Annotated in this window: 57 protein-coding genes, 1 tRNA gene and 3 pseudogenes (1 of these 61 running past the window's edge); 47 read left to right on the top strand and 14 right to left on the bottom strand. The window is 39.9% G+C overall.

The genetic code is table 11. The features are described 5' to 3' along the window. The 3 genes from ACFSCZ_RS06180 to ACFSCZ_RS06170 all read left to right on the top strand — a co-directional run. Nucleotides 1–128, top strand: the 3' portion of a protein-coding gene (locus ACFSCZ_RS06180; protein ID WP_380772931.1) for a DMT family transporter. 826 nt of this gene lie to the left of the window's left edge; the window shows 128 of its 954 coding nt (coding positions 827–954); its start codon lies off the left edge, out of view; the stop codon is at nt 126–128. Between the two features lie 13 nt (nt 129–141). Next, nucleotides 142–1,494 (top strand): MmgE/PrpD family protein, encoded by a 1,353-nt coding sequence (locus ACFSCZ_RS06175; RefSeq protein ID WP_380772930.1) that lies wholly within the window; start codon nt 142–144, stop codon nt 1,492–1,494. Between the two features lie 735 nt (nt 1,495–2,229). Then, nucleotides 2,230–3,009, top strand: a complete 780-nt coding sequence (locus tag ACFSCZ_RS06170; RefSeq protein WP_380772929.1) for an acetoin reductase — start codon at nt 2,230–2,232, stop codon at nt 3,007–3,009. A 489-nt stretch (nt 3,010–3,498) separates the two neighbouring features. Here ACFSCZ_RS06170 and ACFSCZ_RS06165 read toward each other — a convergent pair. Beyond that, nucleotides 3,499–3,838, bottom strand: a pseudogene (locus tag ACFSCZ_RS06165) (2Fe-2S iron-sulfur cluster-binding protein). A 279-nt stretch (nt 3,839–4,117) separates the two neighbouring features. On the opposite strand from ACFSCZ_RS06165, the gene ACFSCZ_RS06160 reads away from it, so the two are divergent. The 7 genes and pseudogenes from ACFSCZ_RS06160 (at nt 4,118) to ACFSCZ_RS06130 (ending at nt 10,036) form a co-directional block, all read left to right on the top strand. Continuing rightward, a complete protein-coding gene (locus ACFSCZ_RS06160; protein ID WP_380772928.1) occupies nt 4,118–4,744 on the top strand; it encodes an ECF transporter S component in 627 nt (208 codons plus the stop codon). 269 nt (nt 4,745–5,013) lie between these two features. Further along, nucleotides 5,014–5,457, top strand: coding sequence for a MarR family winged helix-turn-helix transcriptional regulator (locus ACFSCZ_RS06155; protein ID WP_380772927.1), 444 nt, complete (start codon nt 5,014–5,016; stop codon nt 5,455–5,457). A 45-nt stretch (nt 5,458–5,502) separates the two neighbouring features. After that, nucleotides 5,503–6,441, top strand: coding sequence for a ring-cleaving dioxygenase (locus ACFSCZ_RS06150; RefSeq protein WP_380772926.1), 939 nt, complete (start codon nt 5,503–5,505; stop codon nt 6,439–6,441). Between the two features lie 34 nt (nt 6,442–6,475). Further along, nucleotides 6,476–7,453: a ring-cleaving dioxygenase gene (locus ACFSCZ_RS06145; protein ID WP_380772925.1), complete on the top strand. Its 978-nt coding sequence runs from the start codon at nt 6,476–6,478 to the stop codon at nt 7,451–7,453. Nucleotides 7,454–7,861: 408 nt separating this feature from the next. Next, nucleotides 7,862–7,963, top strand: a pseudogene (locus ACFSCZ_RS06140) (SDR family oxidoreductase); the annotation flags it as partial. Between the two features lie 67 nt (nt 7,964–8,030). Then, entirely contained in the window at nt 8,031–9,083 is a 1,053-nt protein-coding gene (locus ACFSCZ_RS06135; RefSeq protein ID WP_380772924.1) for a 2,3-butanediol dehydrogenase, read from the top strand. A 266-nt stretch (nt 9,084–9,349) separates the two neighbouring features. Next, nucleotides 9,350–10,036 carry a YjjG family noncanonical pyrimidine nucleotidase gene (locus tag ACFSCZ_RS06130; RefSeq protein ID WP_380772923.1) on the top strand — a complete coding sequence of 229 codons (687 nt, stop codon included), beginning with the start codon at nt 9,350–9,352 and terminating at the stop codon, nt 10,034–10,036. 121 nt (nt 10,037–10,157) lie between these two features. Here ACFSCZ_RS06130 and ACFSCZ_RS06125 read toward each other — a convergent pair whose 3' ends face one another. The 3 genes from ACFSCZ_RS06125 to ACFSCZ_RS06115 form a co-directional block, all read right to left on the bottom strand. Continuing rightward, a complete protein-coding gene (locus ACFSCZ_RS06125; RefSeq protein ID WP_380772922.1) occupies nt 10,158–10,574 on the bottom strand; it encodes a DUF1284 domain-containing protein in 417 nt (138 codons plus the stop codon). A gap of 158 nt (nt 10,575–10,732) precedes the next feature. Next, entirely contained in the window at nt 10,733–11,722 is a 990-nt protein-coding gene (locus tag ACFSCZ_RS06120) for a S8 family peptidase (RefSeq protein WP_380772921.1), read from the bottom strand. Between the two features lie 113 nt (nt 11,723–11,835). Continuing rightward, a complete protein-coding gene (locus ACFSCZ_RS06115) occupies nt 11,836–12,096 on the bottom strand; it encodes a hypothetical protein (RefSeq protein ID WP_380772920.1) in 261 nt (86 codons plus the stop codon). Nucleotides 12,097–12,803: 707 nt separating this feature from the next. Between ACFSCZ_RS06115 and ACFSCZ_RS06110 the strand changes: the two genes are divergently transcribed. Together ACFSCZ_RS06110 and wrbA are read left to right on the top strand one after the other, a co-directional pair. Beyond that, nucleotides 12,804–13,259, top strand: coding sequence for a MarR family winged helix-turn-helix transcriptional regulator (locus ACFSCZ_RS06110; protein ID WP_380772919.1), 456 nt, complete (start codon nt 12,804–12,806; stop codon nt 13,257–13,259). 601 nt (nt 13,260–13,860) lie between these two features. Next, nucleotides 13,861–14,472 carry an NAD(P)H:quinone oxidoreductase gene (gene wrbA, locus ACFSCZ_RS06105; RefSeq protein WP_380772918.1) on the top strand — a complete coding sequence of 204 codons (612 nt, stop codon included), beginning with the start codon at nt 13,861–13,863 and terminating at the stop codon, nt 14,470–14,472. Between the two features lie 89 nt (nt 14,473–14,561). Here the strand turns inward: wrbA and ACFSCZ_RS06100 are convergent, their stop codons facing one another. Continuing rightward, nucleotides 14,562–15,668 carry an MGDG synthase family glycosyltransferase gene (locus ACFSCZ_RS06100; RefSeq protein ID WP_380772917.1) on the bottom strand — a complete coding sequence of 369 codons (1,107 nt, stop codon included), beginning with the start codon at nt 15,666–15,668 and terminating at the stop codon, nt 14,562–14,564. Between the two features lie 140 nt (nt 15,669–15,808). Between ACFSCZ_RS06100 and ACFSCZ_RS06095 the strand changes: the two genes are divergently transcribed. After that, on the top strand, nt 15,809–16,369 hold the full coding sequence (locus ACFSCZ_RS06095; RefSeq protein WP_380772916.1) for a YkoP family protein: 561 nt from the start codon (nt 15,809–15,811) through the stop codon (nt 16,367–16,369). 468 nt (nt 16,370–16,837) lie between these two features. Here ACFSCZ_RS06095 and ACFSCZ_RS06090 read toward each other — a convergent pair whose 3' ends face one another. Continuing rightward, the gene (locus tag ACFSCZ_RS06090; RefSeq protein ID WP_380772915.1) at nt 16,838–17,695 is read right to left on the bottom strand and encodes an MBL fold metallo-hydrolase; all 858 of its coding nucleotides are present in this window, start codon (nt 17,693–17,695) and stop codon (nt 16,838–16,840) included. A 270-nt stretch (nt 17,696–17,965) separates the two neighbouring features. On the opposite strand from ACFSCZ_RS06090, the gene ACFSCZ_RS06085 reads away from it, so the two are divergent. After that, on the top strand, nt 17,966–18,097 hold the full coding sequence (locus ACFSCZ_RS06085; protein WP_380772914.1) for a hypothetical protein: 132 nt from the start codon (nt 17,966–17,968) through the stop codon (nt 18,095–18,097). Between the two features lie 477 nt (nt 18,098–18,574). Here the strand turns inward: ACFSCZ_RS06085 and ACFSCZ_RS06080 are convergent, their stop codons facing one another. After that, on the bottom strand, nt 18,575–18,871 hold the full coding sequence (locus ACFSCZ_RS06080; protein ID WP_380772913.1) for a spore coat protein: 297 nt from the start codon (nt 18,869–18,871) through the stop codon (nt 18,575–18,577). Further along, on the bottom strand, nt 18,868–19,074 hold the full coding sequence (locus tag ACFSCZ_RS06075) for a hypothetical protein (RefSeq protein WP_380772912.1): 207 nt from the start codon (nt 19,072–19,074) through the stop codon (nt 18,868–18,870). The genes ACFSCZ_RS06080 and ACFSCZ_RS06075 overlap by 4 nt, the downstream gene beginning before the upstream one ends. Before the next feature lie 162 nt (nt 19,075–19,236). Between ACFSCZ_RS06075 and ACFSCZ_RS06070 the strand changes: the two genes are divergently transcribed. The 15 genes from ACFSCZ_RS06070 to ACFSCZ_RS06000 all read left to right on the top strand — a co-directional run bounded on the left by ACFSCZ_RS06070 (nt 19,237) and on the right by ACFSCZ_RS06000 (nt 34,255). Then, nucleotides 19,237–19,443: a spore coat protein gene (locus tag ACFSCZ_RS06070; RefSeq protein ID WP_380772911.1), complete on the top strand. Its 207-nt coding sequence runs from the start codon at nt 19,237–19,239 to the stop codon at nt 19,441–19,443. A 14-nt stretch (nt 19,444–19,457) separates the two neighbouring features. Next, nucleotides 19,458–19,817, top strand: coding sequence for a spore coat protein (locus tag ACFSCZ_RS06065; RefSeq protein WP_380772910.1), 360 nt, complete (start codon nt 19,458–19,460; stop codon nt 19,815–19,817). A 15-nt stretch (nt 19,818–19,832) separates the two neighbouring features. Next, complete coding sequence (locus tag ACFSCZ_RS06060) at nt 19,833–20,969, top strand: zinc-dependent alcohol dehydrogenase (protein WP_380772909.1); 1,137 nt, start codon at nt 19,833–19,835, stop codon at nt 20,967–20,969. 568 nt (nt 20,970–21,537) lie between these two features. Next, entirely contained in the window at nt 21,538–22,044 is a 507-nt protein-coding gene (locus ACFSCZ_RS06055; RefSeq protein WP_380772908.1) for a type 1 glutamine amidotransferase domain-containing protein, read from the top strand. A gap of 389 nt (nt 22,045–22,433) precedes the next feature. After that, complete coding sequence (locus tag ACFSCZ_RS06050) at nt 22,434–22,775, top strand: SRPBCC family protein (protein WP_380772907.1); 342 nt, start codon at nt 22,434–22,436, stop codon at nt 22,773–22,775. A gap of 273 nt (nt 22,776–23,048) precedes the next feature. Next, nucleotides 23,049–23,693, top strand: coding sequence for a YdeI/OmpD-associated family protein (locus ACFSCZ_RS06045; protein WP_380772906.1), 645 nt, complete (start codon nt 23,049–23,051; stop codon nt 23,691–23,693). Nucleotides 23,694–24,010: 317 nt separating this feature from the next. Then, nucleotides 24,011–24,859: a metallophosphoesterase gene (locus ACFSCZ_RS06040; RefSeq protein WP_380772905.1), complete on the top strand. Its 849-nt coding sequence runs from the start codon at nt 24,011–24,013 to the stop codon at nt 24,857–24,859. Nucleotides 24,860–25,034: 175 nt separating this feature from the next. Next, nucleotides 25,035–25,604 carry a YusW family protein gene (locus ACFSCZ_RS06035; RefSeq protein WP_380772904.1) on the top strand — a complete coding sequence of 190 codons (570 nt, stop codon included), beginning with the start codon at nt 25,035–25,037 and terminating at the stop codon, nt 25,602–25,604. A gap of 575 nt (nt 25,605–26,179) precedes the next feature. Next, entirely contained in the window at nt 26,180–28,312 is a 2,133-nt protein-coding gene (locus ACFSCZ_RS06030) for a type IA DNA topoisomerase (RefSeq protein ID WP_380772903.1), read from the top strand. A 358-nt stretch (nt 28,313–28,670) separates the two neighbouring features. Continuing rightward, nucleotides 28,671–30,110 (top strand): alkaline phosphatase PhoX, encoded by a 1,440-nt coding sequence (locus ACFSCZ_RS06025; protein WP_380772902.1) that lies wholly within the window; start codon nt 28,671–28,673, stop codon nt 30,108–30,110. A 36-nt stretch (nt 30,111–30,146) separates the two neighbouring features. Next, entirely contained in the window at nt 30,147–30,371 is a 225-nt protein-coding gene (locus ACFSCZ_RS06020) for a twin-arginine translocase TatA/TatE family subunit (protein ID WP_380772901.1), read from the top strand. Nucleotides 30,372–30,436: 65 nt separating this feature from the next. Continuing rightward, nucleotides 30,437–31,171: a twin-arginine translocase subunit TatC gene (gene tatC / locus ACFSCZ_RS06015; RefSeq protein ID WP_380772900.1), complete on the top strand. Its 735-nt coding sequence runs from the start codon at nt 30,437–30,439 to the stop codon at nt 31,169–31,171. A gap of 189 nt (nt 31,172–31,360) precedes the next feature. Further along, nucleotides 31,361–32,626, top strand: coding sequence for a cytochrome P450 (locus ACFSCZ_RS06010; RefSeq protein ID WP_380772899.1), 1,266 nt, complete (start codon nt 31,361–31,363; stop codon nt 32,624–32,626). Between the two features lie 98 nt (nt 32,627–32,724). Then, complete coding sequence (locus tag ACFSCZ_RS06005; RefSeq protein WP_380772898.1) at nt 32,725–33,243, top strand: STM3941 family protein; 519 nt, start codon at nt 32,725–32,727, stop codon at nt 33,241–33,243. A 127-nt stretch (nt 33,244–33,370) separates the two neighbouring features. Continuing rightward, on the top strand, nt 33,371–34,255 hold the full coding sequence (locus tag ACFSCZ_RS06000; protein WP_380772897.1) for a DUF6612 family protein: 885 nt from the start codon (nt 33,371–33,373) through the stop codon (nt 34,253–34,255). A gap of 93 nt (nt 34,256–34,348) precedes the next feature. Here the strand turns inward: ACFSCZ_RS06000 and ACFSCZ_RS05995 are convergent, their stop codons facing one another. Further along, nucleotides 34,349–35,515 (bottom strand): MFS transporter, encoded by a 1,167-nt coding sequence (locus tag ACFSCZ_RS05995; protein WP_380772991.1) that lies wholly within the window; start codon nt 35,513–35,515, stop codon nt 34,349–34,351. A gap of 457 nt (nt 35,516–35,972) precedes the next feature. Here ACFSCZ_RS05995 and ACFSCZ_RS05990 point away from each other — a divergent pair, with 457 nt between their 5' ends. The 8 genes from ACFSCZ_RS05990 (at nt 35,973) to ACFSCZ_RS05955 (ending at nt 42,630) form a co-directional block, all read left to right on the top strand. Next, nucleotides 35,973–36,485 (top strand): type 1 glutamine amidotransferase domain-containing protein, encoded by a 513-nt coding sequence (locus tag ACFSCZ_RS05990; RefSeq protein ID WP_380772990.1) that lies wholly within the window; start codon nt 35,973–35,975, stop codon nt 36,483–36,485. A 99-nt stretch (nt 36,486–36,584) separates the two neighbouring features. Next, nucleotides 36,585–37,043 carry a MarR family winged helix-turn-helix transcriptional regulator gene (locus ACFSCZ_RS05985; RefSeq protein WP_380772896.1) on the top strand — a complete coding sequence of 153 codons (459 nt, stop codon included), beginning with the start codon at nt 36,585–36,587 and terminating at the stop codon, nt 37,041–37,043. Nucleotides 37,044–37,053: 10 nt separating this feature from the next. Then, nucleotides 37,054–37,878 (top strand): glutamate racemase, encoded by an 825-nt coding sequence (gene racE / locus ACFSCZ_RS05980; RefSeq protein ID WP_380772895.1) that lies wholly within the window; start codon nt 37,054–37,056, stop codon nt 37,876–37,878. Nucleotides 37,879–38,041: 163 nt separating this feature from the next. Continuing rightward, nucleotides 38,042–39,169 carry a GerMN domain-containing protein gene (locus tag ACFSCZ_RS05975; protein ID WP_380772894.1) on the top strand — a complete coding sequence of 376 codons (1,128 nt, stop codon included), beginning with the start codon at nt 38,042–38,044 and terminating at the stop codon, nt 39,167–39,169. Nucleotides 39,170–39,261: 92 nt separating this feature from the next. Beyond that, nucleotides 39,262–40,011, top strand: a complete 750-nt coding sequence (rph, locus tag ACFSCZ_RS05970) for a ribonuclease PH (RefSeq protein ID WP_380772893.1) — start codon at nt 39,262–39,264, stop codon at nt 40,009–40,011. Between the two features lie 26 nt (nt 40,012–40,037). Further along, nucleotides 40,038–40,628 (top strand): XTP/dITP diphosphatase, encoded by a 591-nt coding sequence (locus tag ACFSCZ_RS05965; protein ID WP_380772892.1) that lies wholly within the window; start codon nt 40,038–40,040, stop codon nt 40,626–40,628. Nucleotides 40,629–41,040: 412 nt separating this feature from the next. Then, nucleotides 41,041–42,486 carry a DHA2 family efflux MFS transporter permease subunit gene (locus ACFSCZ_RS05960; RefSeq protein WP_380772891.1) on the top strand — a complete coding sequence of 482 codons (1,446 nt, stop codon included), beginning with the start codon at nt 41,041–41,043 and terminating at the stop codon, nt 42,484–42,486. Nucleotides 42,487–42,556: 70 nt separating this feature from the next. After that, a tRNA-Arg gene (locus ACFSCZ_RS05955) sits at nt 42,557–42,630 on the top strand. 362 nt (nt 42,631–42,992) lie between these two features. On the opposite strand, the gene istB is transcribed toward ACFSCZ_RS05955, so the two are convergent. The 4 genes from istB to ACFSCZ_RS05935 form a co-directional block, all read right to left on the bottom strand. Then, complete coding sequence (gene istB, locus ACFSCZ_RS05950; protein ID WP_380772889.1) at nt 42,993–43,715, bottom strand: IS21-like element helper ATPase IstB; 723 nt, start codon at nt 43,713–43,715, stop codon at nt 42,993–42,995. Continuing rightward, nucleotides 43,703–43,993 (bottom strand): hypothetical protein, encoded by a 291-nt coding sequence (locus tag ACFSCZ_RS05945; RefSeq protein WP_380772888.1) that lies wholly within the window; start codon nt 43,991–43,993, stop codon nt 43,703–43,705. The genes istB and ACFSCZ_RS05945 overlap by 13 nt, the downstream gene beginning before the upstream one ends. A gap of 86 nt (nt 43,994–44,079) precedes the next feature. After that, nucleotides 44,080–44,829 (bottom strand): IS21 family transposase, encoded by a 750-nt coding sequence (gene istA / locus ACFSCZ_RS05940; RefSeq protein WP_380772989.1) that lies wholly within the window; start codon nt 44,827–44,829, stop codon nt 44,080–44,082. Beyond that, complete coding sequence (locus ACFSCZ_RS05935) at nt 44,766–44,924, bottom strand: helix-turn-helix domain-containing protein (protein WP_380772988.1); 159 nt, start codon at nt 44,922–44,924, stop codon at nt 44,766–44,768. Before ACFSCZ_RS05935 ends, istA begins: the two co-directional genes overlap by 64 nt. 1,148 nt (nt 44,925–46,072) lie before the next feature. Between ACFSCZ_RS05935 and ACFSCZ_RS05930 the strand changes: the two genes are divergently transcribed. The 10 genes from ACFSCZ_RS05930 (at nt 46,073) to ACFSCZ_RS05885 (ending at nt 57,044) form a co-directional block, all read left to right on the top strand. Then, nucleotides 46,073–47,200: a class II histone deacetylase gene (locus tag ACFSCZ_RS05930; protein ID WP_380772887.1), complete on the top strand. Its 1,128-nt coding sequence runs from the start codon at nt 46,073–46,075 to the stop codon at nt 47,198–47,200. A gap of 478 nt (nt 47,201–47,678) precedes the next feature. Next, a complete protein-coding gene (locus tag ACFSCZ_RS05925) occupies nt 47,679–49,178 on the top strand; it encodes a sodium:solute symporter family protein (protein WP_380772886.1) in 1,500 nt (499 codons plus the stop codon). A 141-nt stretch (nt 49,179–49,319) separates the two neighbouring features. After that, nucleotides 49,320–50,054: a hydantoinase/carbamoylase family amidase gene (locus ACFSCZ_RS05920; protein ID WP_380772884.1), complete on the top strand. Its 735-nt coding sequence runs from the start codon at nt 49,320–49,322 to the stop codon at nt 50,052–50,054. 2 nt (nt 50,055–50,056) lie between these two features. Then, nucleotides 50,057–50,560, top strand: a complete 504-nt coding sequence (locus ACFSCZ_RS05915) for a M20/M25/M40 family metallo-hydrolase (protein WP_380772883.1) — start codon at nt 50,057–50,059, stop codon at nt 50,558–50,560. 1,017 nt (nt 50,561–51,577) lie between these two features. Beyond that, a complete protein-coding gene (locus ACFSCZ_RS05910; protein ID WP_380772882.1) occupies nt 51,578–52,132 on the top strand; it encodes an OsmC family protein in 555 nt (184 codons plus the stop codon). A gap of 382 nt (nt 52,133–52,514) precedes the next feature. Beyond that, entirely contained in the window at nt 52,515–53,996 is a 1,482-nt protein-coding gene (locus ACFSCZ_RS05905) for an aldehyde dehydrogenase family protein (RefSeq protein ID WP_380772881.1), read from the top strand. 231 nt (nt 53,997–54,227) lie between these two features. Then, entirely contained in the window at nt 54,228–54,356 is a 129-nt protein-coding gene (locus ACFSCZ_RS05900; RefSeq protein WP_380772880.1) for a hypothetical protein, read from the top strand. A gap of 67 nt (nt 54,357–54,423) precedes the next feature. Beyond that, nucleotides 54,424–55,314, top strand: coding sequence for a carbon-nitrogen hydrolase family protein (locus ACFSCZ_RS05895; protein WP_380772987.1), 891 nt, complete (start codon nt 54,424–54,426; stop codon nt 55,312–55,314). Between the two features lie 108 nt (nt 55,315–55,422). Continuing rightward, on the top strand, nt 55,423–55,668 hold the full coding sequence (locus ACFSCZ_RS05890) for a hypothetical protein (protein ID WP_380772879.1): 246 nt from the start codon (nt 55,423–55,425) through the stop codon (nt 55,666–55,668). A gap of 17 nt (nt 55,669–55,685) precedes the next feature. Next, nucleotides 55,686–57,044, top strand: coding sequence for an APC family permease (locus tag ACFSCZ_RS05885; protein WP_380772878.1), 1,359 nt, complete (start codon nt 55,686–55,688; stop codon nt 57,042–57,044). Between the two features lie 160 nt (nt 57,045–57,204). Here the strand turns inward: ACFSCZ_RS05885 and ACFSCZ_RS05880 are convergent. Then, nucleotides 57,205–57,553, bottom strand: a pseudogene (locus ACFSCZ_RS05880) (IS21 family transposase); the annotation flags it as partial. Between the last annotated feature and the right edge of the window lie 118 nt (nt 57,554–57,671).

The raw sequence follows: 57,671 nt of genomic DNA, 5'->3' as shown, positions 1-57,671 counted from the left end.
GTCTATTGGTTTTAATGGCAATTGTGTTGATTTTATATAAGGATGAGCGTCCGGTCGAAAGCAATAGGGATGCCTTAGGAAAGTTGCAAAAGCAGGCCTATGGCTGGAAAATCAAAAAAGGATCTTGAGGGGGACAGTGTGTTGATTAATAAAGTCATGTCTTTTATTGAAAGGACCAATTATCATGATATACCGGTTGACGCCATTGATATGGCGAAAAGATGCCTGTTGGATTTTATTGGGGCTGCTTATGCCGGTTATCAAAGTCAGGCAGCCTCCATTGCAGAACAATCTAAAGAGTGGCTGGGAGGTGAGCAGAATTGTACGGTCATTGGGGCTGATACTAAAGCCTCCCCGCTGGCAGCCACCTTCATCAATGGGACTTTGGGCAGCTGTCTGGATATAGATGATGGTCATCGGGAAGCTGTCGGGCATCCTGCAGTAATGGTTATACCTCCAATATTAGCATGCGGAGAAATGGTTGAAAGTTCTACTGGAAAAGATTTATTAACAGCTTTAGTAGTTGGATATGAAGTAGGTATCAGGTGTGGAATTGTCATGAACTCCAATCATGGAAAGTTATTTTATGGTTCGGGAGGATGGGGAACTTTTGGTTCGGCTGCCGGAGCAGCAAAGATGCTGAGGCTAACCGGAGAGAAGTTGAAAAATGCCTTAACAATAGGTGAAGTATATGGGCCTACAGCTCAGTGCGGTAAATCCATTGAAGCAGGCGCAATGACGAAAGAGTCGGTTGGATGGGGGGCTGTAACCGGTCTTTTTGGAACAATGATGGCCAGGTCAGGGTTCACCGGTCCAAATAATATATTAATGGATCAACATCTGTATGGACAGAATGTAAAAGATGCTTTTCAAAGTCTGGGTAAAATATTTGAAATTGAACATATTTACTTTAAGAGATTTCCATCTTGTAAATGGTCACACTCGCCAATCACGGCAGCCATTGAAATAAAAAGAACTTACAAACCCAGAGTAGAAGATATAGATGAAGTGATTATTGAAACCTTCAGTAAAGCATTGACCCTTAATCACCAATCACCGGAAACATCAGAAGCGGCCCAATACAGTATTCCTTATACTGTGGCAGCTGCGCTGTGTTACGGGAAATTGGAACCGAGCCAAATCTCTGCACAATATATCCATAATCACGATATTCTTGAACTGGCACAAAAAGTCCAAATGGTTTCATCGGAAAAATTTGAAAGGCTCTTTCCGGAGAAAAGACCTTGCAGCGTAACAGTCAAAATGAAAAATGGTGAAAGTTACAAGAGGGAAGTACATGTAATAAAGGGTGATCCTGAGGATCCTTTAACCTGGCATGAACTTGTAGATAAGTTCCATGACTGTTCCGCTCCTTATCTTGATAAAAAGGACAGAATGCAAATAGTTGAATATGTTCGAAACCTTGAGAATTTAAATGGAGTTAAAGATCTGACCGAGAAATTAAGTGCGGTAAAAAGTAAAGTAAATTCATGACTGCTTATCCAATGAGTTCCATTGTCCATGTGTGCATTCCATGCGTTACATATCCTATGGTGAATACGTATGACTTGTCAACACATAATTTGGATGGCCATACATGAACAATTTAATGAAAAATAACTGTCTTGGCACGGGAACACCTTCGAACGGTATGTTAAAACTTAACACATACCCAATTTCGGAGGTGTTTTGCATGATCTAAAAAGAATTTCCGGAAGTAACTACATAAAACACACTCCGCGACAGCCAACAAATCATTTTCCTCATAAAACAGCACTTTCCGGCTTGCAGCTCTACTACGTGTAGTAGGGGGCAGGCAGTGCCTTGAACGTAAAATCCATTCCCTCTTGGAGTTAATGAGTATATCTCCGGTAAGTTCCAAAATTGCTTGGAGAGTTTAAGTCATGCATAAAACTCTATTCACTTTTTAAAACAATGGATGAAATTTGACAAGGTTCCTTATAAAAATGACTGAATTCACGTATAAACAAAAAAATGGGAGAGATATTAAGCTTGGAGAGTAGATGTGGAAAAAGTTTCAGCAATGGGAAAATCATTACAATCACTCGTCAATTATTTGGTTTTTTCTTCATTAAATGGGGAACTATATACCAGAATTAAAAGGTCTGAGCGTTTTGCTTGAAAATGATCTTGTCATTGCTAAAATATATTCAAATAGAGAATCTCTGATTAGAGATAATTTATTAACAAATCCCTGGGAGGAATTGCATGGCAAATAAAAAAGTTGCAGTCATTACTGGTTCAGCACAAGGTATTGGAAAAGAGTTAGCTTCACGTCTTGCAAGTGATGGCTTTCGTATTGTATTAAGTGACGTGAATGAATCATTGCTTCAAGAAACAGCAAATGAATTTGAAAACAAGGGAATTGAAGTTACTTACTTTGTTGGGGATGTAACGAAACCTGAAGATCAGCAAGGTCTTGTACAACAGGCTGTTGATACATTTGGCAGCGTAGATGTATTTATTAACAATGCTGGTGTTGAGGGACAAGTAGGACCGATTACAGACGTGGATCCAAAATCCGTAGATCTAGTTATGGATATAAACGTAAAAGGGGTTTTATATGGAATCCAAGCGGCAGCAAAACAAATGATTAAACAAGGCACCGGCGGTAAAATCATCAATGCTTGCAGTATTGCTGGCCAAGAAGGATTTGAAATGTTAGCTCCATATGCCGCATCAAAATTTGCTGTTAAAGGTTTAACCCAAACTGCAGCAAAAGAATTGGCACGTCATAAAATCAATGTAAATGCGTATTGTCCCGGAATTGTAGGAACCGGGATGTGGGAGCGCCTTGATGAAAAATTCAGGGAACATTTGGGTACGAAAAAAGGAGAAGCATTTGAGAAATTCTCAGAAGGTATTGCTTTAGGCAGATCCCAGACTCCGGAAGATGTAGCAAATCTGGTGTCTTTCTTAGCATCTGAGGATTCCAATTACATTACCGGTCAATCCATCCTTACCGATGGCGGTATGGTTTACAGATAAGACTAAAATAAACACCTTGTAAGGTAATGACTGCTAGGTTGTAACATCAATAAATGGTCGGAAAATGGTTTAGGATATGTGATATACTACTGGCTATAACCCTTGATTCAAGGAATTACTTGCATCAGAAGATAGACAAGTAAGCCGTATTTATGTGGATCATGATGGCAGATTCACTTTTACAGTTAGTAAGTATATATCAACTAAGGCTTTCCATACACAAACTTATGTGGCATCTCTTTAGATCTGTATAATGTTCTTCGCACTAATGAACAAAGCAGACGACGAGGGGATGCTTTTTTTTTGCCAACAACATGAATGATTAAGAAAAAGTTGTTTTTTAACCCCTAATTACATCCATATTTGAGGCAAACCAAAGAATACAGGTCGACGAGATTGGCTGCGTTGATGAAAATTCTGCGGGAATAAACTTGCAGTTACATTTTCGTTTGCTTCTCAATCCATGATTTCTGCACTATTAATTCCACTTTAGTCAGCAGGTCTTGGCCCAGCTTTTTTTCCCGTATTTTCCACTGTCATCATTGGTCGAACGGTTATGTCTCCGTTCACCCGCATTTGACAAGATAAACGCAAGCAATTTTCATATAAAATCTCATGATCAATACCTTTATTGCAAAGGCACCTTCTTCTCTTCTTGTTACCACCTCTATAAAGTCACCACTCAATACTTTCACTCTGCATGTAGTGCATTTTGCATTCCCGCCGCATTGATGAAGAATATTTATGCCGTTATCCTCAAGCCAATACTAATTTTTTCCCCCGTCTCCACTTCAAAAGTTTTCCCGCCGAATACTGTCACGTAAGGCATGGTGATACCTCCCATGTACCTGATTGTATTCATAGCCTGTATTTAGAAATCTATTTTATACAGTCAATCCGAATGAAGACGAAAAGTTGTTCATTCCCGCCGACCATAAAAATATATGTTGATTAAACGACAACTTCCAATAAAATAAATAGTGGTGAGAAACTTGTTATGCAGGGTTTAACTTTACAAATCCTCTATAAAAGTGGAACATGTTCTAGTAAAGGGCTCTCCATTGAATGCAAGTCGCGAAGAGGGTATTTTTTCAAAAGGAGTCAGAAAGTGAAAACAAAAGACTTTAGTTTAACTGCCATTTTTTTATCCATTATCCTATTATGTGCTTTTACACCGTTTGGTTTTATACATTTAGGTGTGATTAAAGCGACGATTATTCATATTCCCATTATCATAGCTTCAATTATTTTAGGACCCAAAAAGGGTGCTTTTCTGGGATTTGTATTTGGAATCACGAGCATTGTTACGAATACGATTGCTCCCACATTGCTGTCATTTGCTTTTTCACCCGCGATCCCTGTATTAGGCACAAGCCACGGAAGTTTATGGGCGCTATTTATTGCTATCGTTCCAAGAGTTATGATTGGCTTCGTTCCCTACTATATGTTTAAAACTTTTTATAGAGCCATGACAAAGAAAAAGTCGACTACAAAACCGGCTTTATTTCTAACTGGATTGCTTTCTACATTTCTACATACTTTTTTAGTGATGGGATCCATTTCTTTCATATTTCAGGACGCCTATGCTCAAGCGATGAATGCCGGCAGTGCGGGTGCCATATTTAAAGCAGTGTTGACTGTGTTTTTTACAAATGGACTTGTTGAAGCACTCCTTGCTGCATTTATTACAGCGGCGGTTGTTCCTCCTCTGCTCAAGTTAATAAAAAATAAATAGTTGCTTTCAGCGAGAAGCAGGACAAAGGAGTATTGCCTCGGAAATGAAATTTCTTAGAACAGGTTATTTAACGCAATTTAAATGGTGGACAAGTACATACTCTGATGAAGGCAAATGAGTAATGATAATAGAGAAATTTAGTATAACAGGGGTGATTACAAACCTATCAAAGACACCCCTGAATTCAAATATCTCTAATTCAAAGTATATTTCTTGTATTCTTCTCACTTGAGGTGTAAAGTTAGAAGGAAGGAGGGAAGTGAATCTCATTGAGAAAAAATACACTTGGTTCGCTCATTTGGCTGCGTATTGCTCGTTTTACTCATCAAAGTAACTTACTATCCAATCAATATTTAAAACCGTTTGGTATTACGGTGGCACAGTTTGATGTATTAAATCAAGTTTCCATAGATCAACCGATCGCCCAAAGTGAATTGGCTGTTAAACTAACGGTATCGGAGGGCGGGATTTCGCGTATGCTCACCCGGCTTGAGCAGGAGGGGTATATTGAGAGAAAACAAGATTGGAAAACCAAATGGATTACCCTCACTTCAAAAGGGGAAGAGAAATTGAATGCAGTCTTTGAACACCAACTTACCTTTCAAACCTCCATTTTCAATGATTGTTTAACTGAAAATGAGCAAAAAACATTATATCAACTCATAACGAAAATACAAAAGCATACGGAAAACGAATTGAAACATAAGGTTTAGTATCTTTTGTCACTTAATCAGTAAATTGAGAATGGAGGAAGAACTATGTATAAAATTCCAGGACATCATCACATTTCAATGATTACAAAAAACGCAAGTCAAAATAATTACTTTTACCGGCATGTGCTTGGTTTACGTCGTGTGAAAGTGACGGTAAACCAAGATGATCCATCGATGTATCACTTGTTTTACGGAGATAAAACAGGCAGCCCCGGGACTGAACTATCATTTTTTGAAATTCCTCCCGTTGGAAAAACTTATCGGGGTACAAATGCAATTACCAGAATCGGATTGCTGGTCCCCTCAGAGGACAGTCTGCAATATTGGAAAGTACGATTTGAGAACCATGGTGTGCATCATAGTGAGATCACAACGTATGCTCATCACCCTGCCTTGAAATTTGAAGATCCCGAAGGCCTTCGTTTAGTCCTTCTTGTTTCAAACGGTGAAAAAGCCATACACTGGCAGGCTTGGGAAAAATCCGAGGTCCCGGCCGAACATCAAATTCAAGGAATGGGCTCTGTGGAAATTACGGTAAAAAGGCTAAATAAACTGGCAAGTACACTAACTGACCTGTTTGGCTATACAGAGATCAGCCGGTCCGATGACGAAGCGATTTTTCAATCGATTCGGGGAGAAGTGTTTGGAGAAATCGTCGTGAAATCTTTAGATGGTCCTTCCGAAAAACCAGGCCGCGGCAGTATTCATCATTTAGCGATTCGTGTAAAAAATGAAGAGGAACTCTCATTTTGGAAAGAGCAAGTGCGGGCAAGGGGTTTCCAAACCTCTGGTATAGTGGATCGTTTCTATTTCAAAAGCCTATATTTCCGTGAATCAAACGGCATTCTTTTTGAAATTGCAACCGATGGACCAGGTTTTACTATAGATGGAGATGTTGAAACACTTGGTGAAACATTAAATTTACCTCCATTTTTAGAAGAACGCAGAGCTGAGATCGAAGAAAATTTAAAGCCTATCGAGTAGTAATTAATAATTTCATTTCCAAGGAGGAAATTTCATGAACCATCTAAAAGGAATACATCATGTAACAGCTATAACAAGCAGTGCTGAAAAGATATATGATTTCTTCACGTATGTGTTAGGAATACGTTTAGTGAAAAAAACCGTTAATCAAGATGATATACAAACATATCATTCATTCTTTGCCGATGATAAAGGCAGTGCAGGTACAGACATGACTTTCTTTGATTTCCCGGGGATTCCAAAAGGGATACACGGTACAAATGAGATTTCAAAGACATCATTCCGGGTACCAAGTGATGCAGCGTTGGAGTATTGGGTAAAACGCTTCGATCGTTTGGAAGTAAAACATACAGGAATCGAAGAGCAATTTGGCAAGAAAACTCTCTCTTTCACTGATTTTGATGATCAACAATATCAATTGATATCAGATGAATTGAATAAAGGGGTGGAATCCGGTACACCCTGGCAGAAGGGGCCCATTCCACTGGAATATGCAATAACTGGTTTAGGACCGATTTTTATTCGGATAGCAAACTTTGATTATTTCAAAGAAATGATGGAAAAAGTTCTATTATTTAAAGAAACAGCTCAAGAAGGATCGTTCCATTTATTTGAAGTGGGTGAGGGGGGAAATGGTGCCTCAGTCGTCGTAGAGTATAATACGGTTCTCCCCCAAGCCCGACAAGGTTACGGTACGGTACACCACACGGCATTCCGTGTAGAGGATCGACCAGTATTAGATGAATGGGATGAGCGGATGGGAAGTTTTGGATTCCCAACATCCGGTTATGTAGACCGTTACTTTTTTGAATCCTTATACGCTAGAGTTGCACCACAAATATTATTTGAGTTTGCTACAGACGGTCCTGGCTTTATGGGAGATGAACCTTATGAAACGCTTGGAGAAAAATTATCTTTGCCCCCATTCCTGGAGCCCCAACGTGCAGAAATAGAAAAATTAGTTCGCCCTATTGATACAGTGCGGAGCACAAAGGAATTCATCAAAGAATAAAAAATTTTTATACAGTATCGGAAAATATAACTAACCATTCATATACAAAATCGAACCTAGTCGGACGAAGTTCAATTTTAGTATTTTATGGTAAACAAAGCATATTGTTTGAAAACATCCTGTTTAGTGAATTGAAATTGAATTAATCCGGATATCTCGAATTCGAATAATTGGATATATGTACCAATCCCCGGGAGATTTTTAAAACAAAATTATGAGTACTCGTGAGTTCCTATAATCTTTATGATATCTATTGTAATACTGCATCTGTTGGTGGATAAGCAGTCTGTACGGACGTATCAAGAAGAAGACGTCCATGCCATGATTCAAAAAGCATTGGATGAATATGGGAAATCAGATATATTGGCTAATGTTGCCGGTATTTTTGATGGAATGGCTTCTGTTGTTCCTGAGGATATTGCAAATGTTGCTTTGTTTTTGGCATCCGATGATTCGCAATTTGTCAATGGCCAAATCGTAACAGTTGATGCCGGTTGGACAGTACGATAAATATCTTTAAAATATTTATTCATTAAACGGAACAAAAAAACGGAAAAAAAGCGGGGAGGCATCTTAGATGAGAGCAGCAGTATGGTATGGAGCAAAAGACATTCGTGTAGAAGAACGTGATGTTCCGGCAGTTTCAAGTAACCAGGTAAAGGTGAAAGTGGCCTGGGCAGGTATTTGCGGAAGTGATCTGCATGAGTATAGCGTAGGACCGATTACGATACCGGCAAATGGCCCCGATCCGTTAACAGGTGTACAAGCACCTCTGACAATGGGTCATGAATTTTCTGGTGTTGTCGAAGAAGTTGGATCTGAAGTCAGTAACCTGCAACCTGGCGATAAAGTGACAATCAATCCTTTAATCATCAGCGGGACTCATAAAGACCCATTAGTTGATATGTATAAAGGCTTTGGATTTGTTGGTCTGAACGCGGATGGCGGATTTGCCGAATTTGTAGTAGTAGATGAAAAAAATGTGGTTAAGCTTCCGGAAGATATGTCTTTAGAACACGCGGCACTCATTGAACCGACAGCTGTTGCTGTTCAAGGGATCAAAGAATCCGGTTTACAATTTGGCGAGACCGTTGCTGTCTTTGGTGCAGGTCCCATTGGATTACTGACAATTATTGCTGCCAAAGCAGCCGGCGCCAAAGAAATATTTGCTTTTGATCTATCAGAAACCCGTTTGCAAAAAGCGAAAGAAGTTGGAGCTACACATGTTGTTAACTCAGGTAATGAGAATCCGGTTGAATATATTAGGTCTATTTATCCTGATGGCGTGGACCGTACATTTGAGGTCGCTGGTGTCGCGCCGACTTTTAATCAGGCAATAGACGTGACTCGTGCACGAGGTGTGGTAACGATCGTTTCGATTTTTGAAAAACCGGTTGAGTTCTCACCTATGCAATTAACCACTACAGGAGTACATTTGGTCTCCACACTGGCTTATGAGCCGGATGTGTTTGAAACATCGGTTAAATTAATAGCCAGCGGCCAAATTGATCCTTCACCGGTGATTACCGATCATATTGAATTAGAGGATATCGTTAATAAAGGATTTGAAGCTTTGATGAACGATAAATCCCAAGCAAAAATTTTAGTAACCTTAAGTGGGGAAAAGTAATTTTTAGGCATGGGTTAGACCATAAAAAAATGTATATACCATTCATAAAAGCAACGATACCTTTTTATAAGGGCCGTTGCTTTTACTATTTCAGTTGGAGCTTGTAAGACATAATAAAGGGTCTCCTGCCGATGTAATGAGTTTGCTGCCTAAGATAACGAGTATTTTATTCCAACAAATCTTGATAAACAATAGGATGTGTGAGAGATTTATAGGGAATAGACCAGTCTCGAAATCCTAAAAAGAATTAAAAGCAGGGGGATAAAATGAAGAATTACGATATCATCTTTTTTGATATAGATGATACACTTTTTGATTTTACAAAAGCAGAGCAAGAAGCTTTTAATAAAGTTTTTGAGAAATATAATATACTGAATAGCTTAAGGGTATATAAAAAAAGTTACGAAGAAATGAGCAAAAAGTTATGGAAAGAATTGGAAAAAGGCAAAATGAGCCTTGTTGAACTAGGTCCCGAGAGGTTTAGGAGATTATTTTCAGAACATGCACTTGAAATGGACGCAGTTGTATTCAATCAAGATTATTTAAAATTTCTTAGCCAACAAACCCACCTCGTCCAAGGAGCTGAAAAAGTCATTAACAAACTTTCGGATAAACGCTTGGCAGTTATTACGAACGGTTACACGGATGTACAAACATCCAGAATTAATCATTCCCCGTTAAAAGATGCCTTTGAACATATCATTATCTCTGAATTCACCGGATTCCAAAAACCACAAAAAGAAATTTTTGATTATGCTTTTAATCAGATGCAGATAACTGATCCATCCAACGTATTAATGGTAGGGGATTCGCTGACTTCTGATATTCAAGGTGGGATGAACTATGGCATAGATACGTGCTGGTTCAATCCTGAGCACAAAGAAAATCATACATCTATTCAACCTGCTTACGAAATTGATACATTAGAAAGCCTGCTGGAAATGATAAAATAAATGCCTGCATACTAGGAGAGAGACCCATTTAAATAATATCAAAAAGTGGAACAATCCGCTTCTTATAAATCAGTGTATTGCTCAATCTTGCAACAATAAGGAAGTATTTAAGGAGAAGAGCTTATTGAACTTCCCTTAACCCCTTCCCGTCAAGAATTTCTTGAACACCTTTTTCACAAACCCCATACCTGCGCCAAGAACAAGTTTTACACACGATTTGAACATCGGAAGGTACGACATGCTTCCGAATAAGGGATTCGATTTCTTCCCAAGTTGCAATCTGGTCGATGTGGAGTCCTAATTTTTCTAAGAATACGGAATCCCTCTCGTAAATATCGTCGTCTTGGCAGTGGTACACGCCTGAACCTGGAAATTTTTCACACAGTTGATCAGGCCCTTCTACAATCTGAATCACTGACTTAGGGTTGTTTCTCAAAGATTGATGCAATCGGGTCATATTTTCAACATATTCTACCGAATAACCCATCCCCCGATAGCCCAGCAGGCAAAAGATATGGTGTCCCCGCAGCTTGACCATAGAATCCCCCTCATTTAAATAGGTGACTTAAATGTAAACATAAAAATTAAAATGGTTAACATATAGGTTTATCATAACATATTACAATCGTTAGTAGAGACATACAAGTACCATCTTAACGGAAAGCGCAGGCTTCCCGTTAAGATTGCTTTGCTGAACTAAGCCTTTAAAGGTAAATGACTGGAACAGGCTGTCACAATCATATCAGCAAACTCCTGATCAAATATCTTAACAAGGTGGTCATGCACTGTTAAATAAAGAAACCCATTGCCTTCCAGTTTCGGAGAAAAACCGAGGGGAACCGTTCTTTTGATCAGTTGAGCATAGAGTTCAGGTTCTGAAAGCTCCCTTTCAAAATAATTTTCAGCTGAAATTTTAATAAGGGCCAATGCCCCAGTTACATGGGGAGTTGCCATGGAAGTCCCGCTTAATTTGGCATATTTTCCATTGATAAATGTTGATAATATTTCCTCCCCTGGTGCCACCAAATCCACCCTATCATGAGAATTAGTAAAATCAGATGTCAGCCGTTCAAGATTAACTGCTCCCACGCAAATGACTTCATTATATCGTCCCGGGAATGCGAATTCATCCGTTGTCTCCATGCCATCGCCCTCATTTCCTGCTGCACATACAACCAGTATATTGTGATCAACCGCTTTTTTTATGGCTTCATGCAGTTTGGGATTGTCATCGGGCCCGCCAAGGGACATGGAAATAATGTCTGCATTCTGCTCAATGGCATAATGAATAGCATCGATAATCCAATGATGCTGACCGGAACCATTTCTGTTAAGAACTTTCAAAATCAACAGACTCGCTTCCGGTGCAACTCCCACAACACCCAACTGATTTTCACTGGCCGCAATCGTTCCGGCTACATGTGTACCGTGTCCATTATAGTCTTTATATATTTCGGGATTACCGCCGTCATCATCCGTAAAGTTTCTGCCGCCAACAATCCGGTCCTTTAAATCAGGGTGGTCAATATCACAGCCTGTATCCAGAACGGCTACGATAACACCTTTACCTTTTGTTTCCTCCCAAATTTTTGGAGCCTGAATGAGTTCAATTCCTTTTGGAACTTCCTTTGTTTCATTTTGAAGCTGTACCACTCGGTAGGGAATTCCTTGAACAGTTGGGTTCATTTTCTTCTCCTCCTTGGGAATGGATAAGCGGTATTTTACAAAATATTACAAAAATTGACACCCTCATGTGAATAGTTCAAATGTACTTAAACTAAAATGGATGTGCTGGAAGTTTAACAGACCTTATCCTCCGAATTGCTTTCGCGCGCTTTTTTCCTTTTTTTCAGCCATCGGATTTCCAAGTGAACGTAAATTACCCAAATGACAATTATCACGTATATCCAATACTCAAGAAGTAACTGCAAAAATTCCTTTAATGATTGTCCGATTTTAAAAAATTCATGAGGAAAGATGAGACCGAAAATAGTAGCAGCAACTCCGACCCATGGCAACCACCAGCTATTTCTATTTGCCCATTCTTTCATTTTGTTCAACTGTTTTCCCTCCCTTAAATAATTGGATTAATGAGCAGCCATTGTACCTGAGATCTACTTTCCTTTTCGGTATAACTGGGCCGGCGTTTTTATATATGTGAATCTCCTTTAGGAGAGAGATTGAAGGGAGCATACATATCTGCAAGCAGAGTAATCGGTACCATAAATAATTAGAGGGCTGGAACATTACAGGCATATTAAAGAACATTTTTGTGGTCCGGGGAAAGGTCGTTTAGACTAAAGGCTTTTAATTTTTAAAAAGTAAATTAAAAGAATCAACGAGGCAAGGGGGAGAGTTATTTTACATATTATTTTTAGAGTTGATCAAACGATAGATGGCAGATTGAAGGATTCAAGATTCTACCAGCCAAAAAAAAACAGGCAGATTCGCATCTTTATAACATTAGTAATGAGGCAATTACATAGAACACAAAATGACAGCGCTATCATTTATTTCCATATGTTTTTATGGGGGGTATATAACAATTATACCCCATAAAGTTCCTTAGAAACCATTAAATGTAAAAATAGTTCTTTTTAACCAAAAAAGTATGCTCAGACATTGGAAAGGGTCTTACCGTTTTTCCGAGATCAGTTATTAATTATAAGATAAAAAAGGCAGGAAATAGAGAAACCGGTTCACCATCTTAGTTGACAAAAGAGAAAGTTAGTTCTATAATTATTCCGAATTCGAGATAGCAAAAGGAATGGTTAGTATGGATAAAAATAATCTGGATGAAGAATTGTCTCTAAAATTGTTTGTTGTTTTAAATCGGGCTTTAGAGTCGATCAAAAAACGTGTTTTGGAAGATATAGGAAGATTGGGACTCAACCCAACTGAATTTGCTGTTCTGGAATTAATTTATAGTAAAGGTGAACAACCGATCCAAAAAATTGGTGAAAAGGTATTGATAGCAAGCAGCAGCATTACCTATGTAGTCGATAAGCTGGAGAAGAAAAATTTATTAAAAAGAAAACCATGTCCCAAAGACAGGCGTGTGACGTATGCAACGATCACACCAGAAGGAACCGAGTTAATGGATGAGGTTTTTCCTAAGCACAAGTTGGCCTTAACGGAGATCTGTGCAGGGTTAGATACGAATGAAAAAAAGGTGATGATTGAGCAGTTGAAAAAACTGGGGTATTACGCGAAAAACCTTTAAAAACTTTTAATCCGTTATCTCAATTCATACCCTTTCCTTTTATTATCTTGGCTTTAGCAGTCCGCAAATGAAGACCTGAAAGAGGATATGAGTCCCTCGTTTTTTGTATAATCGGCAAACGATATAGTCGAATTTCATCTTTATGGGTAATCAAAGTAAAATGGATGAAAAAAACCAAACCATTTATCTTGAAATTGAGATATACAATTTGGTAATATTGGTATTGGGCGTTGGAGATGACATTCGTTAGAGCAAGAATAAATCCGGCTGGGCACCCCATTCTGATTTTTTTAGGAGAAGGTGGCAGGAAACAAATTCTTACTTGTCATTTGAGATATATTTTTCTTCGTCGTTTGCAATATGGTATTTCATTTTACATATTTGAATGGGAGGCCTGCGTTTGTCTCATATTTCTCGAATTCGTAAAATATGAAATTGAAGTACTATTACCTTCCTGATTGGGGAAATATAAAACAGTATGGCATTGAAAATGATTTATTTTCAATGGAGGTGATTCCAAAGGTTTAACAAGATCACAAAGAAGGTGAAATACATGGGATTTTTAGACAAATTATTTGGAAGATCAAAGGAGATGGAAAATATGTCAAACGTTAAATTAGCAGTGGTTTTTTACAGCATGGGTGGAACAAACTATCAATTAGCCAAATGGGCTGAAGAAGGAGCAAAAGAAGCTGGTGCCGAAGTAAAAGTATTAAAAGTTCAAGAGTTGGCTCCTGAATCGGCGATTGAAGGAAATGAAGTCTGGAAAGCAACGGTAGAAGCAACAAAAGACGTTCCAGTTGCAACTGCCGAAGATATTGAGTGGGCAGATGCGATTATCTTTAGCGCTCCGACACGTTTTGGCAACATGCCTTCCCAAATGAAACAGTTCATTGATACTCTGGGAGGACTTTGGGCAAATGGTAAAACAGTAAACAAAGTTGTAAGTGCCATGACTTCTGCCCAAAACCCTCATGGAGGACAAGAAGCGACTATTTTGTCATTGTACACATCTATGATGCACTGGGGTGCAATCATTGCTGCTCCTGGCTACACGGATCCGGTCCTATTTGGTGCAGGCGGTAACCCATATGGAACAAGTGTAACAGTAGACCAGGATGGAAAAATGGTTGAGGATGTTCAAGGTGCCGTAAAGCATCAGGCTAAACGTACCGTAACCGTAGCTGAATGGGTTAAAAAAGGGAATCAATAATCAATAAATCAAAAGAGTTAACCGTACGAGGTTGACTCTTTTTTGTTGATTGGAACTTAACCGCTTTTCGTAACCAGGCAAAACCTGTATTATCTACCGCTTTTAATTTTCTCGATAATTAAGGATGCTGGATCCTCCAATTCAATTTCCTCTAAATATTGTTGAATAGCGTGGGTCATATTGTGCTTTTGATGATGGAGGATGTTCCATATTTCTTCCTCTACATTTTCCTGAACCTTCCACCCATCCAAATGATAAACCAAACCCTTATTCTTTAGGAACTGTAAGTTCTGTTCTTCCTGGCCGGGCAGCACATCATAAATAAAAATAGGGAGTTTTTTTACAAGACTCTCACTGATTGTTACTCCACCCGGCTTTGTAATGATCAAATCTGTTTCATTGTACAAATGATTCATTTTTCCTTTTGAAGAAATGAAGGGAAGCGGCTGAACGAGAGGATGATTGAAATCCTTCATATATTGATACAGCCGATGATTTTTCCCACATAATACTTTATAACGAATCTTGCCGGCTGGATGTAATCTTTCAAGAAGTTTGGAAATAGATCCTGCTCCCATATTTCCGCCGCTGATGAGTGCAGTATATAATTGATCTTTTATAACTTTTTCATGTTGCGACTTAAATAAGGGGTGAACAGGAATACCTGTTATAAAAATACTCTGTGCCTTTATTCCTTGTTTAATCAGGTGATCTTTTACTTTCTTACTTGGAACAAAGTGATAGTCCACACCTTCCATGCCCCATAAGTTATTAATAAAATAATCAGTATAAGCATTAATCAGCAGTCCTGACCACATGTTTAACTTTTTCAGCCGTACAAGCATATAAGAAGGAAGAGCGTGAGTACAAATGACGACATCTGGATTTTTTTCTTTAAGTAAATCTTTTATAAAATGTAAAAAAAGTAATTCATACATATAAAAACGTTTGTTGCGTTTCATCTCCTTGACGGCAGCCGTTCGATATATGGAACTATATAAACGCGGGAAACGATGGATCCATTGTAAATATAGGGAGGAAGCCCAATTTTCAATTTTCCCGTAGCTGTAAGAAAAAATATCAACTTTTTCACAGTGACAATCTTTGTGTATTTGTTCCAACTGTGTTTGTATACAATCCGCAACATGATGGTGACCGGAAGGTATTTGCAAAAATGGCAAGAATAAAACCCTCAACCTGATTCATCTCCTTATAGGATAGTTTGTGAAAAAAGACTGAAATCATCCTTGTCACCATGAATTTCCTATTATAAATATCTTCATTTTTTAACAATATAAAATGACTCCGTTAAAAGAGATATAAAGGGGAATGAAAAATGAATTTTAAGCAATATTGTATATCAGGTTGGAATGTAATCGACCCCGTATATTTTCATTTCACACGACTCCACCATATCAAAAAGCAATGCGGTGAAAAGACCATTATGCGTGTACGGATCACCAGGTTTCAGGGGAGAAGTGTGATACTATCAGATGGGACCATCATTGAAAAAAATGATATCTTAGTAAAGGTGCATTTGCACAATGTTCAATTGTTGAGTGAAATATTACAATATAAAAGTGACTTAAGAAGGGGAAAAGTCATTTATTCGAAAGTAAAGGATGCTCTCCCAGCCGTTGCTGATTATGTTAAACAAAATCACTTTTCTGATGAAATCAAAGGATTGATAGGAATTACGACCTTATATAAAGGCTGTAAAAGTTTGGGATTTGAATCTCATCCAATTATCCATCCGCTGTACAGGAAATTTAAACAATCCGCCCTCATGCCTATTTATTTGCTTTCCTCCAATAACTGGAGGAAACATGAAGTTCCTGAACCTATGTATTTGTTTATGTCAAAATCCATGCTTTTGCAAAAGTATGGGAGTCATTAGTAACTTGTGAAAACTATGGAAACAAAAGGGGCATCATCTTTTAATACAGAACTTTTGGAAAACATGGGTGTGTGAATTACATTTGTTTAAAGTAGCAGATCCCTTTGGTTGGAGATGCCGTTTTTTAAGGGTAAATGGTTTGTCGGTTCAAAATTTTATTTATGTTGTTAGATTCCGACCACCGGTATCTAACTTAAGTACACAAATAATTAAATACGATTAACCATAAGACAAGGGTATTTCCTTGTCTTTTTTGTGTAAATGTAAATCGACTATTTTGTTTGTTTAGTCAGGGAATGGAGATGATGTCTGAAAAGAAAGACCCGGTTGTGCATGCGTTCCGGGTAATCTTTGTTTATACAGGATGCAAACGAGGAGATTAGTGCCCATTGATGAGGGTGTGAATGTTAACAGACATTTTTAGTTGAAGAATGGCTTAGTTACACCCTAAGCCATTCTCAGTCATTGCTAATGTTTATTTTTATTTGCGTATTTACCGTAATCCGGAATAGCGATTTGTTCAAAATTATTAACTAATGTTTTAAGGGTTTTTGACAGCATTTCACCCGATAAAGGCATCCCGTGACCTGTAACAGCAACAGTGGGATGTAACGCTTCCAGTTTTCTAACAGATTCCCAAGCTCCCTGCCAATCTGGTGTCAGGTATCTTGGTGGTCCGCTAATTTCCACTTCCTGCGTTAGAACTTTATCCAGTTCATCTTGTTTGACTGTTATAAAAGCATCGCCTGCAATGAGACAGCGGTCACTTTCTCTAAAGAAAGACACATGTCCTGGTGAATGTCCGGGAGTATGGATCCATCGGAAGCCAGGCATGTGCGGAACACTTCCATCTGAAGGCAGAGCATGTATGTTCTTCCCTAAATTGATGGCCTCATTTGGAAACATTGGTGACATCTTGGCTATCATGCCTCCTTCTACCGTTGGGTCAGGCTCCGGGTAATTCATTTTTCCAGTCAAGAAAGGCAGCTCTAACTCATGCGCGTAGACAGGTACATTCCAATGTTTGACTAATTCAATAACAGCCCCTACATGATCAAAATGACCGTGGGTTAGGAGAATGGCTTTGGGACGGCTATTTTCGCCAAAACGTTCTTCTGTGACGGAAATAATTTCATTGGCTGCTTCAGGAAGTCCAGCGTCAATTAAAACAAAATCCTTGGTTTCTGGATTTCCAACTAAACAAATATTTGCAATTTGGTTTGTATAGCAATAAAGATCAGGCAAAACTTCGATACCTTGACCACTTGCTATAGAAGTTGTAGGAATATAATTGTAATCCTCACCATAAGAAATTTCTTTATCCATACTTAAACCTCCTTTGTAATTTCAATCAGAGTTATTTTTCTCTAAAATTTACATTCCAATGTACTTTAGTTTTTTTTTCAAAATAATGGCAATACAAACGGGTAATTAAAGGAAAAGGATTTGCTTTCCTTGACGATTATATTCTGAAGGCGGTCAAACGGAGATAAACTGACAATTTTCCATTAGATAAACGTTAAAAAATGAATTTCTAAGGTAAATACCATTTATCGAACGGCTTGAAAGTTTGAGGATATAATTGAAGGAATGGAGATGCAATCGGATAAGAACCAAGCTTATATTAACCTGGATACCGAGGAAATCGTTTATGTATCACAAGAGGCTTTATTGGTTGCAGGAGATGAAGAAGACTATAAACATTTATCCGAATTGGCAACAAGCTGAATTGAAGTTTGCCTTGGATATAGTAAAGACCTTTGGGAATGCTGCACTTCCTTCTCAATTTGATATTAATGAATAAGATATAATGTTATAGCCTTTCCAATGTAAAAATGCAGGATGTACTACTCTCCTCCATTCGTGGAAAGGGAGCATTCAGACGATTTAAGAACAATATCCATCGAATAGGAATTACCTGCAAATGGTATAATTATCGAGATATGAAGTATAAGAAAATCGCCAAGGAATTTTGTGAAAGAAATAATATGGACTTTGATCATTCGTATTGTTGAATTAGACGTAGAGAAGGAGAAACAACTATTAAATTATTTGTTATTCTTGGAATCTAAAAGTCCAAGCTGAAGAATGCTCTTACAGCACGTAATAAGCCACAATAGAAATCAGCCCCCTTCTTTGGACAATGTGCCAAGGAAAGAGGCCGCTCCCTATATTTGTTCATTTTTAGTATCCTTCGTTAAAAAATCACTTAGCCAATTTTAATGCTGCTTTTGAAGTCTTTAGGTCCACCTCCAGCTGCTCTTCTAAATTACTGGGATGATAATAACCTTTTTCAATCATATACTGACTGATTTTTTCGTGTGCATCAATCGCATAATCCAGTTGTTCTCTCAGGACATCTCTTGCCTCGGGGGTTACCGACTCTGTCAAAGCAAATGTCAAATTGCGAACTGCTGATTTTGTGGAAATAAGAAAATCAGTGGCAATCACTTGATCGGTCATACCGCTTAATCCAGCTATTTTTTGAATGATGTTCGTCATGACACCACTTCCCTATTCTTAAGTAATTGATTCAATTGGTTGATATGTTTTTTTCCTTCATTTACATCCGTCTCAAGGATATTTTTTAGGTCCTCGCAGCCTGCTAGACCGTACATGGTCGCAGCCTTTGTCAAACATAAACTTTTAAAAGTTAATATTTCATGTAACTCTAATCGTTCATGAAGAGCTAATTTTCCTTCCACATTTTCTCACCTCATCTTCAAATATCGTTTCCATATAGCTTGTGTATTTCTCATTTCATTATTCTGCATAGCTGTTCACCCGATATCCTTTACTGCTTTGTATATCATGGGCGATTCAGGGCAAATTATGCTTAATTTGAAACATGTAAGGAGGCTAGCACATTGGGTAAAGAGGATTTCGCTTTGCATGAAACAATGGACACCCACGAGCTATTAAACTTGAAAACAGTAGGATTACTCAAGTCGAAGCTAATGCAAGGGGTGGTCTTTGACCAAGATCTCAGGAAGTTGTTACAGAAAAATGTAGACATGACTGTTACGGATATAAAAGAATTACAGCGACTTTATTCATATGCAAAAACGGAGTAAGTGAGGTGAGGAAGATGAATGACTATCTAGATCCGATTAATTCCGTCGGGATGCCTGAGAAGATCGATTCAGCCATTGCACTTGATCTTTTAATAACAGTGAAGGAAACCATTCGGAATTATTCCGTTGCTTTATCCGAAGCGGCAAGCCCGGAAGTAAGAACAACGATTCGCAATCAAATGGAAGCTGCCATCGATTATCAAACAAAATTAATTGATTTGATGATGAGTAAAAAATGGTTTCACCCCTATGATGTAAGTGAACAGCAAACGCTTGATCTGAAAGCAGCGCAAAATGCGGTAGACATAGCTGCACTTAATCTCTTCCCGGATGATCATAATCGAAAAGGATTATTTCCAACACCACCAAAATAGTAAAGGAGATCAATGATGAAAGCTGTAACCTTTCAAGGCGTAAAAGAAGTGGCTGTGAAAGAAGTAGATGCACCTAAAATTCAAAAATCCGATGACATTATTGTTAAATTGACGAGTACAGCGATTTGCGGCTCTGATTTGCATCTCATTCATGGAATGATCCCAAATTTTCAAGAAGATTATATTATTGGACATGAACCAATGGGGATTGTAGAAGAGGTGGGACCAGATGTAACAAAGGTAAAGAAAGGGGACAGGGTGGTTGTTCCGTTTAATGTGAGTTGTGGAGAATGCTGGTTTTGCAAGAATGAGCTAGAAAGTCAATGTGATAATGCAAACGATAATGGGGAAATGGGTTCATATTTTGGATACTCCGGTACTACGGGCGGATACCCCGGAGGGCAGGCAGAGTATATGCGTGTTCCATATGGTAACTTTACCCCTTTTAAAATTCCCGAAAACAGTGAAGTAGATGATGATAACTTAGTGTTACTTTCAGATGCTGGTGCAACGGCATATTGGAGCATAGATAACTCAGGGATGGAAGAAGGAGACACGGTTATTATTCTGGGTTGTGGGCCTGTAGGATTATTAGCACAAAAATTTGCATGGTTAAAAGGGGCGAAAAGGGTTATTGCCGTCGATTATGTTGGATACCGCCTGGAACATGCCAAACAAACAAACCATGTGGAAACCGTTAATTTTGAGGATTATAAAAACGTCGGAGCCCATTTACATGAAATGACAAAAGGCGGTGCGGATGTTGTCGTTGACTGCGTGGGCATGGATGGAAAAATGTCGGATTTGGAATTTCTGGCAACAGGTTTACGACTTCACGGTGGATCGATGGGAGCATTGGTAATGGCCAGTCAGGCTGTAAGGAAAGGTGGAAATATTCAGGTAACAGGAATTTATTCTTCTCGGTATAATGGATTTCCCTTCGGTGATATGTTCCAGCGGAATGTGAACATTAGAACAGGCCAGGCACCAGTGATTCATTATATGCCTTTCTTACATGATTTAATAGCAGAAGGAAAAGTGGATTTAAGCGATATTATAACCCATCCCATGCCGCTGGAGGAAGCAAAACATGGTTATGAGATTTTTGATGCGAAATTGGATAACTGTATTAAAGTCGTTTTAAAACCATAGCCGTTTAGTCCAAAAATTTTGTTGCGGATATAAAAAGGACTTATTGGATATGTCCTTGCCACGGTATGGAGGGCATTTTCACATCGCCATAATCCATATCCCACACGATCATTTTTTCGAATTACTGGCATGATGCCGTGGATCATGGGCTTAACGTTATGGAAGGGGAAATGTTCGGTTCTGATGAAAACTTGTGCCGGCTTCTGTCGAGGAGCACTTCAATGTTACGACAGCGATGAACCGTCATACTAGTCGGAGCGATTCAACCTCTAGAATGTGTTCATTCCGGCAAGATCCTCTTGCGAATATGACCTTAAAACTTTTAGACATAAGGAAATGGAAACACTATAATTCGAGCGGGATAACCGTACTTCCTGGCAGGTTTGAGAGACTGCATCATATCGAATAAATCAAATCAGTACGCCTATGAGACTTTGTTATTTCCGTTATACTCGTTGAACGAATGGATGATATCGTGATGGAAATTTAAGAAATCACTTTAATGGAAGTTCCTCTGCACACCATTTAAAATATAACTGGATGTAACATACATAGGAGTGAATTTTGAGTGGCAAAGATATGCTTTTTACTCGCTGATGGCTATGAAGACTCGGAAATGAAGAATCCTTATGAAGCAATGAAGGAAGCAGGCCACGAAGCGGATGTGGTAGGTCTTGAAAAAGGAGCGGAACTGAAAGGCAAGAAAGGAACAGTATCTTATACTTCTGACTATTTTATAAGTGAAGTGAAGGCTGACGATTATGATGCCGTTATTATTCCTGGCGGATCCGCCCCAGAGGCTCTTCGGGTTCATGAGGAAGTCGTTCAATTTGTAAAACAAGCAAATGATCAAGGTAAAGTGATTGCTGGTATATGTCATGGCCCGCAGGTGATGATTAGTGCTGATATTCTTGAAGGTGTCAATGCAACTTCCTATATGGGTATCCGTGATGATTTGAAAAACGCTGGATCCAACTATTTTGATCAAGAGGTAGTAGTAGACGGAAATATTATCACTTCCCGCACACCAAAGGACGAGCCGGCATTCATAAAAGAAATTTTAAATAAATTATAATTGTTCTCCTGAGGATCCCTTCCAGTTTTGGCAGGGATCCTTTTTTATTACTTTATCCTATCGATCCTTTGAAATTCCCTTCTCGAAAAGCGCTTTTTAGAGAGGGCCGCTTGTTGACGAAACAATTATTCAGTTTCAGCGGTGTAATCTGTCTGACAACCGTTCAAGTTACATACTCTTTTTCGTTTGGGATCCATGTGCAACACCTTCCTTGTAAGTTCTGTGCCATGGAAAAATATATTTAACAAATGTCTTCACGACATTTTGGATACTTTACCTAAAAACGTCCTCCATCCTGTTCAAACCTAAGTTACAATGTATATTAAAAGCATTTCAAATCAATCATCCGGAGTTCATATCATTAAACTGTATTGAAGGAGGCAAGGAACGTGAGTATTCAATTTGAAGTGAGACGCTCGATCCAAGTATCTCAGCAGAAAGCATACAAAAGTTTACTTGATCTTGATGCAGCTGCCAATTGGATGCAAGGATTAGTACAAATGGAGCGGCTGGGTGAAGGGCCTCTTAGAACAGGAAGCGAGTGGAAGGAAACCAGAAAGATGTTTGGAAAAGAGGCTGCTGAACATTTTGAGGTTGTCGAACTGCAGGAACCCGAGAAAATTGTTCTCCGCTGTGATGGAACAAAAGGAACAACCGGGAAAGGCGAATATATTTTTACATACCTCATTGCCTCATCAGGAGAACACTCGGAAATTACACTTCATGGTTGAGATCAGGGGGCTTACTGGATTGTCAAAATTTTTGGGGAAGCTGATCGTTGGTTCCTTTAAGAAAGCCTGTGCAAAAGATTTGGATGCGTTAAAGGGGTATTTGGAGAAGTCAGGCACGTAGTCAGTCATTTTAAAAAATATTATTATCCAGAACTTTCAACAAGCCATGTTTGCTATAGCCTTTCCAGCAAAGTTCTTTGGCTGATGGAGGATAGAGTTGGAAAGTCATGAAAGAACCATTCTTGTAAACAGAAAAAAATAAAGGAGAACATAATGACAATTATTGATAAATTACATCTTGCCAAGTATAAAAATATGGCCGTTTTAAATCAGCCGAGTGACTATGACTTATTCAATGGGTACCAGACTTCTTTATCCAAAGAACATGATGCTATATTTATTTTTGTTGAAACATTGGAAGAGATGGTCAATTTCACAGAGCGTATAATCAAGGAAGGACAATTGATTGAAAAAGGATACCTGTTTTTTGCTTATCCTAAAAAAGGAAACAAACGATATCAAACATTCGTGCATAGAGATGATATTTTTCCGGCGATGAAAGTAACGGAAGATGGGTATGTGGGAAATAGCGATGTAAAATTCTCCAGGATGGTTAGTATGGACGGTGTATTTACGGTTGTTGGGTTGAAACGAGAAAAAGTAAAAAAGTCTGCAGCTGCCAGTCAACGTATGGCAGATTATGAGGATCATGTAAAAGATATAGAACAACTACTGGCAGATCATCCAAATGAATTGAAATTTTATCAGGAATTAACGCCAGGTTACCAAAAGGATTGGGCTCGTTATATCTTTTCAGCCAAGCAACAAAAAACCCTTGAAAAACGACAAGCTCAAATGGTTGAGATTCTGTCCCTTGGATATAAATCCGTTGACTTATTTCGTCAAAAAAAGAAATAGGTGTTGAGTAGACAAGAATACTATCCTTTGTCCAGACCGAAAGGCATATTTCAATAACCGAAATTATTGTTTTTTCTTGGCTGGGTATTCTGTTTTTAGACTACCGTTCAACCATTAAGCGGTTCACTATTCAAAAAACCACTTGCCGGGGGAAATGATCGGTAATTCTAAACATACATCATATGGCTCTAAAAATGCGACACAGTAACGCCGGAGTGCCAGCACTTCTGCTTAGGCGATTGAGATTCCATCCATATATTTCTGGTTACAACTCTCCCGCTTTCCACGTATAATGAATAGGAGAAGGGGGAAAAAGAGTGATGACTGTACTGCTAATATTGTTAGCTTTGAGTTTATTTATATATGTAGGAAATAAAAATACTCGATCAGTAATCATGAATCATATAGATCTTACATGTGAAAATGGTTTGAAAACAAAAAATAACAGCCCCCTGCGGGTATTGCATATTTCTGACTTGCATCTTGAAAATATTTCAATATCTCCAGAACAATTATATGAGAAGCTGAAAATGCAATCGATTGATTTGATTGCTTTGACCGGCGATTTTCTGGATAGAAAGCGAAGTATCCCGAAGCTGTTGCCGTATTTACAAGTGTTTAAATCTCTAAATCCGGCCTTTGGTATGTACGCGGTATTTGGCAATCATGACTATGTATTGCGTAAAGAAGACTTAAAGCAGCTAAAGGATATTTTCACTGATAATGATGTCAAGCTATTGCGAAATGAAAACGATCAGATTGATATGGAAGGGGTCCGTTTAAACATTATTGGAATTGATGATTTCAGTACGAACCGGAGCAATTTGAAGGAATCCTATGATGGAGTTAAAGAAGGATATAATCTGGTAATTACACATGATCCCAACGTTGTTCTGTCCATGAATGACTATCACTTTGATTACATGCTCTCCGGGCATTTTCACGGAGGACAAATTCATTGGCCGAAACCATATCATCTTGTGAAAATGGGTAAGCTGGTTAAAATGAATATGGTCAAAGGTTTGCATACCTACAAAGAGAAACGATTTTATATCAGTGAAGGGCTTGGACAAACTGGTATCAACATCAGAATAGGCAGCAGGCCTGAATTAACCATCCACAATGTCCATATACCTCACGCCATTCATAATGTAAAGGCCGGATAATGAAATCCGGCTTTATTTATGGAGGTGCCAAATCCTATTCTAATGCGGAATGGCATACATATAGAGTAATAATAATGTGAATAAATTCATTTTTTATCTATCAAGTTTGGTTGATTTAATCATTGATTCTGAAGGGGAAGCTGACGTATAAACTAATCAAACTGGGAGGATACATATGAGGCAAGTTGTATATTTAACAGCTGTTTTATGGTTAGCTTTCACTTTAGCAGCCTGCGGCACAAGCAATAATGATACAGAGAATACTCAGGGGACTGATGTTTCAAATAACGAAGGCCAAGTAGACCATAATGCTGATGATCAAGACAATATCCATTCCGATGATACAGCAACAAACCATAACAATACAAACGATTCAGCAACAAGCAAGAACGTTGTATCTGAAGAATCGCAGGCTAAAATGGATGCACTGAATTATACAGATTTTGAGTTATCTGTCGAATATGATGGTGGTCAAGAATTCGAAGCAAGCCTGGAAAACGATCAAAACAGAGGTGTGGAAGCAGAATTGGAAGATGAGATCAATGATCTCCGTGTGAACGGACAAGAGGCATTTAATAACATTTTTCCGAACGTTGAAAAGCTGACGGTCGACGGGCAGACAAGTAAGGAAGATGCGATTCAACATGCATTAGATGCATTTTCATTAGAGTCCAATTACAAAAAATTTGAGCTGGAACTCACTTTTAAAGACGGATCGAGAGCAGAATTTGAAGATAAAAAATAAACAGGTATTAAAAACAGGCGAACTGCTGTGTACTGCAGTTTGCCTTTTTTCAATTTCTGATATAGATTGAGCAAGTGGAGTACAGGAATGGGATATTATTTATCAGGAAGATCACTAAGAAAAAGCGCTTTGCTTAAAAGTTTTATATCATCGAAAATTAAAACTTTAATTTCAGGGTTTTCGCATGAGTAATACTCATCGGTTAATCGTTTCATTTCGTGACAAATCAGTTCAATAGGTATCATAGAAACTATCCTTTCAAGCTTATATGAAATAATTATGTCATAAATACATAAAAATGAATATAGTTTTGCAAGAAAAAGTGCATTTTCCTGCGGATAATGAATGTGTACGAAAAAATGCAGGTAGGAAAAGGAACTTAATGGATGAACAGATCTCGTGAAGATAGGGGTTTTCGATATAAGAAATTGAAAATTCCATGTAGATGGGCAATTCTGATTGCGGGCGAACAAATGTTCGTTTATAATAAATATACTTAAACTGTTAAGATCTACCGGAGAAGTGAACAAGGAAAAATCATGACTCCGGAAGAATATTTGAAAAGGGGAGCTCACATGGGGATCGTTATTTTAGCCGAAAAGCCGAGCCAGGGACGGGCTTATGCCGATGCTTTCCGAAATATCGCCCGAAAAGACGGATATATTGAAGTGAATGACAGCCGATATTTTCAGCAAAAGGCTTTTATCACGTGGGGGTTTGGCCATTTAATTGAACTGGTAGAGCCGGAACATTATAAAGGCGATTGGAAAAAATGGTCATTATCGACCCTTCCGATCATCCCGGAAACATTTAAGTTTCAGGTGGCCAAAGACAAAAGAAAACAGTTCAATGTAGTAAAAAAGCTGCTGCACTCGGCAACAGAAATTATTGTGGCTACGGATTGTGACCGGGAAGGAGAAAATATTGCCAGGAGTATGATCATGCTTTCGGGAGCGGCTCATAAACCAACGAAAAGGCTATGGATCAATTCATTGGAAGAGGATGAAATACAAAAAGGATTTCGAAATCTAAAAGAAGGCCGCCAAACTATTCCATTGTACCATGAAGCGCAGACCAGGCAGTATAGCGATTGGCTGGTCGGCATGAATGCCTCCAGACTGTATACTTTGCTGTTGCAGCAAAAAGGAGTGCGCGGCCCTTTTAGCGTTGGACGGGTACAGACACCAACCCTTTACTTAATCTACCAACGTCAGCAAGCGATTGAAAACTTTCAGCCCAAGCCTTTCTATGAATGGATCGGAGATACAAAGGTAGAGAACGGAAGTTTTCAGGCAAAATATCAGGAGAAATTCCAAACAGAGGAAGAAGCGCGGCAACGATTGCAAAAACACAACGTCCATGAAGGGGAAAACAAGGGAGTCATACACCGAATCAAAAAAGCACGCAAGAAAAACAAATCTCCCCGATTACACTCACTCTCCACTTTACAGGCAAAAGCCAATAAACTCTGGAAATACAGCCCTTCTGAAACCCTTAAAATCGCCCAGGGGTTATACGAGAAAAAGCTGATCAGTTATCCGCGGACGGACACGCATTTTATAACGAAAAATGAATTTTCCTATTTAAAAAAGCATCTTCCAGCATATCAAAACTGTGCTGGCGTCCAGTTGGAGACAGCTTATCCTCATGCTCAAAAAAGATTTGTGGATGATAGCAAAGTGCAGGAACATTACGCGATTATTCCGACAAAGCAAGTGCGAAATCTGCAAACCATGTCTGTCAAAGAACAGAATATATATCGTGAAGTCCTTTTAACGACTTTGGCTATGTTTGCACCTGATTATGAGTATGAAGAAACCAAAGTGCAGGTTCAGATAAATGGGATGATATTTGAAAGAACAGGGAAGGTGGAGCTGAACAAAGGATGGAAGGCGTTATTTCCGAAAGAGGAGAAAAATAGGAATGGCAAAAAAGGAGAAAATGACAATCTTCCCGTCATGTCTGAAGGTGAGTCATGTCTGGTAGAAGTAAAATTGAAAGAAGGCATGACGCAGCCTCCCAAACCATTTACAGAAGGAACATTGATCCAAATGATGAAAAGTGCAGGAAAAGATATCGAAGATGCAGAAGCCAAAGAGATGCTGAGTAAAACCGAGGGAATTGGAACAGAAGCCACTCGTGCAGGCATCATTGAAACTTTAAAACACCAACAATATATTCAAGTAAAAAAGAACATTGTACGCGTAACGAGAAAAGGTGAAATTCTTTGTCAGGCAGTAGAAGGAACTTTGTTGTCCAGTGCAGAGATGACCGGAAAGTGGGAGAAATGTTTAAGCAAAATTGGGCGATCTCAAGGATCGCAGGATGTCTTTCTTGGGCATATTGAAAAATTCATCCAATCCCTGATGGAGAATGCACCGAACCATGTCGGACGAATACAAGAATCCATCAAAGATATGCAGGATCAAACAGCGGCAGGATCTTGTCCTTTTTGCGGAAAAGGAAAGGTGCTGGATAAGGGTAAGTTTTACGGATGCACTGCTTATCAGGAGGGCTGCAAATTCACCCTTCCCAAGTTTATCTGCGGAAAAAAATTAAGCGGAGAAATGGTGAAAAAGTTGCTGGTGACAGGGGAAACCGGGGTTCTTAAAGGATTCAAAAGCAAAAAAGGAAAATCGTTTGATGCAATCTTGCGGATAGATAGAGGAAGGCTCAAATTTAAGTTTCCTGTTAAAAACAAAGTGTAAATCAGTATGACGAAGCGGCAATCAATGGAATGGCAAAAGACCTGCTCTTAAAAGGAGAGGTCTTTTTAAATATATTTTACATGGTTTATGCAAATTTTACATTTTTTTCATATTTTGAAAGAACGGGAATAAGACCATGGAATCAATGGTGTGCTCGTTTTGTTCATTTTGTTTCAAAATAAAACAAAAATGGGTGATACTAACTATACTTTTTTCCATAACTCCCCAACTTTCGCCCTGTTTTGATCCGGTTAACCATTTTATTACATAAACTCAACCAAAGGTTTAATCTGGATTGTTAATTTTAGACATGAAGATTGCTCTGGCAGTCTATTATACAAACTTGGGGGTTGGATGGATGAAATCTGACAATACCGGACTGAACAGAAGGGAATTTTTGAAAGTTGGCGGAATGAGCACATTGGCTGTGGCGCTGGGGTCGGCCGGACTTTTATCATTAAGCCAGGCATCAACAGCGGCTGCAGCTCCAAAAGGTAATAGAGGTTTTGGCGGCTATGGTCCGCTCGTCAAAGATCCAAATGGAATACTTGATCTTCCAAGAGGTTTTCATTACAAAATTATTTCCAGAACCGGCGATCAAATGACAAACGGAGATTTGGTACCAGCCATGCTAGATGGGATGGCAGCATATAAGGGAGAGAAAAACACAACGATCCTGGTTCGTAACCATGAAAACAGCACGAACTCCCAATATCCGGTAAATGGGAAAAATCCTTGGAGCAAAGGCGCTGCAGGAGGAACAACAGCAATGGTTGTTGCTCCTAATCGTGAAGTCATTAAAGAGTATGTCACCAGTTCCGGAACGATCCGCAACTGTGCAGGCGGTGCAACCACTTGGGGAACATGGCTGACTTGTGAAGAAACACGCGAGTTGGGACACGGATTTGTGTTTGAAGTGAATCCGCTGGATCCTGAAAATGAAATGTCTAAAACGCCGATCCGTGATATGGGTTATTTTTCTCATGAAGCATGTGCCGTTGACCCGGCAACGGGTATCTGGTACTTGACGGAAGATTCCAGTCCAAGCTTTCTTTACCGCTTTACCCCAAATGACCGCAGTCAAAAGCTCGGTTCTCTTCAAAAGGGCGGAAAGCTTGAAGCAGTAGCGATTGAAGAGCTTCCGGCTTCTCAAGCCAGCACCTTTAACACAGGTAAAAGATACGGGGTTATTTGGAGAGAAGTAAATCCCGAGCGTGCACAGCAAGACGCAAAAGATAAAGGCTGCATTCAGTTTAGCCGCCTTGAAGGTGCATTCTTTTCTGCCGGAGTTTTCTGGTTTGATGATACAAATGCAGGGACAGGCAACCTTGGCCGGGTTTATCGTTATCACCCTTCCACGAATACGTTAGAACTATTTTATGAATCTACAGATCAAAACGATCTTGAAATGCCTGATAACATCTGCATGACACCATGGGGCGACCTGTGGATTGCAGAAGACGGCCCAGGAACTGACCGTATCATCGGGATGACGCCGGAAGGCAATGTGTACACATTCGCTGAAAATACAATGAACGGTTCTGAATTTGCCGGTCCTACATTTTCTCCGGATGGGAACACATTCTTCGTCAACATCCAAACTCCCGGCATTACATTTGCGATTTGGGGACCATTTGCTCGCAGAAATTCAGCCCGCCAGCGTGCGATGGGTTTCTCTGCTCCTCCGGCAAACCTTGGGCCAGTTGTTTCCGACAAACTTGCAGCTGCTGCAGAAGAGCAAGGGATGTCCATATTGGAAGCTGCCGCACTGGAACGCCATGGTGCCCCAATCGCTTAATCGAGTACATCACATTTTTCATAAAGAGGTGGACATATGCTGTCAAATATCGGTATTCCAGGTCTGATTCTTATTCAGGTGATCGCGCTCATTATCTTTGGCCCTTCTAAATTGCCTGAGATTGGCCGTGCAGCCGGCAGCACATTAAAGGAATTTAAAAAAGCAACGAATGATCTGGTCAACGGAGAAGAGGAAGGAAAAACTGGTGAAAATCAAAAGCTGTCTGCAGTTGAAACGTCTCAGACAAAAACGGGCAGCTAAGGGTTAAATTGAAGGAAGGTGCTGGCCATAACTGGTTGCACCTTTCTGTTTAAAGGAGTTTTAACATGGATCAAAAACAGATGAACTTGGTTGGGCATTTAGAGGAATTGCGAAAAAGGATCATTGTGATATTGATTGCTTTTGTTTTGGCTTTTGTATTTTCTTTTATATTTGTCCAGGATCTTTATCAATTTCTGGTGAAAGATCTGGATGGAAAGCTGGCCTTGCTCGGACCTGGGGATATTATCCGGATCTACATGATGATTGCAGGCGTCATGGCGGTGGCTGTTACTATTCCTGTTGCTGCTTATGAAATTTGGAAATTTGTTCAACCGGCGTTGTCCAGGGAAGAACAAAAATTAACACTAATGTATATTCCGGGACTTTTTTTCTTATTTTGCGCCGGTATCGCCTTTGGATATTTTATCTTGTTTCCATTGGTGCTTTCCTTTTTATCCAATTTAACCGGGGATTTATTTCAAACCTTTTTTACAGCTGAAAAGTACTTCACGTTCATGCTAAACTTGGTTGTTCCATTTGGATGTTTATTTGAAATGCCGGCTGTGGTTATGTTTCTGACAAGAATTGGTGTTCTTGATCCGGCCAAACTTATAAAGTCAAGGAAAATTTCATACTTTCTATTGATTGTTGTATCTATTTTAATCACACCTCCAGATTTTATCTCTGACGTCTTGGTTATTATTCCTTTACTCCTTCTATATGAATTGAGCATTACGTTAAGCAAAGCAGTTTATCGCAAACGCCTTTCTTCAAAAAATGCTTCACCGGCTGCTCCATAGGCAGCAGAATGCTTGGCAAGAAACCGGAATTAAAATTTTTCTTAGCCGTCTGTTGAAAATGTAAAGAATCTTATGTTGTTTTGCGGTCCATAAACTTGATCATATGTTTATGTTTCTTTATTGTTTTTTCATCATCTGATTGGGGAACATATAACCTATGATATATTTTTAAAAAAGGAGACTGTACATATGCCGGAATCACAGGACGTGCCTCGTGAAGAAGGATTGGACCATAGTGTTTCTTTAATGAGGGAAGGATATATGTATATCCTCAACAGACGGAAAAGCTTTCAATCAAATGTTTTTGAAACTCGCCTGCTAGGGCAAAAAGCAATTTGTATGGGCGGAAAAAACGCTGCAGAGTTGTTTTATGACCAAGAAAAATTCAAAAGAAAAGGAGCAGCTCCAAAGCGTGTACAGGAAACATTGTTTGGAAAACAAGGTGTTCAAACCCTGGATGATAACCAGCATTTGAATCGGAAAGAAATGTTCATGTCTCTCATGTCCGAAGAGAATACAAAAAAGTTTATAGACATACACCGGACTGATTGGAAAAAAGCGGTGGAGGAATGGACCGGGAAAGACGAGATTGTTTTTTATGAGGAAGCAAAAAAGATTTTATGCCAAACAGCCTGCAAGTGGGCAGGAGTTCCATTACCGGATGAAGAACTGGAAAAAAGAACAAATGAACTGGCGTCTCTTTTTGAAACACCTGCCCTCATAGGGCCCGAACATTGGAAGGGAAGGCACAACCGCAATATACTAGAGGCATGGATGAAAGAGCTTGTTGAAAAGGTGAGAGAGGGAGAATGGTCTCCGGATCCGCAAACAGCCCTATACACCATGTCCTGGCATAAAGATGTAGAAGGTGAGCGGTTAGACCCGCATACGGCAGCGGTAGAGATCCTCAATATACTAAGACCCATAACTGCAATCGCCATCTATATGTGTTTTACTGTACTGGCCCTGGAGCAATTTCCTGAAGAAAAAGGGAAACTTGCTTCAGAGCCCACTGGTCAATATCTCCAATGGTTCGTACAGGAAATCCGCAGGTTCTATCCTTTTTTTCCGTTTGTAACAGCACGGGTAAAAAAAGATTTTACATGGAGCAATTATGATTTTGAAAAAGATACTCTGACTTTGTTAGATGTGTACGGTACGAATCATGACCCAGAGTTGTGGGATAATCCCGAATTGTTTCATCCGGAACGTTTTAAAGTGGAGGAGAACAGCCAGAAATATCAACTGATCCCGCAGGGAGGCGGCAGCTATGTGGAAGGCCACCGTTGTCCGGGGGAAGGAATAACGATAGAAGCCATGAAAGTATGTGCAGATTTCCTTTTAAACAAGATCACCTATCAAATGCCTGAACAGGATCTGAGTTACAGTCTTGTCAGCATGCCGTCCAAGCCAAAAAGCGGCTGCAAGTTTACACAAATTCATTGGAAACAATAAAAATGTCTATCCTCCGTAGGTCATTCGGAGGATTTATTTTTTGGAACAAAACGATTAAGCTGAAAGATGGCTGCTTGAATGCTGCAGGAGGTATTTTGGTGAAAAATGATTTTTATTGTCATGCGAAGAAAGCCAGGATGGTTCTACTGGCTGTTATAAGTCTGGTTTTTGCTGCGTTGGGTATATTCATTACAGCAGTCCCGTTTAATGAACCATTATTGCCGATGATCCTGGGAATCGTCGTTGGCATCGTATTTGGGCTGTGTTTCCTGTATTATATCTGTGTACTTATAAAGAGGAAACCGGCTGTTGTTGTCACGCAAGAAGGCATTATGGACCATTCAAGTTTTATTGGTGCCGGCCTCGTCAGATGGGAGGAAATTGAAGCGATTGAATTTCTAAGCTTCCCGGGTCAGGTGTACCTTGGCATATTTACACTTGACCGAAAGTTGATCATTGACCGTTCCAATGGAATGAAGAAGTTGTTTACCCGTTTAAATCAAGGACTGCTGCCGTCACAGGTAAACATACCGTTATACAATCTGGCGTGTTCTGCAGAAGAACTTGTCCAAGCGATTGAAGAACGTCGGGAAAGAGCCATGAAGAAAAAGTCTTGATGCTGAGTACAGCCGTGAAGGTCTTTTGGCTTGATGATGAAACGTGCGAAACTATTAGACTTCTCATACGTATAACCAATGAGAGCATTAAGCACTTGATTAATTTTTGAGGAGAGGAACTTTATTCATGAAAAAAACATTATGGATGATTTTGGCAGCTATGCTTATGCTGATGCTAGCAGCCTGCAATCAGACAGCGGAGCCGGTGGAACAAGAGCAATCAGGTGAAAGCACAACAAAAACTAAAGAGACGGAGGCCAAGGAACAAGAAGAGGAACTTACACTAGAAGAAGTATATAAGAAAACCGAGGAAGCCAATAAAAATGTTCATAGTTTTGAAAGTGACATGACCATGAAGCAGGCCATCAGTGCTGAAGGCGAAAAGCAGGATATCAATTCGGACATTTCTCTGGCTTTCATCGCTGATCCCATGGCACTGCATCAACAGATGACGATGTCTATTGAAGGACAGGAGCAAAATATCGAAGCTTATTTGACAAAAGATGGGTTCTATATGTATGAGCCAAACCAGCAAGCCTGGGTGAAGCTGCCGGAAGAATTATCCGGGCAAATCCTTCAAATGTCTGAAAACCAAACGAACCCTTCCGGACAGTTGGAGCAACTCAAGCCATTTGTTGATGAGTTTGATTTTCAACAGGATGAAAAGAACTATATTCTTACTTTAAAGGCATCTGGCGAGAAGTTTGACCAATTTTTAAAAGACCAGGTGAAAGAAACGCTGCCGCCTGAAATGCAGACAGAAAACATGATGGGTACGATGACATTTAACAAGATGGAATATGAGCTGTTCATTGATAAAGAAACGTTCTATTTAACTGCGATGAACATGGTTACTGATACAGATACCGAGGTGGAAGGCCAGAAAGTGAATATGCAGATGGATATAAGGGGAACATACAGTAATTATAATGGAGTAGAAAGCATCGAGGTGCCAAAAGAGGCATTGGAAAATGCACAAGAAATAACTATGGATCAAATGAATGGGCAATAAAAAGAGGGGGTTCTCCTCTTTTTTTGCATTTTAATAGGAATCATGACGAAAACGGCTGCCATAGAAAACAGCCGTTTCTCCGATATTAGCAATTTACACCGAACGTGCTCTTTTTGATTGCATTTGATAGATTTGATACAAAACGAATGTAAAAATAGAAAGAATGGCCCCAATGATATAAGGCAAGCCGATGGCCTGGGAAAATAGCCAGCCCCCCAATGGCGGTCCGACAATCCGGCCAAATGAGTCAAAGGAAGACAGTAATCCGGTTGTGCTTCCATAGCCTGCTGCGGTTCTTTTTGTCAATAGCGCAGAGACGCTTGGACGGATCACTCCATTTCCGATCCCAAAAATCGTCAGGTAAATAGCAGCAGTTAAGAAACTGTCTACCAAAAGGATTAAACCAAAGCCAATGGCAGAAACGATGATGCCGAGTTGAATCACCGCTCCTTCCCCATATTTCTTGGTCATCCTCCCAACTAACCCGCCTTGTACCAAGGCTCCGGCAAAACCCATGATCATAAACAGGTAGCCCAGCTGAACTGTATTCAATCCGGCGGTTTCGGCAGCGAAGTACGCAAAAGTTGCTTCGAGCCCGGCTAATGAAACGGATGTGAATAATTGTAAGAAATACAACATGCTGATGGGACCGCGGAGCGCTTGATGAAGCGGCACCCTCCTGGCAGTCTGTTCACCTTTTTCTCCAGGCTGATGAGATTCTTTCAGCATCAGCAAGACAAAAACAAAGGTAAGCAGTGAAGAAAAACCAGCTATGTAAAAAGGCATACTTAAACTGTTCTGTGAAAAAATTCCCCCGATGGCAGGGCCGAATATAAAGCCCAGTCCTATGGACGCACCAATGATGCCCATCCCTTTACCACGGTCTTCTTCTGAAGTGATATCTGCAACGTATGCCATGACTGTCGGCATATTGGCAGAAGAAAGGAACCCGCCAATAATTCTTGCTGCAAACAACATCCACAATTCAGATGAAAGAGCCATCATAAAAAAGGAAATCGCCAATCCGAAAATACCGATCATCATGACCGGCTTTCTGCCAATTCGATCGGAAATCCTTCCCCACATAGGTGCAAAAAGTAATTGCATAAATGAATAAACGGCCATCAGCAGCCCAAGTTCTGTCGGCGAAGCGCCCAGTTCTTCTGCGTAAAAAGGAAGGACAGGAATGATAATGCCAAATCCAACCATCACAAAAAACATGACTGCAAACAGTATGGGCAATGCTCTTTTCGTATCCAAAACAAGTCCACTCCAGTCTCCAATTAAATCTACGTTGAACGGTTGTCCAAGTCTAGTATATTCTTCACGAGTAAAAGAATAGTGTGAAGTTTGTCCAAGTTCTCTGGTTAAACGATTTATGATATTGTCCAGTGTCAAGCGCCATCACCTTAGGTCATAACGCTCCAAGGCAGGAAGTCCAGGAAGAATGATCTTCTGCGCAATATAAATGAGAGTGTTGTTCAGCCCTCAGTAGCCCGGCATGAAGCCTATTCGACAAAGTGGCTTCTCCAGGGCAGCGAAGAACTCCCTCAACATTCATTTTGTCCTTGTTGCCTAAGGCTTTCCGCTTTTCTTATAGTAACATGAATCGCCAACTAGTGTTAGCTGAAGTTAGCGTAACTTGTCACTCAAAATTGAAATTGTACGTTTTATGACAAATGGTGCGGGAAATGTAGAACTGAAGGGAGCTGATAGAGTGGGCAAGAAAATCGCGGTACTGATCACAGATTTGTTTGAGGATGTTGAATTTACAGAGCCGGCAAAAGCCTTTGAAGAGGCAGGACACTCTGTGATAACTATTGAAAGAGATTCGGGAAAGACCGTGAAAGGCAAGCAGGGAAATGCCACGGTACCAATTGATCAAGGGATTGATGAAGCAGATCCGAAAGATTTTGATGCATTATTTTTGCCGGGAGGATTTTCCCCGGATCAGCTTCGGGCCGATAAACGGTTTGTACAATTTACAAAAACTTTTATGGATGACATGAAACCGGTTTTTGCCATCTGCCATGGACCTCAGCTGCTTATTTCTGCGAAATCTCTCGAAGGCAGACAAGCGACCGGTTATACATCCATCAAAGTGGATATGGAATATGCAGGAGCCCAATACAAAGATCAAGAGGTCGTTGTCTGCTCCAACCAACTGGTAACGAGCCGCAATCCTGACGATATTCCGGCGTTTATAAAAGAATCATTACACCTGCTGTAAAACCACAGCATCCAAGAGGGAATTCACAGAATTCCCTCTTGTTTTTTTGCCGGAAAAAGGTGACAATGCATATAAAAGAACACGGGGAGTTGTTCGGAAATGATGCAGAGTAGGCCGCGTGTCCGGCACAATGAGGAATGGGTAGCCGAAATAGAAAAAGACCTAAGATACATATCTGCGATTGTCAAACAAAAGGGACGCGAAATACTGACGGACTATGAAATCACACCTCCGCAGTTTATCGGTCTTCAATGGCTCTTTGAAGAAGGGGACATGACTATAGGGGAATTGTCCAATAAAATGTTCTTAGCTTGCAGTACAACAACCGATTTAATTGACAGAATGGAGAAAAAAGAACTGGTTGAGAGGGTAAAAGACCCGAAAGACCGGCGGGTCGTTCGCATACACTTATTAAGTAAGGGCGAAACCATTATTAATGAAGTCATTCAAAAACGACAGGAATACTTACAGGATGTTCTCCAAGACTTTTCTGAACAAGAAGCTATGATACTTATGGAGAGCTTGGAGAAGCTGCATCGAGAAATGAAAAAAGAATGAGGCGTTTGTATTGAATCAAGTAATAGGAGTCATAGATTCAGGGATTGGCGGGTTGACCGTGGCCAAAGAAATTATGCGCCAGCTCCCCAATGAAACGATTTATTATGTAGGAGATACGGCCAGATGCCCGTATGGGCCGAGGCCAGCAGATGAAGTAAAAGAATATACGTGGGAAATGACTTCCTTTCTAATGAAATATGACTTGAAAATGCTCGTCATAGCCTGTAATACAGCAACTGCAGTAGTATTGGAGGAAATTAAATCAAAACTGCAGATCCCGGTCATCGGTGTCATTTCACCGGGGGCCCGTGCAGCCATCAAAACAACGCAAAATAATCGAGTAGGTGTGCTGGGGACAGTGGGAACGGTAAAAAGTGAAGCATATGTACGGGAGCTTCACCAAATCAAAAACAAGGTGGAAGTCACTCAACTCGTTTGTCCAAAATTTGTACCGCTTGTGGAAAGCTCACAATATCATAGTGCCATTGCCCAAAAGGTAGTAAAGGAAACGCTGACGCCGCTTAAAGGGAGTGAAATTGACACACTGATTCTTGGCTGTACCCATTACCCGCTGCTGGGTCCCTTAATTAAACAGGAGATGGGCCCGGGTGTTAAAGTCATCAGCTCAGGGGAAGAAACAGCGAGGGAAGTCAGTGCCATTCTTCACTATAACAAAACCATCAGTATTCAAAAAGAACCGCCAGACCATCGGTTTTTTACAACAGGCTCAGTAGATATTTTTCATCAAATTGCATCGGATTGGCTGAAAGAACGGAAGCTTCATATTCAATCTGTCAGGCTCGGCCGGTATTTGACACATTCAGCTGACAACTAGCTGCCGTACAGGGAGTACGTCCCTTAACGGCAGTTTTTATATGGACTTAAACGAATACCAGTTCCAGGCTTCTATTTTTCTAACAAAAAGATAGGGTCAAGCGGTCTAAATGAGTAGGAAAGCTCGTATACATGAAGTACAAACTGTTCTAGGAGGGGTACGAATGTGTAAACGGGCGAAAATAGCCGCGGTTGCTGTGATTTTGGCAGCAAGTGCGTTCATATCAGGCTGCGGACTTTTCGAAAAAGAAAAGGAGAAGCTCGATCCGCCTCAAGATGTAACTTATTTAAAAGAGGGGGAGAACCTGGAAACCACAACGGATGAGACAGCTCCTGAGGAAGAAAGCGCCGAACAGGAGGCAGCACCTGAGAAAGAAGGCGCTGATCAGGAAACAGCAGGAGAAGGGGAAGAACAGGCTGGCACCGTGATGAGGGATCTGTATTTGATTGATCGAAATGGGATGGTTGTATCTCAAACATTGCCGCTTCCGGCTTCAGACAGTGCTGCTAAACAGGCATTGGAATATCTTGTCGCAGATGGACCTGTAACGGAAATGCTGCCTAATGGCTTTAGAACCGTTCTTCCGGCTGGTACAACAGTGGATGTAGATATAAAAGACGGCAAAGCGATTGTGGACTTCTCCGAAGAGTTTGCGACTTATGATGGTAATGATGAAAAAAGAATTTTGGAGGCTGTCACTTGGACGTTGACTCAGTTTGATTCTGTGGAAACAGTTGAACTGAGAATGAATGGCCATGTATTGGAAGAGATGCCTGTAAATGGAACACCGATCAGTAAAGAAGGACTTTCACGGGCTGACGGAATCAATCTGGTTGATACCGATACAGCGGATATCACAAATACCCGCCCATTAACGGTATATTATCTGTCACAAGCAGGAGACGATGTATACTATGTCCCGGTTACACAACGCATTTCGAATAATATAGAAGACGATGTGGAAGCGGTGGTCCATGAGTTGGCAGAAGGACCTGGACTGACCGCCGGGTTGGTGAGCGGTTTGTCCGGAGATGTAAGTTTGTTGGAGCCTCCGACCATTAAAGATGGTGTGGTAACTTTGAATTTCAATGAATCGATCTTAGGCAGCGATGAACAGAATATTATAACGGATGCTGCTTTACAATCCCTTGTTCTTTCTTTAACGGAGCAGGAGGGAATTGAGAGTGTCTCTGTACAGGTCGATGGAAAAACAGAATTGGCGAATGAAAAGGGTGAGCCGCTGACAGCACCGGTTACTCGTCCAGAAAAAGTAAATACAGGAAGTTATTAAATAACCAATATTTGTTATACTATAAATAAGCTATAAAGAGGACGGCATTTAGGTCATGCCGTCTCTATTGTTTTTTAAGGGAGGAACAATCATTGCGTGTGGATGGCAGACAAGCAGATGAACTAAGACATATACAAATCGAGACCGATTATTTAAAGCATCCTGAAGGTTCCGTCTTAATCACAGTCGGTGATACCAAGGTGATATGTACGGCAAGTATTGAAGAAAGAGTGCCGCCATTTCTAAGAGGAGAAGGTAAAGGATGGATCTCCGCAGAATATTCTATGCTGCCAAGAGCAACTGGAACAAGGAATATCAGGGAATCCTCCAAGGGTAAAGTCTCCGGAAGAACAATGGAAATACAGCGTCTTATCGGCCGTGCACTTCGTGCGGTTGTAGATCTGGCCGCAATAGGAGAACGAACCATCTGGATCGACTGCGACGTCATTCAGGCAGATGGCGGGACAAGAACGGCTTCAATTACCGGGGCGTTTGTAGCCATGACCATGGCCATTGCCAAGCTGGCAGAGGAAAAAGAATTGCCCGCTTTCCCAGTAACAGATTTTCTTGCGGCCACCAGCGTAGGGATCATTGAAGAAGAAGGCGTGATACTTGATTTGAATTATATCGAAGATAGTGCGGCCATGGTGGATATGAATGTGGTAATGACGGGTTCCGGTGAATTTGTTGAACTTCAGGGCACGGGAGAGGAATCCACTTTTACAGCACACCAGCTGCAGGAGATGCTGGCAGCGGCTGAGAAAGGAATGAAGGAATTAACGGCTTTGCAGAAAGAAGTACTCGGAGAAATCTCTCAGAAAATAGGAGCGGCAGCTGAATAAAGTTTGAATGAAAGTGTAGGTTGATTATGAAAAGTATCATCATAGCTACGAAAAATAAAGGAAAAGCCAAGGAATTTGAACAATTGTTTAAGAAATATGGCTTTAAAGTTCAGACATTGCTGGATGTGCAAAATGCTCCTGACATAGAAGAAACAGGATCAACTTTTGAAGAGAATGCAGTGATCAAGGCTGAAGCGATTGCCAAAGCTGCTGATACATATGTCGTTGCAGACGATTCCGGGTTGGTGATCGATGCATTGGATGGAAGACCCGGTATTTATTCTGCAAGATATGCCGGAACAGATAAAGATGACGATGCCAATATCGATAAGGTTCTCGACGAACTGGAAGGGGTCAGTAAAGAGAACAGAACCGGGCGCTTTTACTGTGCGCTTGCTTTAGCAGGCCCCGGAATTGAAACGATGACGGTTTATGGAACATGCGAAGGCTATATTCTTTTTGAACGCCGAGGGGACGGCGGCTTTGGTTATGATCCCATTTTCTATGTTCCGTCAGAGAAGAAGACGATGGCTGAAATGACGCCTGAACGGAAAAATGAATTGAGCCACCGGGCGGCTGCCATGAATAAATTGGAACCATTGATTGCGGATTTATGAATTGAATAGGAAGAGCGGTGCAGCTTTACAGGTGATGAAAACCTGGCTGGGCGCCAACTTTCCGGGGAGTCTTTTAGTTTCTGGCAGGATCAGAACGGTGACCTCCTGCCGCTTCGCTTTCACAAGTACTGCCTGTACTTCGAATATGGACATACTTAAAAGCTAACGCTTTTTCTTCGTGCGATGGTTTACTGCCGGAGCTTTCCCATGTCCTGTCACTTCACTGCACTTGCGTCGGTGGCAAAGGGATCTCCTATCCGTCTGAGACAAAACCAAAAAAGGCCGCAGTTTTCCGTTTTCTGAAATGGCCTCGAATCTCAAAATTCGCAGTTGAACATGAGATCTAAACATATCCATTTCTTCAATTCTTTGATAAAATGGCTAATAGAACAGACGGAAATCAGGTGAAAAAGTGATTCACAAAGCAAGGGGCAGTGAAAAGGCATTTTGGTCGATCATCTCTGCTGTTTTTCTCGGAAACTTTCTTGCGATTTTAAATACGTCTACTACGAATATTGCAGTACCAGGCTTTATGGCAGAGTTTTCCACACAGCTTCCGGCTGCGCAATGGACGATCACAGGATTTATGCTCGCTGCAGGTGCGGCTGCACCTGCAGCAGGTTGGTTTGGAGCCCGATTTGGTTATAAACGGGTGTATATTGCCGCATTATCCGGCTTTTTTATTTTTTCGGTCATGTGTATACTGTCCATTTCGATTGAAATGTTAATCACAGCTCGGTTGATGCAAGGGATATTCAGCGGCATTATTATGCCGGCTACATTAACGCTGATTTATCAAACGGTAGACAGAAGCAGACAGGCATTTGGAATGAGTCTCTGGAGCATGTCTTCGGCGCTTGCACCCGCTGTCGGCCCCGTTTTAGCGGGCTTCCTGATTGATCTGTTTGATTGGAGAGCGCTGTTTTACTTCAATCTCCCGGTTGCGGCAATTGCTATGGCTGCGGCCATCAAATTTCTGCCGGATACGGATCGAGGAGAAAAAACTCCTTTTGATCTATGGGGCCTTGTTTTTTCGTTTGGAGGGAGCATTCTGCTGCTAACCGCCTTTGCGCAAGCAGGTACATGGGGCTGGATAGATGAAAAAACACTTGCCATGATTGGGCTGGGATCCATTTTGCTTGCATTGTTTGTAAAACGGGAGTTGAAGATTGAGTTTCCACTATTGAATTTTTCCGTGTTCGCCCATCGGAAATTTGCATATGGAATAATTCTAAACGCAGTTCTGTCCATTGCTTTGTATGCGGGTGCATTTCTTGTTCCAATTTTCTTGCAGACTTCCCTGGATCTGGGAGCGTTAGAAACAGGGCTCATCATGGTTCCTGGAGCGATGGTCATGGCCTTTTTTACCCCGATTACAGGAAGGCTGTATAACCAAACCGGCCCTGTACCGCTGATCGTTTCCGGCTTGATCGTCATGGGTGTCGGAACATTCATGATGGGAAACCTGACGCTTCAGACAACTGCTTTGTACGTAATTATCTGGACATCAATCAGATATTTGGGAATTGCTCTATGTAATATGCCGATCATCAATGTGGGCATGGCAGCGGTCCCGAAAGATCTGGCCGGTTATGCTTCAGCACTGAATAACTGGACGCGCCAATGCATCGCCTCCTTGTCGATCGCTCTTTTTTCAGGATTGCTGGCATACAGGTCCAATCAGCACATTCAAGCAGGAATGGACGCCTCATCCGCATCCGCTGTGGCTGCCGGAGATGTATTTTACATTTCGCTAATTCCTTTAATTTTGGCTCTGCCCCTCACGTTATTACTTAGAGAAAAGCGCCATTTCAAGAAAACAGGTCATTTGGCTGGCCGTGAGGTAAAGAACCAATAATAATTTGGGAAAAACTATTGACTTTACCAAGGGCCAGCCATATAATTAAAAATGTCCGTTAAATTAACAGGTCCCAGTAGCTCAGCTGGATAGAGCAACAGACTTCTAATCTGTAGGTCGGGAGTTCGAATCTCTCCTGGGACGTCTTTGTATGTATTTGGGTTAAGATTGACACCATGGAAAATGCTCCGAAACGTTGATATATAAACGTTTTGGGGTGTTTTTCTTTTTCTGGGAATACGGTTATAAATAAATGAAAAGAGATCGGGTTTAATTGTTGAAAAGAAGATTATTTACGGCCATAATTCAACTATTCAATAAAATTCTTGAATAGCGGTGATTCAAAGTGATAAATGAAAGAAATTTAAAAGACACATTGTACTGTCAAGGACAACTTAAAATTTTATAATTTAGCCGGTTTACTTTTTTAGAGTATAGCCGAAATTTTGTTTATGAGCGGTTTCCCAGTCTGTTTTTTGAGGAACTATACCTGCCTGGATTTTTTCTTACAGTCGATAAGAGTCTCCCCGGATATTGAAGACAGAGCTATGGTGAAGGAGCCTGTCCAGAATGGCGGTGGCCAGAACAGGACTGCCAAGCATTTCTCCCCATTCACTGTACGATTTGTTGGATGTGATAATTAAGGAGCTTTCCTCATATCGCTTAGAAACGATCTGGAATAAGATCTGGGCACTTGTTGAATCAAAAGGGGCATATCCAATCTCGTCCATGATCAGGACGGTAGGCCTCGCATATTGCCGCAGAAATTTTTTGATCTGATTGTCCTCCGCAGCTTTTTTGGCTGCTTCAATAAAGTCGTCGGCCCGGATGAACAGGGCTGTCTGTCCTTGGTCAATGACCTCCAAAGCGATGGCTATCGCCAGGTGTGTCTTTCCAACCCCCGGTGGCCCCAAGAGAATGACATTGTGCCCGTCACGGTAGAAGGAACGCGAGATCAGATCCTGAATACGGTTTTCACTGACACTCGGCTGGACTGCGAAATCAAACTCGGGTAAGGTTTTCACAAATGGGAAACGGGCTTTCTTCATTCGGCGGTTCCAGGAAGCCTCTTTCTTTGAATCCTCTTCATGATGCAGGATGGTGCTTAAAAATTCCGCATATGTTATACTTTTGGCAGAAGCTTGTTCCAAGATGGCGTCAAGTTCTTGTGCCACTGACTTCCATCCAAACTGTAGACATCGTTCATGCAGGTCATCTAAGGCTTGCATAAAGCTGATTCCTCCTCTTGCAGATTTTCATAATAGTCGAGGGATCGGACTTCTACCTCAGGAGCTTTCTGAACATGCGGGGAGGTCGCCAAACCCATATCCCCCTCGTCAGGAGTTCCTTTTATTTTTGGCAGATGTTCAGGCCGGTGAATAAACGTTTTTCGTGGATCCTTATTAACTTCATATTCCGTGATTTTTCGGATGTGGTCCCACACCTCAATCGTTTCCCTGTCTAGCCAACGAATCCGAACTTCTTTTAATGAAGGGTAGGTAGGCACAGAATACTTTTTCTATTTGATTGAGGTATAGCCATCATGTACTAGGCGTTTATCCCACTTCGTAACGACAAAAGGCTGAATTTCTCCTATCGGGAGCAGTTGGCCACTTTCCTCTTTAAATCGCTCATCGGGTGCACCCCGGTTGTTTGATTCGGCTTTGCGTTCGCCACGGTTTCCAGCCAGTGAAGGGCGTCCCGATTCCAGGCTTCCAGGGAAGAATCATGCTTCCGCTGCAGGAAGTTGGACCGCACATATTTCACCGAGTTCTCTACTTTTCCCTTGGTCCGGGGCTTTCCGGGCTGACAAAGATCCACTTGAAATCCATAATAAAAGGCAAAATCATTAAATTCCGATGTAAGGACTACTTTCTTCTTCAGCCGTTGCTGTACTACGGTTTTCATATTGCCGAACAGCACTTTTCTGGGGAATCCTCCATAATACTCGAAAGCTCTAACCATACATCGTAAAAAGGTATCCATTTTCATGTCTAAGGTGAAGCAGAGGAAGCGTTTCCTTGAAAAGCTCATAGTCATGATAAATCCGTATGTCCGTTTCCAAACTCCATCCATATCTTGTATCCCGCAATCCATCCAGTCCACCTGAGCTTGTTCACCGGGATCGGTCTCGTATCTGGGAATACCCTGTTTCCCCGATGCTTTCCGATATGGCTGGATAAAGTCCTTGAGTATTGTCTTTTTGCCTGTATAGCCCCTTTCTTTCAGCTCATCAAACAAGACCTCGCAATTGGTTGTACCTTCTTCAATTCGTTGTTTTATGTAGTCTTTATACGGGTCCAGTTTGCTCTTTCTGTTCGGCCGCGTTTGTTTCTTGGGAATTCTTTTGTATATTTTTTTGCCGTAGGCCAGCTGACGCCCATTTCTTCCGCAATATCCGTTATACTCCATCCTTTTTTGTAAAGATCTTGAATCATCCAGAATACCTCTTCCCTTGTTTCATAGTTCATTTATCTCTCCGACTGTAATAGATTATAAATCTATTACAAGTTGGAAAACGTCGAAACTCTAAAGTTTTATTCCGGCTATTTTCTTAATTTTATACTCGGCTGTACCATCTACAATCATTTCTAATTTCAGCATATTCCCGAACCTCCATTACATCAGTTCTACCTATTTCTCCAGTTTAACTGGTGGGAGGGGATATGGACGGAAAGTGTTCATTTCTATTGAGAAATACTGTTCAATTTAGTCTAGCAGTTACAAACATGCACCTGCATAAGTATAAGGCTTTTGTAAAACTTAACAAAATATCAATATATTATTGTAATTTTATACATTCAGTTTACTCTTAAAATTCAATACAATAACTATAAATTAAGTCTAAGGAAGTAAACCTAAATTAATAAAAGATAAGTTGGTGAGATTATCCATTTACTCACCTAATATTGAATAATATTACTGATCCATTTATGTAATACCTAATTTAGGTAATCGAAGAATGAGTGCAAGTATTTTGATATGTTTTTCACATAGAAGGGGGTTGCGAATATTAGCGAAATTCATCAGGTATTGAGTTTGTTAATCAATTCCCGAAAACACCTCGGAGAAACTCTTGAAAAGGTTGTTGAAATAAACCGAATTATCGTCGGTTTTGAAAATAAATTTGGGAATAGGTTTATTACGCAAAGTTTAGAGTATCCTCAATTGTTAGCGCTGAACAAATGGTTCATCGTTAAAGGACTGTTGGGGTTTGTATTAAATGGAAAAATCAGTTGACCCAACCTAGTGCTTGGTCAACTGTTTGCATATTAATTGGGACTTGATAACAAGTCTTCAAAATTAAAGGGGGAAATTTTCGAATGGTAAATGTAGATACTGAAGCTTGGGGATGAAAACGGACCAAAACATATTGACTAGACAAAAAGGAGTATTAAAGGATTCCAAATTAGAAGAACCTGAAAGGAGTGATGATGTTGTAGTAAATTATAAAAATGAAACAATTAAATTGGACAAGTAATATGCCCTTATTTTTTTGATTTGGGGGTGAAGCAATATAAGAGCCCTAGACGCAAGCCTAGAGCTGATACGAAAATTTAATTTTAATTATTAGGAGGTTATGGAAATGAGTAAAACAGGGTTTATTTACGATGAGAGTTATTTTTGGCATGATACTGGAAATGGTGCGCTTCACTTACCTCCAGGTGGATGGGTTCAAAGTTATGTTCACTCAGAAAATCCGGAAACAAAGAGGAGATTTAAAAATTTATTGGAAAGGAGCGGTTTACTTTCTCAATTACAGCTAATATCTCCTCGAGTAGCATCAAGGGATGAAGTTGAACTTTTTCATTCCCCAAGTTACATTGACAAGGTAAAAGAGTTAAGTGAAACCACAGGTGGTGATGCTGGGGAGTTTGCCATTGTTGGTCCAGGTTCCTATGAAATTGCATTACTTGCTACTGGTGGGGCAATTACGGCCGTAGACGCCGTAATGGAAAGGCAAGTTAAAAATGTTTACGCTCTAACAAGACCCCCGGGGCATCATGCAGAAGCTGAAAAAGGAAAAGGATTTTGTCTGTTTAACCATATAGCTATTGCTGCTAAGTATGCAAAGCAAAAATATAATTTAGAGCGTATTTTAATACTAGATTGGGATGTCCATCATGGAAATGGTACGGAAGAAGCATTTTACGATGATTCTAGTACACTATTTATCTCAATGCACCAAGAATATAATTATCCGAAGAAAAGCGGTATAGCAGAACATAGTGGACGTGGGGAAGGAAAAGGTTATAACGTTAATATTCCTTTACCCGCCGGGACCGGAAATGCTGGATATATGCATGCTTTCAAAAAAATCGTGGAACCTATCGTTGATCAGTTTAAACCTGAGCTAATTTTAATATCTGCAGGACAGGATCCAAGCTTATATGACCCGCTTGGAAGAATGATGGTAACTGCAAAAGGATTTTACAGATTTGCTGAGTTTATGATGGAGTTGGCTGAACGTCATTGTGAAGGACAACTTGTAGTTATTCATGAAGGTGGTTATAGTGCACCGTATGTTCCATTTTGTTCCTTAAGTATAGTGGAGGCAATGAGTGGTATTAAAACCGCTGTAGAAGATCCTTTTATATCTGGATTAGGCGTACCTTCAGATAAACTGTTTTCAAATCAAGAAGAAGCAATTCAACGAGTTATCAATCACCAGTCAAAGTTTTGGGAAAGTTTAAATTGCAGGAGCGAGATCTAGTATATACAACCGGGACTTTAATGCGTTGCCTATATTATATACCCTTTAACCTTATCTAGTTGGTTAAGTTATCAAAGGAAAATACAATCTGCGACATGCTATAGTGATAAAATTGTGAAATTTATTAAAGGATAATGTTCGGAGAAATATTTTCTAATTAGGAGTGTATCCCTATCTCGCTATAAATTTTCACGTAGCTCCAAAATTAAAAATTATGATGGTTTTTATAAAACTAAACTTAACATTAACTTAGGAGGAGAGTAATGAGGAGAGGACAGGTAACATTATGTTTTTACATCTTTATCTGGCTTATATTGGGGACATTGGTAGTGCCTCCTGTATTCAAATTTTTCGATAGAATTACACCGTGGGTTTTTGGTCTCCCATTTAGTGTATTCTGGCTTTTAACTGTATGTGTTCTTGTATCAATTACGCTGATTGTATGGTATTTTGTTGAAGATAAAAGGGGGGAATTAGATTGAACGTTGTTATCTCAATAGCAGTTATGATTGGATTTTTGTTGCTAAACCTTATTGTAATATCAATTTTTCGGAAAAAGCAAGACAGTATTGAAGAATACGCAGTTGGAAATAGGTCATTTCCTTGGTTCTATAGTATGTTTGGGTTCCTCGGTGCATGGTATATTGGCTCTATTTACACAGGATTTTTTTCCGATTCGGCAACTATAGGCTTATTTGCGCAGTACTTTGCTGTTTATGCAATAGGTACCATGGTGACCATGTATATTATGGCTCGCCCCGTGTGGATTTTAGGAAAGGTATATAAATTGGAAACGCATGCAGATATGGCTGAATTGAGATATAAAAGTAAAGTTTTTGCAACATTCATAACATACTCTTCTTTTGTATTTTGGGCTCCTTGGCTCATTGTAGAACTTAAGACAATTGGCTACTTAGTCACATCTGCTACATACGGAGTTGTACCATCTATTATCGGTATTATTGTTGTCGGTGGATTTGTAATTTTTTATTCTTGGTGGGGTGGAATGAGAGCTGGTGTCGTAGGAGACCTTGTTCAGGGACTATCTTTCACAGTTCTTGGAACTGCTACCGTAGTATATCTCTTATATGTAGTATATGGAGGAATTGGCCCCATGTTCCAGATGGTTGCGACCGAAAAACCATCAATGTTGACTATTGGCGATAGTATGGAATTGTGGATATGGAGCTCTGCGATAATTACTGGTTCCTTGGGCGGAATGATGAATCCTGGTATGTTCAATCGGTTATACATGGCTGAAAGTGTTAGGGCTCTTAAAAAAGGTGTGTTGTTTGGCCCAATTATTGGCATTATTTTCACTTTCCTTTTACTTTGGTTAGGTTTAGGAGTAACATTTTTAGATGGATTCCCGGAAGATCTACAAAACAGTGTTTTTTGGATGGCCGATAAATACGGGGGCCCTGTTGTGTTAGGGTTAATGGGGGTTTTTGCTTTAGCAGCTTGTATGTCTACCCTAAGTGCGGCAGCAACAACTGCTTCTGTCTTGATTGGTAAAAATATGTTAAGTTCAAAGTTGAGTGAGGAAAAAAGGTTAAAACTTACAAGATTTCTTACACTATTGTTAGGGATAGTAGCAATGTATATTGCAACGATGGATATATCAAGAATTGTGGAAGTGATTATTCATATTTATGAATTCATGGCACAATTAGCTGTTCCGTTTCTGCTAGGGTTTTATTGGAAACGAGGAAATATATATGGTGCGTTTACAGGAATGATTGCTGGAAGTGTAATCGTTTTATTGGGAGTATTTACCCCCGAGTTAATCTCGATGGGGGGAGTTTCATCAGGTATTATTGGGCTGGTTTTTAATTTGACTCTTTATATAATTGTTTCTCTGTTAACCTCAAAGCAACAGCATGTAGATGAATTATTCGAAGCAGTGGAAAATTACACGCCGGATGGTCATTCCCAATCTGAATTTGCCGTAGACAAAATTGCAGCAGATCATTCATAGAATAGATACCTTCAGAGTTGTTCTATTAAAAGCGTTTACTTACTGCATAACTCACTTGCACATTCGTTTGTAAAGGGTTTATTCAAGAACCCATAATTTATTAGGGGAGAAACTTTAATTTATAGAGGGAGGAACAAGAAAATGGAAAAGCAATACATTAATTTAGACCGTCTCATGAAAACGTTTGAAATTAGCAATTCGATAGGGAAGGTTTCTGATACGGGTATAAGCCGATTAGCATTATCAAATGAAGATAAAATTATGAGGGATATTTTTACTAGCTGGTTACATGCAGAGGGTCTCGATGTTCGTGTGGATGATTTTGGTAATATTTATGGACGTCGGGAAGGTATGAGAAATGATTTAGATCCAGTAGTGACGGGATCACACCTTGATACACAAGTGTACGGTGGTAGGTATGATGGAATTCTAGGTGTCCTAAGTGCATTAGAGATGATAAAAGTGTTAAATGAAAATAACATTCAAACACTACGCCCTATTGAAATTGTAAATTTCACAAATGAAGAAGGGGTTAGATTTGCCCCAGGAGCACTAGGGTCGGGCTCGATTACAAATGTGTTTACAAAGGAGTTTGCATATCAGATTAAAGATAAAGATGGTTATAGTTTTGGTGATGAACTAAAACGAATAGGATATCTTGGTGATAAGAAAAATCGTTTAACAAAGGCTCATAGTTATGTAGAACTGCATATAGAACAAGCGCCTGTATTGGAAGACCAAAACAAATCCATTGGTATAGTTACTGGAGATAGAGGCACCGATTGGTTAGAAATTACTATCAATGGAGCAACAAATCATTCCACCTCTACACCGATGAGTAGAAGGAAGGATGCTCTTTTTAGGCAGCAGAGGTAATTGTGGCCATAAAAGAGCTCGCTCAAGGACTGGGTGATGAGGTAACAATAACGATTGGAAAACTAAATATACATCCCGGAGAGATACTTTGTATTCCTGGTGAAGTTTCGTTTATTGTAAATGTCTCCCTTAAAAATGACTCTAAACGTGAAGAATTAATTAATAACATTAAAGAAATATCGAGAAATATCGTCTTGGAAGAAAAAATGCAAATTGATATTAATAAAATTTTAAATTTTCCACCAATTTCCTTTACCAGTCAAATACAAAGTGAAATTGAATCAGTGGCTCATGACCTTGGTTATTCTACTTTAAATGTATTAAGCGGTGGCGGTCATGACGCGAATTATATGCTGAATATTGCGCCAACAGGCATAATTTTTATACCGTGTAAAGAGGGTATAAGCCATAGCGTTAAAGAATATGCTTCGGAAACAGATATTGAAAAGGGAGCAAATGTATTATTAAATACAGTTATTAACCTAGCAAATAAGAGTTCATTTTAGGGCAGTGGGCTCAGCCCCTAATAAATTGACGCCAAAAAAACTGCAAAAAGTTTGATTGACTTGTTTTGTCCCAGTTGATGAATGCATGCAGGAAGGCTAAAAAATGATAACTTGAGGCCTTCCTGCAATCAATTGTAACATGGACACCAATGCCAGGCATTCGCCGGCGGGGCCTGCCAAGAATCAGGCACTACAGACGGCAAGCAGCTGGAGCTTTGGCTTTAAGCTCCTTGTTAAGCCTCGTTTCTAATTCTTTATATAGGTCTTCAGAGTGCCTTAACCAAGCTCCTCCTGGATTTTTCTTCCATTATTATATAAACAGCAAAACCTGCCTACAGGCCTTCAGGTCACCCCAGGATAGAACAGTGTGAATTCCAGTTCTTTTCTCCAATTCATGGAAATAAAGTGAGTGATAGACGTTTCCCCGGTTACTATGGATGAGTACGCCTTCCGGGGTTTTTAGCCCGCGATTCTGCTGGGGGGCGCGTATGTTTTTCCAGATCAGTTTCTAGTTCGGATTGGAGAATGTTTAAAAAGCGATTCTTTCCCCATTGAATAACCTTTTCAGGTGCAAATGTACACCTTTTGGCCTACCAGCACCCTTCCCCATCACTTCGGTGATCATGGCTGATCGCCCAGGGGTTAAAGCGTTAATCATCCGTAAAAGCCAATTTAGTTAAGTTGTTACAACTGGCAATACAAGGTTTAAACGAAAAGCAATTGTTCGATCTTTTTTTTGTTTATATTTCTTATATGTCTGATAAAATAGCTTCCTGTAATGGTAAAAACTTACTATGCACCTACATAATTATAAGGCTTTTGTAAAACTCAACAAACTGACGATATATTATTGTAATTTAATATATATCTTATGTTTTAAAAGTTCAATACAATAAGACTATAAATTGAACGTAAGGAGGTAAACCGAAATTAATAACAGATAATTTGACGATATTATTCATTTACTCATTAAATAACCAACGTTTATTTATTAAATTTATTTGATGGAGGATTAGAATGAAAACCAAACAATTAAATGATATTAATATTCCAGCGTTAAATAATTATATTGAAGAAATAACTGGAAATCCAGATCAAGCAATGGTGGATTACAACATTAAACTAGAATGGCAAGGTGGTACAAAGTCAAAAGTGACAACAAAAGGTATGACTTTCGGAGAACAACAAATAAAGAGAGATTTTACATTTGTAGTTGATGAGCCACCTCAGCTATTAGGCGAGGATACGCACCCAACCCCTCAAGAATATTTATTGGCGGGAATGGGGTCATGTATGATGGTAGGCTACGCTGTTGGTGCATCGATGATGGGTATTGAGTTGGAAAAGTTGGAAATCGAAATGGAAGCAGGATTAAATCTAAGGGGATTTTTAGAGGTCGATCCTGAAGCACCAATAGGGTTTAAAGGTGTGACTTATACGATACGTGTCAAAGGGAACGGAACAAAAGAACAGTTTGAAAAAATTCATGAAAAAGTGATTAACTATTCACCTAATCGTGCCAATATTACGGACTCTATCCATGTAATACCTAATTTGGTAATTGAAGAATGAATGTAAGTATTTTGGTATGTTATCTCTCATACAAATGTTAACGGAAAACCTCAGATGTTGAATTTGATAATGAATTCCTTAGAAAAACCTCGGGGAAACTTCTTAAAAGGTTGTTGAAATAAACCTAAAAATCGTTGGTTTTGAACATAAAATATGAGAATAGATTTTTTATACGAAATGAGAGTATCCTCAAAGTGTTAGCGCTAACAAATGGGTTATATTATAGGACTATTGGAGATTCATTTAAATGACAAAACCAGGTGATTGAACCTTATGCTTGGTAACCTGTTTGCATATTGTCTCGGACTCGATGACAAGTGTGGACAGGCATACAAAAGGCTGGCAACTCAGCCACCCATTTTTCAATAAAGGGGATAGAATGATGATAACAAGTGAGACTTTACCAATTCACCCAAAAGTAAGTGAGTTTATCAAGGGGCCTGTAAAGCTTTTCATTGACGGCGGATGGCATGAATCCGTGGAAGGCCAAACGTTTGAAACAATTAACCCTGCAACAGGGGAAGTATTGGCTCATGTATATGAAGCTCGTGAAAATGATATTGACAAAGCGGTAGAAGCTGCTGTCAAAGCGTTTGAAGAAGGTCCTTGGTCCAGAATCAGCGCAGCAGATCGTGCCAAACTCATGCATAAGCTGGCGGATTTAATGGAAAGGGATTTTGAAGTAATTGCACAGCTAGATACACTGGACAACGGTAAACCGATCCAGGAAATGAGAAACGCCGATTTGCCTGGTGCCATTGATCAGCTAAGGTATTTCGCGGGTTGGACGACCAAAATGACCGGCCAGACGGTTCCCGTATCCCATTCATTCTTTAACTATACACGCCACGAACCGGTCGGGGTAGTAGGACAGATTATTCCATGGAACTTTCCGATCATGATGGCATTGTGGAAAATCGCACCGGCGCTGGCTACAGGCTGTACGATTATTTTAAAACCAGCCGAACAAACACCGCTTTCTGCCCTGTATTTAGGTAAGTTGATTGAGGAAGCAGGTTTCCCGAATGGCGTTATTAATATTGTTCCCGGTTTTGGAAAATCAGCAGGGGATGCGCTTGTCAAACATCCAAAAGTAAATAAAATTGCGTTCACCGGCTCTACAGCGGTCGGAAAATCCATTATGAAAACAGCTGCGGATACGATGAAACGCGTGACACTGGAGCTTGGAGGGAAATCACCCAATATCATCTTGCCGGATGCGGATTTGGATAAAGCGATTCCTGGTGTGTTCAACGGAATCATGGCGAACCAGGGGGAGGTTTGCTGTGCAGGGTCAAGAGCATTTATCCCGGAGCAAAAGTATGATGAAGTCATGGAGAGGCTTGCTGATTATGCTAAAAAAGTAAAGCTCGGTAATGGACTCTCTGAAGATACGGAAATGGGTCCGCTCGTTTCCCAAAGGCAGCATGATATCGTTACTTCTTACATCCAAAAAGGAATTGATGAGGGAGCGAAGCTCTGGGCAGGGGGAGAAAGCCTGGACAAAGGCTTTTTCGTGCAGCCGACTGTTTTTGAAGCAGAAGACCATATGACGATTGCAAGAGAGGAAATCTTTGGACCTGTCGTGGCCTGTATGCCATATAAGACAATTGACGAGGCCATTGAGCGTGCAAATAACAGCCCTTATGGCCTTGGAGCAGGACTTTGGACGGAGAATCTAAAGAACGCCCATATTGTTGCCGGTAAATTAAAAGCTGGTTCTGTATGGGTCAACTGTTATAATCTCTCGAATGCAGCTATGCCGTTTGGCGGTTATAAGCAATCCGGGATTGGTCGCGAAATGGGCTCTTATGCATTAGATAACTATACAGAAGTAAAAAGTGTCTGGGTAAACTTAGATTAATAGTGTCCTGCCTGGCTTTGTACATGCCGGGCAGGGTTCCTCATGTAATTCAGTAAGTAAGCGTCACATGAAAACGGATATGATGACATATGATGACTATTTGATCAAAACAACAAGATTGAGAGAAAGATAACTTTGATGCACGTAGTGGCCATAGGATTGGCCTATATGTCGCCAAACTTACCTTTATCGAAGGTAAAGGCATTTATGTTAAAAAGGGGAGGGTAAAAAATGATTGAGTACAAAGCTCGTATAAAGGCTGCTGCAGTACAAGCCGAACCGGTCTGGTTAAATGCAAATAAAGGAATTGATAAATCAATTTCATTAATCGAAGAAGCTGCAGAAAATGGGCTGAATTAATAGCTTTTCCAGAATTATTTATTCCAGGCTATCCATATTTTGCTTGGCTGGAAACCAATACTGGGCAATGCAGTTCTATAAACGTTACCATCAAAACTCATTATCTGTGAATGATCCCCGGATGAAACGGTTACAGCAAGCTGCAGAGGCAAATAATATTACAGTCGTAATGGGATATAGTGAAAGAGCAGGTGGTAGTCTCTATATAAGTCAAATAACTATTGGAAGTGAAGGAGAAATTATTGGAAGTAGACGTAAATTAAAACCTACACATGCAGAAAGGACTATATTTGGAGAAGGTAATGGTTCTGATGTTAAGGTTTATGATTTACCTATCGGGAGACTAGGAGCTTTAAATTGTTGGGAACACTATCAACCCCTAACGAAGTATGCAATGTTTAGTAAACATGAACAAATCCATGTTGCTTCTTGGCCAAGTTTAGGTAATACGTTTCAAAAGCAGGGTGTTTACACATTCGGTATCGAAGCAAATGAAGCTGCAACGCGTACATATGCGTTAGAGAGTCAAGCATTTGTACTTTGTGCTACAGCCATTATATCGGAATCAGGATATGAGCTGTTTTGTGATACACCAGAGAAAGAAGAATTACTATCACTTGGCGGTGGCTGGGCTCGAATTTTTGGACCCGATGGTAGAGAATTGGCGTCGCGATTGGAACATACGGAAGAAGGCATCCTTTATGCAGATATAGATTTATCGGAAATTCATTTAGCAAAAGCGGGCCTTGATCCGGTTGGACACTATTCTCGGCCAGATATATTTACATTACGCTTCAACGAAAATAAAACTCCATGGGTAGAGAAAGTAGAAGAAAAGAAATATACGGTTTCAGAGGAATATACACTTACAGGAGGTAGAATCAATAATGAGGAACTTGGTGAAACGGAAAAAAAAGTAGAGGATACACCGCAGATACTTACTTCTATGGAGAGCTAAAGAAGGTTAAGAAAATTAACATTTACTCCTTTTAATGAAGAGTACCAATTGATGTTTTAACTGTTGTTTCAAAATTCCATTAATGAACTTACAGAAAGTCTAGTAACGATGTGCCAATTAAAGCAGAAAATTAGTTACAAAGACTATTACTTTAGAATTATTTTGGAATCAATTGAAAGCGCTATTACATTCGAGTCTGGGATTGCTGTGTTTTCAGAAAAAGGCGGTGATGCGATATATTATATTTCTTCTATACTCTTCAATGATAGGGGGAGGTTGTTGATATTTATTAGCAAAAAACAAGGTGTATTAAAAAACAAAGAGAAAATTGGGGATATAAAAAAGAGGGAATAAGGAAGGGTAAGTGAGATATGAATTCGAATGGAGAATTTAAGAGAGTACTAACGTTAATGCCTGTTGTTTTATTTGGTTTAGCCTATATGGTTCCTTTAACTATATTTACAACGTATGGAATTGTTTCGCAGTTGACAAAAGGTTTGCTTCCGATGGCTTACATCGTTACATTAATAACCATGTTATTTACTGCTTATAGTTATGGACGGATGGTAAAAGCGTATCCGTATGCTGGATCTGCTTACACATATGCACAAAAATCGATAAACTCTCACGTAGGCTTTTTTGCAGGATGGGTTTTGTTATTAGATTATTTGTTTCTTCCAATGATTAACTATTTAGCTATTGGAATTTATTTAAACGCTGAAATCCCGTCTATTCCAATATGGATGTGGGTTATCATTGCAATCTTAATTGTAACGTTTTTCAATATTCGAGGGATTAAAGTGGTGGCAGGAGTAAATCTTACATTAATTTCGTTCCAACTAATATTTGTTGCTGCGTTTACCTTCTTTTCCATTAAAGGACTAGTAAGTGGAGAAGGAGCTGGTACCCTCTTTTCCACATTGCCATTTTTTAATCTAGATGGATCAGCTTCGCTCGTTTTTGCCGGAGCAGCGATTTTGGCTCTCTCCTTTTTAGGGTTTGATGCTGTTACGACATTGGCAGAAGAAACGATTGATGCTAAGAAAGTTATTCCAAAAGCAATATTTCTTGTGACAATAATTGGCGGTGTTTTATTCGTTCTTATTTCTTATTTAGGCCAACTTGTTTTTCCAGATTATATGTCATTTAAAGATGTAGATTCAGCCGGTTTAGAAATTGCGGCATTTTTAGGCGGAAACTTATTTAAATCATTTTTCTTAACAGCTTATATTTTAGGTTGCTTTGCTTCTGCTACAAGTTCACATGCAAGTGTTTCTAGGTTGCTCTTTGCAATGGGACGTGACTCGATTCTCCCGAAAAAAATCTTTGGTTATATTAATCCGAAATATCGTACACCTGTGTATAGTATAATCATTGTAAGTTTTGTAGGTTTATCAGCTTTAATTGTCAGTTTAGAAACGGTATCTTCGTTTATTAGTTTCGGAGCTCTTGCGGCTTTTACGATAGTCCATGTTTCCGTTTTTGCTCATTACTACATTAGAAACCAAAAACGTTCACCAAAAGAGACGTTTCTTTATTTAGTACTTCCATTAATAGGAGTTACCTTATGTATTTGGCTATGGACTAGTTTAAGTAAAATTGCTTTTATGCTAGGAATTAGTTGGTTTGTTATTGGGTTCATATATTTAGCATTCATAACGAACATGTTTAGAAAGCGTCCTCCTGAATTAACATTTGACGAAAAAGAGATTGAAGAACGCACGTCTTAATAAAGCATCACCACATGTTGAATTATAAAGGTCCAAATACAAAAGAATAACAAATAAGATATAGGGAAATCTGGAGGGTTATCTCGTAAGCGTTAAATGTTCCCCACCTGTTTCAGATGGGGATTATTTGACGCTTACCAAAGACCGCTGAAATTTGAAGAATCCGGACATGAACGATGTTATCTCCGTGTGGCTTATACGTTTCCAACGGAACAGAATAACGGTACGATTGATATTTAATGATGTTGTCCTTATGCACTGTCCTTGTTATACTAGATCTATGGCTGCTTTCGAAAGAAAGCAGGGGAGGAGACTTTTCGCAAGTGTGGCTTTTCCAGGGCGAACACTTCGACAGGTCTCTTTTTTATTGTATGGTGCACCTGATAGTTTCCTTTTCTTTCAAGCCAGGCGAGTCACTGCTCGTTCCAGGTATCTATCTGATAAAATACCCGATTCCTCGCAAAGTTCCCTTTGATGAATTTCACCACATTCTCAATCTTTCCCTTGTTATGCGAAGCTTCGCATAAAAAAGGTTATGTATAGTTAATGATTATGTAAAGTAAGGAAGTAAATCTATTACCTTTCAGCAAATTATTATTGTTTTACTTTACATTATCACCCTATTGT

Origin of the sequence: Siminovitchia sediminis (genome assembly GCF_042680885.1) — a bacterium.
GTDB lineage: Bacteria > Bacillota > Bacilli > Bacillales > Bacillaceae_C > Siminovitchia > Siminovitchia sediminis.
Note: the sequence above shows the minus strand (reverse complement) of the source record. Positions and strands in the feature narration are given on the sequence as shown.

What these genes read in the sequence shown, in the direction of transcription:
- ACFSCZ_RS06170 (WP_380772929.1), top strand. Translation starts at nt 2,230, where the DNA reads ATGGCAAATAAAAAAGTTGCAGTCATTACTGGTTCAGCACAAGGTATT.
- ACFSCZ_RS06150 (WP_380772926.1), top strand. Translation starts at nt 5,503, where the DNA reads ATGTATAAAATTCCAGGACATCATCACATTTCAATGATTACAAAAAAC.
- ACFSCZ_RS06145 (WP_380772925.1), top strand. Translation starts at nt 6,476, where the DNA reads ATGAACCATCTAAAAGGAATACATCATGTAACAGCTATAACAAGCAGT.
- ACFSCZ_RS06135 (WP_380772924.1), top strand. Translation starts at nt 8,031, where the DNA reads ATGAGAGCAGCAGTATGGTATGGAGCAAAAGACATTCGTGTAGAAGAA.
- ACFSCZ_RS06130 (WP_380772923.1), top strand. Translation starts at nt 9,350, where the DNA reads ATGAAGAATTACGATATCATCTTTTTTGATATAGATGATACACTTTTT.
- ACFSCZ_RS06125 (WP_380772922.1), bottom strand. Translation starts at nt 10,574, where the DNA reads ATGGTCAAGCTGCGGGGACACCATATCTTTTGCCTGCTGGGCTATCGG.
- ACFSCZ_RS06120 (WP_380772921.1), bottom strand. Translation starts at nt 11,722, where the DNA reads ATGAACCCAACTGTTCAAGGAATTCCCTACCGAGTGGTACAGCTTCAA.
- ACFSCZ_RS06110 (WP_380772919.1), top strand. Translation starts at nt 12,804, where the DNA reads ATGGTTAGTATGGATAAAAATAATCTGGATGAAGAATTGTCTCTAAAA.
- wrbA (WP_380772918.1), top strand. Translation starts at nt 13,861, where the DNA reads ATGTCAAACGTTAAATTAGCAGTGGTTTTTTACAGCATGGGTGGAACA.
- ACFSCZ_RS06095 (WP_380772916.1), top strand. Translation starts at nt 15,809, where the DNA reads ATGAATTTTAAGCAATATTGTATATCAGGTTGGAATGTAATCGACCCC.
- ACFSCZ_RS06090 (WP_380772915.1), bottom strand. Translation starts at nt 17,695, where the DNA reads ATGGATAAAGAAATTTCTTATGGTGAGGATTACAATTATATTCCTACA.
- ACFSCZ_RS06085 (WP_380772914.1), top strand. Translation starts at nt 17,966, where the DNA reads ATGCAATCGGATAAGAACCAAGCTTATATTAACCTGGATACCGAGGAA.
- ACFSCZ_RS06080 (WP_380772913.1), bottom strand. Translation starts at nt 18,871, where the DNA reads ATGACGAACATCATTCAAAAAATAGCTGGATTAAGCGGTATGACCGAT.
- ACFSCZ_RS06065 (WP_380772910.1), top strand. Translation starts at nt 19,458, where the DNA reads ATGAATGACTATCTAGATCCGATTAATTCCGTCGGGATGCCTGAGAAG.
- ACFSCZ_RS06060 (WP_380772909.1), top strand. Translation starts at nt 19,833, where the DNA reads ATGAAAGCTGTAACCTTTCAAGGCGTAAAAGAAGTGGCTGTGAAAGAA.
- ACFSCZ_RS06045 (WP_380772906.1), top strand. Translation starts at nt 23,049, where the DNA reads ATGACAATTATTGATAAATTACATCTTGCCAAGTATAAAAATATGGCC.
- ACFSCZ_RS06035 (WP_380772904.1), top strand. Translation starts at nt 25,035, where the DNA reads ATGAGGCAAGTTGTATATTTAACAGCTGTTTTATGGTTAGCTTTCACT.
- ACFSCZ_RS06030 (WP_380772903.1), top strand. Translation starts at nt 26,180, where the DNA reads ATGGGGATCGTTATTTTAGCCGAAAAGCCGAGCCAGGGACGGGCTTAT.
- ACFSCZ_RS06025 (WP_380772902.1), top strand. Translation starts at nt 28,671, where the DNA reads ATGAAATCTGACAATACCGGACTGAACAGAAGGGAATTTTTGAAAGTT.
- ACFSCZ_RS06020 (WP_380772901.1), top strand. Translation starts at nt 30,147, where the DNA reads ATGCTGTCAAATATCGGTATTCCAGGTCTGATTCTTATTCAGGTGATC.
- tatC (WP_380772900.1), top strand. Translation starts at nt 30,437, where the DNA reads ATGGATCAAAAACAGATGAACTTGGTTGGGCATTTAGAGGAATTGCGA.
- ACFSCZ_RS06010 (WP_380772899.1), top strand. Translation starts at nt 31,361, where the DNA reads ATGCCGGAATCACAGGACGTGCCTCGTGAAGAAGGATTGGACCATAGT.
- ACFSCZ_RS06000 (WP_380772897.1), top strand. Translation starts at nt 33,371, where the DNA reads ATGAAAAAAACATTATGGATGATTTTGGCAGCTATGCTTATGCTGATG.
- ACFSCZ_RS05985 (WP_380772896.1), top strand. Translation starts at nt 36,585, where the DNA reads ATGATGCAGAGTAGGCCGCGTGTCCGGCACAATGAGGAATGGGTAGCC.
- ACFSCZ_RS05975 (WP_380772894.1), top strand. Translation starts at nt 38,042, where the DNA reads ATGTGTAAACGGGCGAAAATAGCCGCGGTTGCTGTGATTTTGGCAGCA.
- ACFSCZ_RS05965 (WP_380772892.1), top strand. Translation starts at nt 40,038, where the DNA reads ATGAAAAGTATCATCATAGCTACGAAAAATAAAGGAAAAGCCAAGGAA.
- istB (WP_380772889.1), bottom strand. Translation starts at nt 43,715, where the DNA reads ATGCAAGCCTTAGATGACCTGCATGAACGATGTCTACAGTTTGGATGG.
- ACFSCZ_RS05935 (WP_380772988.1), bottom strand. Translation starts at nt 44,924, where the DNA reads ATGATTCAAGATCTTTACAAAAAAGGATGGAGTATAACGGATATTGCG.
- ACFSCZ_RS05930 (WP_380772887.1), top strand. Translation starts at nt 46,073, where the DNA reads ATGAGTAAAACAGGGTTTATTTACGATGAGAGTTATTTTTGGCATGAT.
- ACFSCZ_RS05920 (WP_380772884.1), top strand. Translation starts at nt 49,320, where the DNA reads ATGGAAAAGCAATACATTAATTTAGACCGTCTCATGAAAACGTTTGAA.
- ACFSCZ_RS05910 (WP_380772882.1), top strand. Translation starts at nt 51,578, where the DNA reads ATGAAAACCAAACAATTAAATGATATTAATATTCCAGCGTTAAATAAT.
- ACFSCZ_RS05905 (WP_380772881.1), top strand. Translation starts at nt 52,515, where the DNA reads ATGATAACAAGTGAGACTTTACCAATTCACCCAAAAGTAAGTGAGTTT.
- ACFSCZ_RS05900 (WP_380772880.1), top strand. Translation starts at nt 54,228, where the DNA reads ATGATTGAGTACAAAGCTCGTATAAAGGCTGCTGCAGTACAAGCCGAA.
- ACFSCZ_RS05895 (WP_380772987.1), top strand. Translation starts at nt 54,424, where the DNA reads ATGCAGTTCTATAAACGTTACCATCAAAACTCATTATCTGTGAATGAT.
- ACFSCZ_RS05890 (WP_380772879.1), top strand. Translation starts at nt 55,423, where the DNA reads ATGTGCCAATTAAAGCAGAAAATTAGTTACAAAGACTATTACTTTAGA.
- ACFSCZ_RS05885 (WP_380772878.1), top strand. Translation starts at nt 55,686, where the DNA reads ATGAATTCGAATGGAGAATTTAAGAGAGTACTAACGTTAATGCCTGTT.